Source organism: Bacillus sp. FSL R5-0709 (genome assembly GCF_038004785.1).
Taxonomy (GTDB): domain Bacteria; phylum Bacillota; class Bacilli; order Bacillales; family Bacillaceae_G; genus Bacillus_A; species Bacillus_A mycoides.
In genome coordinates this window covers 3,250,150-3,307,820 of sequence record NZ_JBBORT010000001.1, presented here as the reverse complement: position 1 = coordinate 3,307,820, position 57,671 = coordinate 3,250,150, and the positions used below count along the sequence as shown (strand labels likewise).

Below are 57,671 nucleotides of genomic sequence, written 5' to 3'. Positions count from 1 at the left end.
GAGGCGCTTATTTAATTTTTTCGCAACGAAATTAAAGTTATTACTTTAAAGTTGATACAATAAAAACCGTACTGTGATTGCTATAGAACTAAATATTAGTATGTTTTTAACATGATTTTAATAGATGTTATATTTGCTTTACGATAAAATGATTATATTGTAAAATTACACTATAATTGTAAAGCGATAACAAATGGGTGTTTTTACACTTGTGGTTATTAGGGCTTTCTAAAGCAAGATGATGAGTTTTTATTATTCAAGTCAGCGAAGACAATTTGATGTAGCGGTTATTAGAAGAAGTTCTTTATATAAATCGTAATTTAAAATCCATAAGGACATTTCTGTATAGGCAGTAGTAGCAAAAGGAGACGCAAGATGAAAAAAACAAAAATGATATATATCATAATGTTTAGTTTATTCCTATTAACATCATGTGATATATCGAATGAAGAAATTGAACAAAAAGCACAAAGTTATACAAAATCGGAGTATGGTATTTCTGTTAAACTAAACCAAGTTGAAACACTGGATAATGGAAAGGATTTCCTTGGTCCAAAGGGACGGATAGCTTTTGTGCAGCAAGTAGATGAACCGTATTTGCAATTTCAACTTTATTTCGATGGACAAATCTCTCCAGAAGTAAATAATGATAACTATAAAATAAAAAAGGAAACAAATGATTTACAAGAAAAATTTAATAAATATTATGGGAAGAAAGGGAATAACACTATAATTAATTTTGATCAAATGCAGACAGGGGATACTGTTTTCGATAAAAATGCTGAGAAAGAAATAGCGAAGAAAAAATTGAAGCAGTATTATACGGCAGTTTTTAGAAGTGATACTGTTTTAGATGTAAATAATCCTTCACATATGGAAAAATTAGCGGAGGCTGCAAGAAGTATTCAGGAATTTAATAAAACAATTGATAATAATAAGAGTAGTGTGGAAGATATAACGATTCAGCTGCCAGACGTTAATAAGGATGTATTAAAAAATATTGCTATAGACTATATATTAACGGCTGAAGATGCGAAAAAGACCCTTGAGAAAAAGGCTAATTATATGAAAGTTTTACAGTCTACAAAATGAAAAAAGCATTATCCGAAAAAATTGACCTTCCTCAGGTGTGAAAGGCAATAGTCTGACACCTTTACTTCTTACAAAACATATAGTATGATGATTTCAATAAATTAGATTTCAATGAACATAAAATATAAATTAATGAGAGGTGCTTTTTGTGAGTGCGGTAGGTACTAAATAGGAAAAATTTAATGAAATAAATCGGATAAGACCAGGGGATTTTTATGTATATCATACCCCTAATTTTGTCATGCATTTATTTCGAAACCTATGAAGATACCTACAATACTTTATAAAGCGTGTAATAAGGGGAGTGCCAGCTGTTTTTATGGCTTATTTTCTCATATGTTATTACACATGCCTTGTAAATGTAAAAGCTGCGGTATCCCCGCAGCTTTTTTGTATATGTTTTTAATGTATAAACATGATAATTGAATAATGTAAAACTCATTGGAATCTAATGAGTAGGTATCTTCATTGATGATAAAAACCAATCATAGTGAGGAGAAACAAAATGAATACGATGACTTTTGAAAAGTTACAATATAACGAATTAATGGAAATAGTGAAATCTTATTGTGTAAGTGGATTAGGTAAGGAATTATTAAATAAATTAGAGCCGAGTACGAGTATAAAAGTAGTGAGAAATCGCTTAAATGAAACGACAGAAGCACGAGCTATAGTAGATGCAGAAGGGCATGTGCCTTTCTTCGGAATTTCTAATATCGCTAGTACAATTCAAAAATTAGAAAAAGGGATGATTTTAGATCCAGCAGAGTTAGTGAGTGTTTCAGACTTTTTACGTGGATGTAGAAAGATTAAAAAATTTATGTTAGATAAAGAATTTTTTGCACCAGTATTAGCTTCCTATGCAAATTCGATGACTGAATTTAAAAGTATTGAAGAGGAAATTAACTTTTCCATTAAAGGAAATAGCATTGATGCAGCGGCTAGTAAAGAGTTAAAACGAATTCGAAATAACATTGATTCTGTAGACGGAAAAATAAAAGAACGTTTAACGAAGTTTTTAAATAGTAGTGCAAATAAGAAGTATATTCAGGAATTCTTTATTAGTAAAAAGGATGATCGCTATACGATTCCGATTAAATCTTCCTATAAAAATCAAGTTGCTGGAAGTATTGTTGAAGCTTCTGCAAAAGGTTCTACTGTATTTATAGAACCGCATACGGTTACAAAGTTAAATGCGGAACTCGCGGGTTTGAAAGCAGAAGAAGCGATGGAAGAGTATCAAATTTTAGCGACTTTATCAGGAATGGTATTAGAAAATATTTATCATATAAAAATTAATATGGAACTAATTAGCCAATATGATATGGTATTTGCGAAAGCGAAGTTTAGTAAATCAATTGATGGAATAGAGCCGAAGTTAAATGATCATGGCTACATTCATTTAGTAAATTGTAAGCATCCGCTTTTAAGCGGAAAAGTAGTACCGTTACACTTTGAAATCGGTCAAAACTATCGTAGTTTAATTATTACAGGACCAAATGCAGGCGGGAAAACAATTGTATTAAAAACAATCGGATTGTTAACTTTAGCGACGATGTCAGGATTGCACATCGCTGGAGATAAAGAAACAGAAATTGCTATTTTCGAAAATATATTTGTAGACATTGGTGATAACCAAAGTATCGAAAATGCACTAAGTACATTTTCATCTCATATGAAAAATCTTTCTGAAATCATGAGGATGTCAAATAATAATACGTTACTGTTATTTGACGAAATAGGAAGCGGCACAGAACCAAATGAAGGTGCGGCTCTTGCGATATCTATTTTAGAAGAGTTTTATCTATCGGGATGTATTACAATTGCGAGTACGCATTACGGTGAAATAAAACGATTTTCAGAAATGCACGGTGATTTTATGAACGCAGCAATGCAATTTAATAGTGAGACACTAGAGCCACTTTATAAATTAGTGATCGGTAAATCTGGTGAAAGCAATGCACTTTGGATTGCAAATAAAATGAATGTAAAAGAACATGTACTGCAAAGAGCGAAAGAGTATATGGGAAATAAAGAATACGCTATAGAAAAAGTGAATGAAAGTAAAATTAGAAAACCGAAATTCGTGCAAGAAAAAAGAGAAAATGACTATGAATATAAAATTGGCGACCGTGTGAATTTGTTAGATCATAACGATTTCGGGATTGTATATAAGGAAAAAGATAATTTCTATAATGTTGTTGTATATTATAACGGTGAATTCGTTGAAGTGAATGTAAAACGTATTACTTTAGAGGTAGCGGCGAAAGAATTATACCCAGAAGGATATGATTTAAATACACTATTTGTCGATTATAAAGAAAGAAAAATGCAGCATGATATTGAGCGCGGATCGAAAAAAGCGCTTCGTAAAATTGAAAAAGAAATAAGAAAGAATAGAGGATAATATAGAATGGTAACGATTAGACAAGAACAAAAAAATGATTATAGAAAGACAGAAGAAGTTGTAAAAGAGGCATTTTTAAATGAAGAATTTAGTGATAAAAAAGAGCATGAACTTGTAAAACGTATTAGAGAATGTGACGCATTTATTCCGGAGTTATCTATCGTTGCGGTAGATAAGGAAACAGTCGGTCACATTATGTTATCGAAAATTACAATAGAACAGGATGGAACTTCTGTAAAATCATTAGCACTTGCACCAGTATCAGTTACTCCAAGCCATCAGAAAAAAGGAATTGGCAGAAAACTGATCGTAGCTGCTTTAGAAAAAGCGAAAGAACTAGGATATGAATCTGTTGTGGTATTAGGGCATCCAGAGTACTATCCGAAATTTGGATTTAAAAAAGCAAGTGATTGGAATATAAAAGCACCATTTGAAGTGCCAGATGAAGTGTTTATGGTGATTGAGTTAGGTGAGAACGCTCTGCAAGGTGTAGATGGAATTGTACAATATTCGAGTGCTTTTGCTGAGTAGGAGTATCGGTTAAGGAATAATCATAAAAGATGCTATCTTTTTGTAGGGATATACAGAAAGGTAGCTTTTTTATTAAGACGATTCACTTACGTATATTTTGCTCAATGAATAATTAAGGTGGTAAAATTGATATAGAAATGTAAAGGGAGAGAATATGATGAAGAATCGAGAAACAGATAGCAATGAGAATGTAGTTACGTTATATGTTACAAGACACGGAAAAACAATATTAAATACGAATCATCGCGCGCAAGGCTGGGCAGACTCCCCGTTAGTAGAAAAAGGTGTGGAAGTTGCCTCTAATTTAGGAACGGGATTAAAAGATGTTCATTTTATGAATGCATATAGTAGTGATAGCGGCCGAGCGATTGAAACTGCTAATTTAGTATTAAAATATAGTGAGCAATCAAAGTTAAAACTTGAGAAAAGAAAAAAATTACGAGAATTAAATTTTGGTATTTTTGAAGGTGAAAAACTTGAAAATATGTGGGATGTGGTTGGAAAAGCTGCAGGCGTTGCATCACCAGAAGAACTTATGAAGTTCTCTATTCAAGAAGTGATTAATCTTATTAGAGCAGCAGACCCTACGAAACAAGCGGAAGATTGGGAATTATTTTCTACTCGCATAAAAACAGAGATTGATAAAATTAGTGAAGAAGCTGCTAAAAATGGAGGTGGCAACGTTTTAGTTGTCGTTCATGGGCTTTTGATTACTGCCTTAATAGAAATGTTAGACAGTAGTAAAACAAAACTGGGAGTAGAGAATGCAAGTGTAACGAAAGTTGTATATCAAGATGGGGAATATACAGTAGAATCGGTTGGAGATATGAGTTATGTTGCAAAAGGGAAAGAAAGTGTGGAAATTTAACAGGGTGTATTACGATTCCTTTTAGATTTTCAAAATGAGGGAATAATGGATTTTTAAGATTTGATGGAATTTAAAGGATATATATATTTAAACAAATTGTTTGAACCTGAAGAAAATTTATTGAGGGTACTTATTGATAGGTGCAAAGTTAATAAAACTAAGGGACTTATGAAAATTAAAGATGAGGTTGAAATAGAAGCATCATCCATTGATGTTGATGACAATCTGCCAATTGTGCAATTGGATTTTGAATCGTATATTGCTTACTCCGTTACTAATGAATCGTTTACTGTAATGGATGACTACGAAATTTCAGAAGGTAGAATTTTTAGAGTTTACTCAAAATCAAGATATTTGGATTTTGTTAAAGCAGGAACAATTGCTGAATTTATATTTCCTGAAGAGCAGTTCGTTCACTATCAAATTCCTTGTTTGAACCATATCATCGACATTATTTCATATGATGAGCCGAAAATTACTGGAATAAAAAGAAACTAACAAAATTCCATACTAAAAGAGCATCGGAATCGATGCTCTTTTATATGCTTATCTTTTCTTTTTTTTATTGTAAAGATTACGGAATTAATAAAATCTTCCCAGTACTTTTTCGGCTCTCTAATAATTCATGTGCAAGAGCACCATCTTGTAAAGAGAATGTAGTAGGACTCGCGATGTTTAATTTTCTACTAGCAATCCAATCAAATAATTGAGCGGAGCGCTGCTTACGTTCCTCAAAAGTAGTAAGTACATTCCAAAGGTCTCCACCTGTTAAAGTCTTTGAAGTATCCATAAGCATACGTGGATCTACAGGTATAGGATTACCGCCGGCCATTCCGTAAAATACGACAGTACCGCCAATTTTAGTAGCGTTAAAACTTTCCACGAGTGTAGAACCTACTGATTCATACACAACATTTACTCCGGCACCATTAGTCACCTCAAGTACTTTCGTATGCCATGCTTCAGTATATAAAAATACGTGATCAGCACCAGCTAACGTAGCTACTTGTGCTTTTTCTTTTGATGATGTAAGACCGATTACTGTTCCGCCCAGTAGTTTAATCATTTGAACGAGAAGTTGACCAACGCCACCAGCTGCAGCGTGTACTAAAGCTATATCGCCTTGTTTTATTTGATAGCTATCTTTCGTTAAATAATGTGCTGTTAGACCTTGCAATAAGACAGAAGCGGCTGTTTCAAAAGAAATAGAGTCTGGAAGTGTAATTGCTTTTTCAGATGGAACGGCAACTAATTCTGCATTTGAGAATGGAACGTCAGCAAATGCAATGTGGTCTCCGGGATTGATAGTAGTAACGTTAGCTCCTACTTTTTCAACAATACCAGCGCCTTCATAACCTAATATATAAGGCGGGTTACCAGCGAGATGATAATCGCCGCGGCGTCTATAAATATCAGCGAAGTTTAATCCGATTGCTTGCATGCGAACAAGAACTTCATTTGGATTTATGATTGGATCATGTATTTCTTTATATTGTAGTACATCTGGACTTCCAAACTGTTCGAAACAAAGTGTTTTCATATGGAATACCTCCATTTTATTGTTTGTCGATGCTATTTATCATACAATACAAATATCAATAGAAAAAGAGGATTATTTCGATGAAATCAATCGGAAATACCGATTGAAAAGAGGGATGATAAATGGAGATAAAACAATTAATTACATTTAAAGTAGCAGCGGACACTTTGAACTTTACGCAAACTGCGAAGAAATTGAACTTTGCTCAATCGAGTGTAACGGCGCAAATTAAAACGTTAGAGGCTGAGCTCGGTACGCCATTATTTGAAAGATTAGGAAAACGTCTTTTCTTAACTGAAGCAGGCAGGAAGTTTCAACTATATGCTGATAAGATGATTGCACTCAGTAACGAAGCGAAAATGGCTGTGAAAGATGATGAGGAAATAGCGGGTACGTTAATAATCGGTGCACAAGAAAGTCAATGTACATATAGGCTTCCATCTATATTAAAGAAATTTAAAGCACAATTTCCCCAAATAAAGCTTATATTTAAACCTGCACATTCCAATAAAGATGCGAAGGAACAATTGATGGAGGGGAAAGTAGATCTTGTATTTATTTTGGACGAATGTAAAACAGAGGATGTTTTACATGTGGAGCCACTTATGAAAGAAGAATTAAAAGTAGTAGCTGCTCCTACGCATCGTTTACTTGAACAACCTTCCGTTTCTACAAAAGATTTAGAAAGCGAAACACTTTTACTAACAGAACTAGGTTGCTCGTATCGGACTTTATTTGAAGAGTTATTCCGTGCGGAAGATGTATACCCAGCAAATAAGATTGAATTTGTTAGTGTCGAGGCAATTAAACAATGCGTTATTGCAGATTTAGGTATAGCTGTGTTACCAGCGATAGTAGTAGAAAAAGATATACGAGAAGGAACGATAAAAGAGTTACATTTAGAAAATACAATCGCTCCGATTTATACGCAAATCGCTTGGCATAAAGATAAATGGATGACATCGCCACTGCAGCAATTTATTGAGGTAACGAGGGAATCTTTTAATTAACAGGTGTTATAGGTGAGGAAGTAATATAATAAACGATTAACTTATTTACGGAAAGAAAGAGCATGTTTTGAAAAATATTAATCAAAACGGGCTCTTTCTTTTTGTGTTTATCCCGCTATTTGTGGGCAGTAAGACTCCCACCTTAAAATTTGGCTGGAGCAAAGAAGTTAGGTGGGAGATCAACTGCCCGTAAACGCCCGATTGGTGAAGGCTAATAATCAGTGGAGGACGAACAAAGCCCTCACTGATTAAAGTTTCACTTTATTAAGTTCAGTTGCAGTAATTAACTAACTAAGGTCTGTGTCAGGAGGAGTGTATCCGAGGTGACGAGCCATTGATACAATTTGACCTTTATGATGAAATTCATGTGTTTCCGCATGAGTTAAAAGCCATAGAGGAGTTGTGCTCCAAGGTTCTTTTTGCCATTTCACTTCATTTGCTATATTTTCGAGCCAACGGTCATTGTATTCATCTAAAAAACGCATTACAACCTCATCGACTAACTTAAATCTAGCACGAGCTTTCTCGACATCTGCATGCTCAATTTCATAATCACTAGCGAATGAAAAATCTGCTCGTTTTTGCTTGAATGCGAATGATCCAAGCCAGTATCGGTAGCAATCAGCTACATGAATATGGGTTTTTAAAATGCTACCGCTTCCGAAATTAGGAACTGTGCTGTGCAATTTTTCTCGTGGGATTTCTTCTAAAAACGAAAATAGAGTTTCTCTTGTAGAGCTAATAAGATTATATTGCTGTTTTAAAACATGTAACATGCAACTACACTCCTCTTTTATTTACTAAACTATTTGTGTAGTAAGTAATTCTATATTTACGAGGGGTGAACCTTTTATTATTTTTACTAAGCATATTAGATGTTTTTCTTAATTGTTTCTGATAGATTAAACAAGGTGAAACTTTAATAAGTTTAACATCCTTAGTTCATAATAAATTGTACATAAAAAAGGAGACGATAAAATGAATAGAATAATTGGTTTAAAACAATTTGAAATAACGCGTGGGGCATTACTTCAATTTATGGAAACGTTAGATGACAAAACTGCGGATACGCAGCCGGAGGGCTTTAACAATACAATTCGCTGGCATATCGGTCACGTGTTAACGGCGGCAGAAACTTTCATGTTTGGAAGAGAATTTAAACAATTACCAACTGAATATCCAGGTATGTTTGGGTATGGATCAAGACCATCTAAATGGAAAACAGAAGGGCCATCATTAGAAGTGTTAACGGTTCAATTAAAAGAACAAGCGAAGCGCATTCAAGAAATTCCAGCAGAAGCATTTGAAAATAAACTTCCAGAGCCATTTTTAGGGTTGGAAACAGTTGGTGAGCTTTACGGTATGATGCTTTATCATGAAGCGGATCATATTGGTCAAATGAAGGCGATGGAACGTATTATTAAGGCTCTTTAGTTTTTGGTAAAGTTTAATTGCATATAAAAAACGAAATCACAGATGTTTTGACGAAATTGAGGTGTAAGTAATTACAACCTTATTTTTCACAATACAGGTGTAATGTTAAATAATATATAGACAAAAAAGGGTAGATAATTTATTATCTATCTTTTTTGTTGTTGAACTTCTTGAAGGATTAAGGATTATGAACGCTAATCATCGTGATGCTGATGAAGAAGGAAAGAAAACCAACCAATTAGGATAAAGAAACATCCTAAATTTTATGGTAGTTATTATTTTTTTTGTATTACTTAATAGAAAAATATTGAAAATAATACAGAAGAAAGTATAAGGTTGCAAAATCTGTATGAAATAGGGTATTCCTAAATATGGAATATACGTATAATAAAAGAGAGGAACTAGAAAATGGGGGAATACTATGATTACATTGGAACAAAAGTTGGAGCAATACACACATACATATGCACAGTTAAAGGGAGAACTAAAATGGAAAACGAGTGATTCTCGAACAGGTATGATGATTGCTGCTATGTATGCAGGTAGTGATAAACTGTTTGATCTCGGACGTTTTTTAGAAATTAGTAGTTATATTAAGAATCAGGTAGGGATGTTTTCATACTTAAAGTCTTATCATCGCTTTGTGGTGGCCGCAACATTAGATATTCACTTTACAGATTACAAGGAAGCTTTTCGGAGGTTTTTAGATTTATATGAACAATTGGTCGCTGGTGGCTTTAGCCGGAGTATATTTACTTATCTCGCAGCAGCTGTGCTTTTAACAGAAGAACGTGGACAGCAAGGTACGCACATTCAGCGTTCGATACAAGTATATAAACGCATGAAAAAGGATCATCTCTTTCTTACAGGTACAAATGATTATCCGCTCGCGGTTTTACTAGCAGGACAATCAGAGAATGTAGAAACACTTATGGACCGAGTAGAACGTCTTTATCAGAAACTAGCGAAAGCTGGTTTGCGTAAAGGGAATGATCTTCAATTTTTAAGTCATATTCTTTCACTAAAGAAGGATGTCCGTGAAGAAATATTAGTTGCAAAATGCACAAACATATGGAAGTTGTTAAAACAAGAAAAGGTAAAAGTGAAACAGATGCATTATCCAGCTATCGGGCTACTAGCGTTACTTGAGGATGGAGAAAAAGAGATTCATTCTATTAAAGCATTGATTGAAAAATTGCAGGGGGAGAAATTATTCCGTTGGCATACAGATACGAATATTCTTATTGCTATTCAACTGTTTGTAAGTCAGAAAGGTGAGGAGAGTAAAGCAACCAACACAGGTTTACAAACTATGATAGAAGTCCTCATACAAGCACAACAGGCAGCTATGATGGCAACGATTGCTGCTTCATCTGCAGCAACCTCTTCTGCTAGTACTAGTTCATAATGTGCAACTGCTTATGCTCTCGTAAATTATGATGAACCTATAATGCCTTTGATGAGGATGGTTTAAAAAAGGCCCATCACTCTCTAATGAGTGATGGGCTAACTGTTTTTACATAATCAGCATTATCTTTTCGACTGCTTCAAATGTTTGAGTTGTGTAACAATCATAATGCTAATAACAACGAGTAAAAACCATGAGCTAATTTTGCTAAGGTGAACGAGGCTCCATGTTTCACGTTGATTTGGATATTGCCATGCTCCGAAGAAGGTAGCGATGTTTTCTGCAATCCAAATAAAGAATCCGATAAGGAAAAATGAGAGTACGAGCGGCATTTTATATGTAACGCCTCGTAATGAAAATTCCACAAATGTGCGAAAGAAAACAATGAATAAAATTAAAGTTAATACCCATCTAAAGTCATATAGAAAATGATGTGTAAAAAAATTAAAGTAAATCATTGCTCCTAGAGGTATTGCAAAAATAGCTTTCGGCCAATGATGCATTTGTAAATGCAATCTTCTCCACGCTTGGCATATGTAACTTGCGACACTCGCATACATAAAACCGCTGTAAAGCGGAACTCCGAAAACTTTTGAATACGCCTCTTCAGGATAACTCCATGAACCGAAATGTACTTTATATATTTCTAGTAAAAGGCCGATGAGGTGGAAGACAGTAATTACTTTTAGTTCATCTTTTGTTTCAAGACCTGTTTTGTACATAATCCACTGCATAAGAAGACATACGATGAGTATGAAATCATATCGGTACAGCCCTGGAATCGATATGATTTTTGAAAGAGCAAGTGTTAAAAAAATAATGACAGGGAACAAACAGGATAATGCTTGTTCATAAGTAAAATAGAGTAGTTGTTTTACATAAAACATGTTTTCACCTTCAGGATTATTATTTGAAAAATCAAAATAATAACTTAGTATACTACAAATTTGAAAATAAAACAGTACGTCATTTTGCATGTATTTGGAAGTTTTAGAAGGGAATTGTAATAAGTATTTTGATAGTTTAACAAAGTAAAAAAATAGTTTGCTATTTAAAAAAAGTGGGGATATAATATCTAAATGAAAATGATAATTATTATCAATAATGATTATAAATAAAAAATAATTATAAAAAAGAACTGAATATAAAGGATGAAATGAAACATGTTACATAAGTCTACTGTACATGCTGGCAATAATCGCTGGATACATATTAAGTTCATATGTTTCATGAGCTTAACAATTATATGTTTAATTGGAGCTATATTTTTAGCCGTTGCATTTGGTGCAAAGGATATCCATTTGCAAACTGTGTGGGCAGCGGTTTTTGATTATAATCCGAAATTAACACAGCATCAAATTATTTATGAATTAAGGCTCCCAAGGGTAATTGGCGCAGCAGTTGTAGGAGCTGCTTTTGCAGTCGCTGGAGCTGTTATGCAAGGGGTAACACGAAATCCTTTAGCTGATGCAGGTGTACTCGGAATAAATGCAGGTGCGATGTTTGTAGTAGCACTTAGTTTTGCTTTTTTCCCGCATATGCCGTATTCCTATTTAATGATTGTCTCCTTTATTGGAGCAGTTTTAAGTACAGTACTCATTTTTATTATTGGATCAGCAACATCAGGCGGGCTAACGCCGATGAGGTTAACGATTGCAGGGGCAGTTATGGCCGCGCTTTTACATTCGTTAAGTTCAGGTGTCGCGATTTATTATGACTTAAGCCAAGATTTAGCGTTTTGGTATGCTGGTGGTGTTGCGGGGGTTAAGTGGGAACACTTGAAATTTTTAGTGCCTATTATTCTCATAACAATTGTTTTTGCGACAGCGCTAGGGCGATCTATTTCACTCATATCCATGGGGGATGATGTCGCTACAAATTTAGGTGTAAAAACGAACCGAACGAGAATACTCGGGATGATTATGGTAGTGATTCTAGCAGGTGTTTCTGTTTCAGCTGTTGGTTCCATTGGATTTGTAGGATTGGTCATTCCGCACATTGCTAGAAAATTAGTAGGTGTTAATTATCAACTTATTATTCCTATGTCAGCATTATTAGGAGCTATTTTATTAGTTTTAGCTGATTTAGGAGCAAGAACAGTAAATCCTCCTAAAGAACTTGCGATAGGAATTATGGTAGCTCTTGTTGGAGTTCCGTTCTTCCTTTATATAGCACGTAAAGTTGGGAGGGAGTTATAAGTGAAGGATCTTTTTAGCACGGATAAAAAGAGAGCTATTACTGTAACTACAATTTTCGGATGTATAAGTATCGCTGTAATTTTGATTAGCTTAAATACGGGAACGCTGAGCATCGCACCGCTCAAAGTAATTCAAACGCTTTTTGGCTATGGTGATTTTGAGAGTGCAACCGTGCTATACGATTATCGTATGCCAAGAATTATAATCACAATGTTAGCAGGTATTGGCCTTGGGGTTTCCGGTGCGATTTTGCAAGGATTATCTCGGAATGCTCTCGCAGATCCTGGTATTCTTGGATTACACTCGGGTGCATCTTTCGGGCTTATTGTATTTGTTACTTTCTTTCATTCTATTAACGAGAGTGCATCGATTTTAATACCGTTATTTACATTTGGCGGAGGAGTGTTAGCTGCATTTCTTATTGTTTTGCTTGCGAGTGATCGGTCGAAAGGTTTACTTCCCATTAGACTTATTCTTGTTGGTATTGCAGTTTCAGCTGGTTTTAGTGCACTTTCGTTATTTTTCTCGCTCAAGTTAAATGATGAGACGTATACATTCGCTTCTAGGTGGTTAGTTGGTAACGTGTGGGGAAGAGATTGGATTCATGTCCTAGCGTTATTACCTTGGATTTTGATACTAACTCCGTACGCATGGCTGAAATCCAAAACGTTAAATGCACTGTCACTAGGTGATAGTGTAGCAGCAGGACTTGGTGTATCTGTTCAAAAAGAACGGTTACTGCTTTTAGCTACAGCGGTAGGATTGTCTTGTGCAAGTGTATCAATGGCAGGGGGAATTGGCTTTATCGGCTTAGTTTCTCCGCATATCGCAAGAAAGTTAGTAGGTAGTACATATCAACATTTCCTTCCGTTAGCTGGCATAATTGGAATGATTATTTTAGTACTCGCGGATACGATAGGGCGATCTTTATTTGAGCCAAACTCTATTCCAGCTGGCGTAGTAGTAGCGGCTTTAGGTGCGCCATATTTTCTTTATTTACTTACAAAAACAAAATAAATACTTCAAAGAGGAGAACATATGAAAAAGAAACTTACTATTTTATTTAGCATTATGTTTATTTTAGTATTATCAGCATGTGGTCAAACGAAATCTAGTGAAGAGGCAACTAAAAAAACTGAAAAAAGTAATGATCCAAAAATTGCTTCTATGTCTATTCATTTAACGAATAACTTACTTGCATTAGGAATTACACCGGTAGGTTCTGTAATTGGTGGAGATTTAAAAGATTTCTTACCTCACGTGAAAGAACAGTTGAAAGATACGAAGAAACTGGGCGTTGTAACAGATCCGAATATGGAAGCATTACTACAATTAAAACCATCTGAAATTTATGTGGATGAAAAATATGCTGGCAAAGATTTAGCGAAATACGAAAAAATTGCAAAAACACATACTTTTAATTTAGATGAAGGTACGTGGAGAGATCATTTAAAAGAAGTAGGTAAACTTGTAAACCGTGAGAAAGAAGCAGATAAATATATTCAAGACTATGAAGAACAATCAAAACGAGTAAAAAGTTTAATAGATAAAGAGTTAGGTAATAACGAAAAAGTAATGGCAATTCGCGTTACTGCAAAAGAATTACGTGTATTTAGTACGAAAAGACCGATGGGACCAATTCTATTCCAAGACTTAGGATTACAACCTGCAAATGGTGTAGAGAAAATTGATGGAAACCGTCCTTTCGAAGTAATTTCACAAGAAGTATTACCTGACTTTGATGCGGATGCTATTTTCGTTGTCGTAAATAGAGACGATAAAGCAAAAGCAGCATTTAAACAACTGCAAGAAACACCAATTTGGAAAGACTTAAAAGCTGTTAAAGGTAAGCACGTATACATTATTAATGATCAACCATGGCTTGACTATTCTGCTTTAGGTAACAAAATGGCAATGGATGAAGCAGAGAAAATGTTTACGAAATAATACAGTTTTGCTATTAGGAAAGGCCCTCTAAATTTGGAGGGTCTTTTTATTGTTGTTATTGTTAGAATAAATGAAAAATTATACAATGAAGTTAATTCAATGCAAGGGAGATGTGCCAATGTCAGCGCTTATTGTAAGTATCCCGTTAAAAAAACAGTTTATGGAACAAGGGGATAAAGTGAAACTTTAATCAGTGGGGGTTTTGTTCATCCCCCACTGATTATTAGCCTTCACCAATCGGGCGTTTACGGGCAGCCCGACTCCCACCTAACTTCTTCGCTCCAGCTGAATTTTGAGGTGGGAGTCTTACTGCCCGTTAATGCGGGATAAATAGGCTAGAATTATTGTCCCCGCTATTTAAAAAAGGGGGAGTTTTAGATGACGATGAATCTTTTTCAAAATAAAACTATTAAGTTATCAGCTATTAGAGAAGCAGATGCTGAAGTAATGGCTATGTGGCAAGAGGATAGTGAGTACTTAAGAAATGTAGATACAGACTTGGCATTCCCGCAATCGTTACATGAAATAGCGAGTGATGGGCTATTAAAGGGACGGAGATCGAATAGTGTTTCTTTCATGTTAAGAACAGTTCAAGATGATCGCTTAATTGGTTTTGTTGCAATTCACGGCATAGAGTGGAATAACAGAACAGGTCTATTAGCAATTGGTATAGGAGAGGCAAATGATAGAGGAAAAGGGTTTGGGAGAGAAGCAGTGCATCTTATTTTAAAGTATGCGTTCTATGAAATGAATCTACACCGCGTCGGTCTCGATGTTATTTCTTATAATAAAGCAGCCATTGTACTGTATAAAAAGGTGGGATTTCAGATGGAAGGATGTATGAGGGAAGCAGTTCAAAGAGATGGAAAGTGTTTTGATCGTATGATTATGGGGATATTGCGTGATGAATGGATAGAGCTGCAGAACTAGCAAAAACATACAGAATAATTGTGTAGTGTAGAGTGAAAAGTTGTAATATTTGGGTAATGATGAGCGGAGGAGTGTACTAATGGAAGGTTTATCTTCATTAAGAGAGTGTTTATATCAGCTAGAGGAACGATTACTTAAACCAGGGGTTCGCACATCTCAAAAGGAGCTTAAAAAGATACTTGCCGCTGATTTTTTTGAGTTTGGGAGTTCTGGTAAAGTTTTATATAAAAATGAGGATATCGATAAAAATGGAATTGGTGTGGTAAAAATGACTTTGAGTGATTTTGAAGTACATCCATTATCCAAAGATGTAGCATTAACTACTTATCAAATATTCAATGAAATGAATAATCAACACTCGTTACGTAGTTCGATATGGAAATTTAGAGAAGGAAGATGGCAAATGTATTTTCATCAAGGTACACCTGCTAAATTTTAGTGAAGCTTTTTGTATGAAAAAGAAACTATAAAGAATAGAATTGTTGAATATATTAGTCCTATATATATATAAAGAACTAATGAAAGTTGTCTTTCTAAAATATCTAAATTTGTTCTTAAAAGGGTCTTGTTAATAAAGGTACATTCCATATTATATATGTAGTATGCAGGAGATATAACGATAATTGGCGAAAATTCACAGTGAACTGATTGAATTTATAAGGAGTTATGCGAGATGAACTTAGAAAAAAGTAAGCCAGTAAATGAAGAGGTCGCTGAATTAAAAGAACTAATTAAAGAACTACACGGAAGTGTACATCAACTTCAAAGTGAAGTGCAGCAACTAAGGCACGAAAGACCAGTTGTTGAAGTGAGAAAAGGTGTTCAACTATCACCAACAATCATCGGACAAATTGGTGGTATGATTTTAGGTGGATTAGCAATTATAGGTATATTTTGGTGATGAAAAAAGGTTTGTAGCATAGTGCTGCAAACCTTTTTTATTTGACGACATAATTTCATGCAATACAACTTCTACATTAAATAACGTAAATAAATGTAAGCATGTGATAACAATAGCGCAATGATCGTTAAGGGGAAACCGATTTTTAAGAAGTCCATATAAGAGAACCCATGTCCTTCACGTTTTGCAATACCAGCAACGACTACGTTTGCTGATGCTCCAATTAATGTTCCGTTGCCTCCTAGGCAAGCTCCAAGTGATAACGCCCACCATAGTACTTCAATTTGCGGAGAATCGACAGATAGTCCGAGTCCTGTAGCTAAATCTTGAATAAGTGGAATCATCGTTGCGACAAATGGGATGTTATCAATTGTCGCAGATGCGATGCCAGATACCCATAAGATAAGTATAGCAGCGAAACCGATATCGCCATTTGTTACGTCGAGTACTTCTTTTGCGAGTGAAGAAATAAGTCCGATATCAATTAATCCGCCAACGAGAACGAATAGTCCAGCGAAGAAGAAAATTGTTACCCATTCAACGTGGGCAAATACATCTTCAATATCATGTTCTTTCACACCGATTAACATAAGAAGTGTAGCACCTGTCATCGCAATAACGGCAGCGTCTACATGAATAATAGAATGAAGTACAAAGCCTAAAATAGTTAGTCCTAAAATCGTAATGGATTTTAAAAGGAGGCTCTGATCTTTAATATAATCTTTTTCATTTAATGCCATTAGCTTTTCGATTTGCTCAGGCGTTGTTTTTAGTTTGTTGCGATACATGAAGTAAATAATGCCAAGTGTAACGATAGAAATAATGATTACGATTGGAGCTAAGTTTAGTAAAAAGGCATTAAAGTCTAAATGCTTATTAGCTGATCCAATCATAATGTTCGGCGGGTCACCAATTAATGTTGCTGTTCCGCCTATATTTGAAAATAGTACTTCTGAAATTAAATAAGGAACAGGATTTACTTTTAAAATACGTGTAATGGATAGTGTAACAGGTACGATTAATAATACGGTTGTTACGTTGTCCAAAAATGCAGAACCGACAGCAGTTAATAGGGATAGTAATAATAAAATGCGGATTGGTTTTCCGCCAGCTGCTTTTGCTGCTTTTATGGCTACAAATTCAAATACGCCTGATTGACTCGTAATATGTACGAGAATCATCATCCCAATTAAAAGGGTAATCGTTTCCCATTGAATATGCGATGTGAAAGCAGTATGTAAATCTACAATTCCAAAAATAATCATAATAGCAGCACCGAATAGTGCGATTACAGCACGATTCAATTTCTCAGAAATAATAAAACCGTACGTGACTAAAAATACGGCAATTGTAAAATAATATTGCCAATTTGCTACTTCATGTGCTGATTGTTCCAATCATGTCACCTTCTTTAAAGTATGTATTCAATTGTCGAAATGTATCTCGCTGTATTAATACGGGATAAAATATATTGTAGCAAATTCAAAAAAGAAAGAAAACTATTTAACAAAGTGAAGGAAAAAATGTGATTTTTACATATCATATAAAAAATATAAAAAACACAGTGCAAATTATTAGGAAAAGTGGGCGTTGTCCTCTAATATAGAGATAGCAATTTACATTATTTTTGCGTAAAATGGTTTAAAGAGGTGAATTCCGATGGAAATAGTAAAAGATAGTTCTCTTATTCAAAATGAAATTGAACGTTTTGTAAATAAAGATGTATATATTCATTTAGAAACGACGAATGGAGCGTATGCGTCACACTTTAATGAAAAGATGATGACAGTAGGAGCATTCATTCGAAATGCAATTATTCGCTTTGAGCGTGGGAAAATAACTGGAACAAACCCATACCGAGTTGGTTTGAAAATGGATCATGGCTGGGTATATGCAGAAGGCATTACGCACTGGGAAGTAGACGATAAAGAGCGTTTATTACTAGCAGGGCATGATAACCAAGGCCGCTTAGCGGTAGCGCTTGAGCTAAGCTTAACGCCATTTAAGTAAGAAGGAGGGAAACTTATGGAGAGACATGTACTTGTTGTATTTCCGCATCCAGATGATGAAGCATTTGCTGCGGGAGGAACAATTCGCTTATTAACAGATCAAGGAGTACCTGTAACGTACGCATGTGGTACTCTTGGACAAATGGGACGTAACATGGGGAAAAACGTATTCGCTAACCGTGAAACGATTCCAAATATACGTGAAAAAGAATTAAAAGATGCATGTGAAGCGATGGGGATTCAAGATTTAAGAATGCTCGGTTTCCATGATAAAACGTTAGAATTTGAAGATGTTGATTTTGTTGCCGATAAAATCGAAGCGATTATTCAAGAAGTAAATCCATCTCGAATTATTACATTTTATCCAGAACACGGCGTACATCCGGATCATGATGCATTTGGCCGCGCTGTAGTTCGCGCTGTATCACGTATGCCTAAAGAAGAACGTCCAGCCATTCATGCGGTTGCGATTACGAGAAATCGCGAAGCAGTACTCGGTGAACCGGATGTTGTAAATAATATTAGTGAAGTATTTGAACATAAATTAGCTGCACTAGGCGCGCATCGTTCACAAACGGAAGCGATGCTAGAAGAAACGCATGCAAAAATAAAAAACAAAGACGCAGCAACATTAAAATGGCTGCAACTTGAACAGTTTTGGACTTATAAATGGGAGTAGGCTAGAAGGGTACCTTCTAGTAGCTCTTACATAGAAAAAGCGCCGTCACTTGTGATGGCGCTTTTTGTGCTATTGTTTCGTATTAGCCAAATACATGAGCATGTGGAATTTTTCGTCTCTTACATGATAATCGAAATAAGGTCCTGGATCTGTACAGTAACCGATATTTTCATTTTGCATGATTTGAAATCCGTTAACTGATAAATTTTCTTCTAAGTATTTTGGATGTAAAATATGCTCATGGGAATTTGGATATAAGGCTGAAATATTTTTCAAGGATTTGGCCGAGTTATCATAATACGAGTATCCACCGACAATTGTTGAACTGTTATGTAAATAGTTTTTTAGAACATGACTTGGGAACTCTGGGTTGAGCAGTGAAAAATCAGTTATTGTAAAACTATCCACAAAAACATCGATGCTAAGCGGTTTCAATGGTAGATTTAAATCGGAATTCAAAATATAAAGGACGCGTGGCTTCGGATTCACACGCTCAATTCTATTTCTCACCTTCTTGAGCATTGCAAGCGAATAGCCACTGAATACATAGTTTGCGCTTGGTTCAAGAACATCGATATATTTAGGTAGTGATACAAAAGCATCAACGTTTGTTTCCACAATTAATTTGTTTTTCAAATCTATATTTTGTAGAACTTTTTGAAATCGAAAATTACTTTTTTCAAATAAGTTAATCATTTTGGGATTGATCTCTTTAATCGTTTCTTTATCGTAAAAATAAGATGGATAAGGAGACGTCTCGTACAAGTTCGCGGTAATGATAATACCCTCCTCGATAGCTGCTTCGTATCCACAGCTACAAGTTAAACTCCCCGTGTGAATGTAGACTTTTTTAATCGTTACATCTTTCATTTCAAGTGGAATGCGGCATTTTGGACAATAGAGAAAATTTACAAAGTCAAGCGGGATTCCTGTAATACTTTCTTCTTTGGATGAAGGCGAGCTAGTTTGAACCGCTTTTTCAATCAATTGGATAGCTTTTGATATGTCTTCTTTTTTCTTGGTTAGCTCGTCCTTTTTATCAATGAGCGAGTTGTTGTAGTAGTCGATATCCTCATGGTCCGAGAAGTTTGTGACACGTCGATATGATAAAATTCGTTGGATTTCTATCAATGAAAAATGAAATTTTTTCAGCTCAGTAATAAAAGCCATGTCGTCGAAACACAATTGGTTCATTTGATACTGAGTGTTTTTTTTGTCTGGTATTAATAATCCTAGTTCAATGTAATAACGAACGGTATCAGTCGTAACATGAAAAAGCTTCGCAAATGTACCAATTTTCATAGATGTACCCCCCAATGAAAAAAGTGGAGTTACTCCACTTTTTTCGCAAAATGAATTCAAAAAACTCTCAAATAGCTATTGACTTGGAGGAAACTCTAAGTCATATTATTAACTCAATAAGTTTGAATATTAAGAATATTTTTGACTGTATTGTAACATACATGTCACGAAGGGAGAAGGATTAGCTATGGATAAGATGGATCATATGGATACACTCTCACTATGGACAGCGACTGCAAACAGATATGACAAAGGAAAACCTCTTGAAGGAAATGAAGAGGCGGATGTTGTCATTATTGGCGCAGGTTTCACAGGTCTCTCTTCTGCATATCATTTGCAAAAGTTAGGGAAGAGTGTCATTGTCCTTGAGCAGGAAACAATCGGATATGGCGCAAGCGGTCGCAACGGCGGGATGGTATTGCCAGGCTATAAGTCAACGATGCAGGAGCTTGCCAAGAAGTATGGTGCCGAAGAGGCGAGGCAGCTTAACGATCTTTCTCTGCTTAGTGTTGAATTAGTTAAAAACATTATTGACGAGCATCAAATCAACTGTAACTTCAGAAAGACAGGTCACATTGTGGCGGCTTACAAAGCCAAGCATTTTGAAGGGTTGAAACTTGAAAGTGAATACTTAAACAAAAATTTTGGATATGACTGTAGCGTGCTTAATCGAAGTCAGTTGCATCAAGAAATTGATTCCCCGCAATATTATGGTTGCTTAGTCGACGACTCGAGTTACTCGTTCCAACCGCTGAACTATGCAATTGGTTTGGGAGAAGCAGCTAAATCGATCGGTGCAAAAATCTTTGAGCATTCGAAAGCACTATCTATTGAGTACGGCCGAAATAGTGTGAAAGTTATTACAGAAAAAGGTACTGTTACAGCGAAAGACATTATTGTGGCTACAGATGGTTACTCCGGAAAAATTATGGCTGAATTGAATAAAGGCGTACTGCCAATTTCGGCACGTATTATTGGTACTGAACAGCTTCCAGAATCATTGGTGAATAGCGTCATTCCTAAAGATCGCATGGTTTTTGATACAAGCAGTTTCCTTTACTATTTCAGGCGTACACCAGATAATCGGATCATATTTGGCGGTGGCGATATTCGTCCAAACTTAGGTGATGCTGTTTATCAAAATGTTTACGATGCCATGGTTAAAATAATGCCAAAACTAGAAGGAAGCAAGATTGATTACAGGTGGGGTGGATTTATCGGGGTTACAATTGATACGTTCCCGGTTATCGGTAGATCCAAAGAAGGCGCATATTTTGCAACGGGTTATACGGGACATGGCGCGTCTCTCTCGACATTGTTTGGTAAGTTATTGGCACAATGGATCGTTACGGGGAGTGCAGGTGGATATCGATTTGAAAAAGAACGCCTTAAATCATTCCCATTCTATAATCAGAAAACGATGCTGGTCAATATAGCACATATTGGTTTCAAACTGGTAGATATTATCGCGTAAAGGAGAGGTGTTTATGAAAATTAACATGTTCATTGACGGGAAATGGGTAGAAGCATTATCGGGTGCTAGACGAAACATTATCAATCCTGCAACCGAAGAGGTTATCGCAACGTCTGCTCATGGATCAGCAGATGATGCGAAGATAGCAATTAAGGCGGCTCGTAAAGCGTTTGATAGCGGGATCTGGTCGGATTTATCGGCTGATGAAAGAGCTGACTATCTATATAAGATTGCAGACCGTCTTGAAGAGAATACAGCTGAAATTGCCCGTTTGGAAACTGCAAATAACGGTAAGGTTATCCGTGCAACAACCTATGTAGATATTCCTGTATCGATTCAATGCTTCCGCTATTATGCTGACTTGATTAAAGGTATGAAAAAGGAATCTTACACTCGTGATGATGCTTCAGAAACGATTATTATTCATGAACCGATTGGTGTTTGTGGACTTATTGTACCTTGGAATTTCCCGCTTATGTTAGCTGTTTGGCAAATTGCTCCTGCACTTGCCGCAGGGAATACAATTGTAATTAAGCCTGCTGACGTCACTCCTGTAAGCGTATTCAAATTATTTGAAATTATCGAAGAGGTTGGACTTCCGGATGGAGTAGCAAACTTAGTATTGGGACCTGGTTCAAAGGTTGGGAATGAGCTTGCAGAGAGCCATGATGTCGACAAAATTGCCTTTACTGGTGGAACAAAAACAGGTCAAAGTATTATGCGCGCAGCTGCAGGCAATATGAAAAAAATCACACTTGAACTAGGTGGTAAATCTCCACTTATTGTGTTCGACGATGTGGATTTTGAAACCGCAGTCGATAATGCGATGTTTGGTATTTTCCACAACGCTGGGCAAGTTTGTTCAGCTGCATCTCGTTTACTTGTACAAGAGACTATTTATGATAAGTTTGTTGAAAGATTGGCCGAGCGTGCGAACAAAATTGTAGTTGGCAACGGGGAAAGTGAGAATATTGAAATGGGAGCGCTTACAAACGAGTCTCATATGAATGAAGTTTTACATTATATTCAGAGAGGAATCGAAGAAGGTGCAAAATTAGTTTGTGGTGGTAAGCGCTTAACAGAAAATGGGCTCGATCGAGGGTTTTTCATTGCACCAACAATCTTTGCTGATGTAAATGAAAATATGTGTATTGTGAAGGAAGAGATTTTTGGCCCAGTCCTTGTTGTACAGAAATTTAAAGATGAGGAAGATGCCATCCAAAAAGCGAATGATTCTATTTATGGATTAGCCGGTGCTGTATTTACGGAAGATATGGACCTGGCAAAACGTGTCATTAGTAAATTGCGTGCGGGAATTACTTGGATTAATAGTTATCATCTCGCTTATGTGGAAGGTCCTTGGGGAGGGTATAAGCAAAGTGGCATCGGCAGAGCGTTAGGTGTTGCCGGACTGGAGCACTTTATGGAAACGAAGCAAATCAATATCCACCAGCATGCAAATCCGGTAGGGTGGTATGCGAATTAATTGAGCAAAACGTGCTATATAAATTATTTATAAGGGGATATGCTCATGAAAATAGTGGACAACGGTCCGTCATCAAAAATAGAGCAACCAGAAATAATGAATAAGCCGGTGGATGATTCAGTGCTAGGAACCAAAAGTATTCTGTTACTATATTTACGGTTTGCTTTGGCGGGAATTATGGCTAACGTAATTTTAGGAGTTGTATCGGTTGTTGATGGCTATTTCGTCAGTGGCTTTCAGGAGCTGGAAGTCGAAGGGATCGGAATTGGATTTACGGTCATGGTTATTACCCGTATGATTGGTGTTCTTTTAGGTGTGGGAGCCGGAGCGGTCATTTCACTTCGACTGGGGAAAGGGAAAATCGAAGAAGCTAGAAGTATTATGGGACAAACTTTATGGTTTACTCTTTTCCTGTCTTCTTTGTTAGCTATACTTGGGTTGGTCTTTGAAAATGATATTATGATTTTATTCGGAGCAAGTGATGAAGCACTTCCGTATGCGGTGCAATATAGCCGACTGCTATGGATTTCGTTGCCATTAACGATATTGGCCGTTGTATTAAGTATTTTAGCTAATATCGATGAAAAGCCTATATTATCAATGAACAGTTGGTTAGTCGCAGCGGTTGTTGCTGGGACTATGGAATGGATTATGGTAGTGAAGTATGACATGGGGATGATGGGTTCTTCATGGGCTAATACGATTTCGCAATCGATTCCTGTTCTCCTAATCTTTTATTTCTGGTTTGGTAAAACAAAACTTAAGCCAAAAATGAAAGATATGATGATTAATCTCAAGAAGATTGGTGAAGTGGTTTGGACGGGCTTTGCATCTTTCTCGAGTCAGTTCATGATGTTTATTGCAATTATTTTCACCAACAACTTACTGCAAAGCTACGGTGGTGGTCTACACGTTGCAGCTTTCACGATTCAAAACGGTTATATTACAAATCTCCTCGCCTTAGCAGCTCTTGGTGGGATGACAGGGCTTCAACCGATTATTAGTTATAATTACGGTGCGGGCAACCTTGATCGTGTGAAACAAGCAATTAAGATGGGACTCATTTTTACAGTTTCCTTCTTTGTAATCGTGACAGCCATACTAGTCATTTTTGCAGATCCAATTGTGTCATTTTTTTCCGGTGGTAATCCTGAATTGCAAAAACTGGGAATTTGGACGACAGTTGTATTCAATTGTTTGTTTACGCTTAGTGCAGTTAGCCTGCTTATCTCCGGTTATTTCGAATCGCAAGAGAGAAACTGGTCCGCAACGTTTATTAGTGTAAGCAAAATATTGTTGTTCATGTTACCGTTTCTATTTATTTTCCCGAAATTCTGGGGTGTAGAAGGTGTATGGTACGCTGCTCCTGCTGCAGAAATTCCAGGTGTTCTCATTGCCATATACTTTATGAAAAAAGAGTTTAAACGTTTAAAAAATCCAAGTGTTAAGGCAGTAGATTTATAGACTTATTCCTTCAAAATTATCAATACGAAAGAGAGAGGATTGTCATGTTTTTTGCGAAAAAACTTACAGCAGAAGAAGCAGAGCAACTAGGTGCCAACGCATGGGAACCGTGGGTAGGCGAACCGAATAAAGGAACGTGGCATGTAGAAGATCAGGAAGTTTTCTATGTGACAGATGGTGAAGTGTTTATTACTGTTGATGGGGAAAAGTATCATATTACAAAGGACTGGATCGTTTCCTTGGCCAAGGACCTTGTTTGTGAATGGGATTGCCCAGTATTTTTGAAAAAGAATTATAAGATGAACCATGAGATCCATCTGAAATAATGTGAACTGGGGAGTGGACAAATGCTAAGCAGATGACTGCTCCTGCGTATTCAATGAATAAGATTAATAATGTTGAAGAAATGTATGTAAATAAGTTTACATACCGTCAAATGAATGCGCTTTCTTTTTAAGGGCGATAACATAGGACGGTTATCTTAAAATAGGAGGCTTCACCATGGTAGTAATGAAAAATGTACAAACGTTGAAAAATTATATTGGCGGACAATGGATAGAATCCACAAGTAAGCAAGTTGAAGATGTACCAAATCCAGCAACAGGAGAGATTATTGCTCGTGTGCCTCTTTCGACTAAAGAAGATTTAGATAGAGCTGTAGCAACTGCGAAAGAAGCATTCAAAACATGGAGAAAGGTCGCTGTGCCTCGGCGTGCTCGGATTCTATTTCGCTATCAACAGCTATTGATTGAAAACTGGGAAGAGTTAGCTAAACTCGTAACCTTGGAAAACGGAAAAAGTTATAAGGAAGCATACGGTGAAGTGCAGCGGGGGATTGAATGTGTTGAATTTGCCGCAGGCGCACCCACTTTAATGATCGGAGAGCAACTTCCCGATATTGCTACTGGTGTTGAATCAGGGATGTATCGTTATCCGATCGGAGTAATCGCAGGAATAACGCCATTTAACTTTCCGATGATGGTGCCATGCTGGATTTTTCCACTCGCGATTGCATGCGGGAATACATTTGTATTAAAACCATCTGAAAGAACACCGCTATTGGCTAATCGCATAGCTGAACTGTTTAAAGAAGCAGGTCTTCCAGATGGAGTACTAAATATTGTGCATGGTGCACATGACGTCGTTAACGGCATTCTTGACAATGAGGATGTGAAAGCTGTATCTTTCGTTGGTTCTCAACCTGTGGCTGAGTATATATATAAAACAGCAGCAGCTAACGGTAAACGTGTACAAGCTCTTGCAGGGGCAAAAAATCATTCGATCGTATTAAAAGATGCGGACCTTAGTTCTACAGTGAAAGAAATTACAAGTGCTGCCTTCGGTTCAGCTGGTGAACGATGCATGGCAGCTGCTGTTGTTGTCGTGGAAGAAGACGTTGCAGATGAGCTCGTTAATAGACTGCTTCAAGAGGCTAATGCAATTAAGATTGGTAATGGTCTGGAAGAAGGTGTTTTCCTTGGTCCCGTTATTCGTGAAGTACATAAAGAGCGGACACTCGGATACATTCAATCCGGTGTAGAGCAGGGAGCGACACTTATTCGTGACGGACGTGAAGACGATGTAGCAAACAGCCAAGGTTATTTTGTTGGCCCAACGATTTTTGATAACGTGACAGAGGAAATGAAAATCTGGCAAGATGAAATTTTCGCACCGGTTCTTTCTATTGTACGCGTAAAAGACTTGATGGAAGCGATTCATGTTGCTAATGCATCACCATTCGCAAATGGTGCATGTCTGTACACAAATAGCGCGAAAGCTATTCGTGAATTCCGTGAAGAAATTGATGCAGGTATGCTTGGGGTTAATCTTGGAGTTCCTGCTCCAATGGCATTCTTCCCGTTCTCAGGTTATAAGAAATCTTTCTATGGTGATCTCCATGCAAATGGAAAAGATGGCGTAGAATTCTATACTCGCAAGAAAATGCTTACGGCTCGTTATTGAAAGAGTGATGTAAAACCATAAAAAGATAGAATGGAGCTGGTGATTGTGCAAGCGACAGAACAAACACAAAGTTTGAAAAAAACAGATGAAAAGTACCTTTGGCATGCGATGAGAGGAGCAGCCCCTAGTCCAACGAATTTAATTATCACAAAAGCAGAAGGGGCATGGGTGACGGATATTGATGGAAACCGTTATTTAGACGGTATGTCTGGTCTTTGGTGTGTGAATGTTGGATACGGCCGAAAAGAGCTTGCAAGAGCGGCGTTTGAGCAGCTTGAAGAAATGCCGTATTTCCCTCTGACTCAAAGTCATGTTCCTGCTATTAAATTAGCAGAAAAATTGAATGAATGGCTTGATGATGAATACGTTATTTTCTTTTCTAACAGTGGATCGGAAGCGAATGAAACAGCGTTTAAAATTGCTCGTCAATATCATCAACAAAAAGGTGATCATGGACGCTATAAGTTTATTTCACGCTACCGCGCTTATCATGGTAACTCAATGGGAGCTCTTGCAGCAACAGGTCAAGCACAGCGAAAGTATAAATATGAACCACTCGGGCAAGGATTCCTGCATGTAGCACCGCCTGATACGTATCGAAATCCAGAGGATGTTCATACACTGGCAAGTGCTGAGGAAATCGATCGTGTCATGGCATGGGAGTTAAGCCAAACAGTAGCCGGTGTGATTATGGAGCCAATCATTACTGGGGGTGGAATTTTAATGCCTCCTGATGGATATATGGAAAAAGTAAAAGAAATTTGCGAGAAGCACGGTGCGTTGCTCATTTGTGATGAAGTTATATGTGGATTTGGACGAACAGGGAAGCCGTTTGGATTTATGAATTATGGCGTCAAACCAGATATCATAACAATGGCAAAAGGTATTACAAGTGCGTATCTTCCTTTGTCAGCAACAGCAGTTAGACGAGAGGTTTATGAGGCATTCGTAGGTAGTGATGATTATGATCGCTTCCGCCATGTAAATACGTTCGGAGGAAATCCTGCTGCTTGCGCTTTAGCTTTGAAGAATTTAGAAATTATGGAGAATGAGAAACTCATTGAACGTTCCAAAGAATTGGGTGAACGACTGTTATATGAGCTAGAGGATGTAAAAGAGCATCCAAACGTAGGGGATGTTCGCGGAAAGGGCCTTCTTTTAGGCATTGAACTAGTGGAAGATAAGCAAACAAAAGAACCGGCTTCCATTGAAAAGATGAACAAAGTCATCAATGCTTGTAAAGAAAAAGGTCTAATTATTGGTAAAAATGGTGACACTGTTGCAGGTTACAATAATATTTTACAGCTTGCTCCTCCATTAAGCATCACAGAGGAAGACTTTACTTTTATCGTTAAAACAATGAAAGAATGTTTAGCTCAACTTTAATTAATTATTGATAAATCTTGTTAAAAAGCGGATGAGCCTATTAGGAGATGTAACTTTAAATACTGAATGAATTACTCGAAAAGAGTAATTCCGAAAGGGTTGAGTTTATGAAAGCTGATGTTGTATTGATAAATGGAGAAGTTATTACAGTAGACCAAAAGAATGCAGTAGTCGAAGCTGTCGCAATAAAAGATAATCAAATCGTAGTTGTTGGCTCAAATCAGGAGGTTAAGAGTTTTATAGGAGAAAACACGGATGTAATTGACCTGCAAGGGAAAACGCTTCTTCCTGGATTCATTGATTCCCATCTCCACATCATTTCTCATGGACTAAATCAGTTGGCTGTCAGTTGTAAAGCTGAACATATTGATTCTATCGATGCTTTATTAGATGATCTGAAAAAGAAGGCCTTAGAAACGCCAAAAGGTGAATGGATACGTGCTTGGGGCTTTAATGAAACCGCTGTGGAGGAAAAGCGTTATCCAACAATTACTGAGCTGGATGAAATTTCAGTTGAACATCCTATTATTATAACTCGTACTTGTCACCACATAAGCGTGGTGAACAGTAAAGCATTAGAAATTGCGCAAATTAACGAGAACACACCGGATACGAGTGGGGGAGTTATTGAAAAGAATCAGGCAGGAAGGCTTACAGGAAAGTTAATTGAAGCAGCAAATATGAGTATGAGCGAGGTTGCAAGTTATACAGAAAGTGAAATGATGAAGGCTGTGAAAATTGCATCAGATCATTTCGTTGCAGCTGGCATAACAAGTATACATGACGCAGGTGGAGATGGACCGGAGAGTTTTCGTTTACTACAACGAGCTGTGAAGAGTAGGGATATTCGTGTCCGAATATATGCAATGATATGTCAAATAAATAACTCTCATGAATTTGTTAATAAAATGGTCGAAGCTGGTGTGGTAACTGGTACCGGAGATGAAAGATTCAAAATCGGACCAGCTAAATTGTTTACAGATGGAAGTAGCACGGGGCCTACAATTGCAACCCGTAAGTCATATTCAAGTGACCCTAACAATTACGGCATTCTTTATTATAGTGAGGAAGAAATCTATAAGGTTTTAGGTGAAGCGCATAAAAAAGGCTATCAAATCACTGTACATGCACAAGGTGATAAAGCTATTGAAATGTATTTGAATTGTGTAGAAAGGGCGCTAGAGGAATCACCAAGAAAAAATCACCGTCATCGAATCGAGCATGCGGGAATTTCTTCACCAGATTTACAAGAGAGAATGAAAAAACTCGAGATGATTCCTATTCCAAATCCTCCATTTCCATATGAATTCGGAGAGATATATGTAGAGCACTATGGTGATCGTGTTAATCACATGTACGCTGCTCGTGATTTTATTGATCGTGGCATCATTGCAGCAGGTAGTTCGGATGCACCAGTTACTGACTATAATCCTTTATTAGGAATTCATGTTGCTGTCAATAGAAAAACTAAGTCTGGAATAGAGGTTGGTGCTAATCAATCTATAAGCGTAATGGAAGCTATTAAACTATACACATGGAATGGTGCTTATGCGAGTTTTGAAGAAGAGATAAAAGGAAGCATAGAGGCCGGAAAACTGGCGGATTTAGTTATATTAAATGACAGCATTTTAAGTGTCAATCCAAACCAAATTAAAGATTTAAAAGTAGAAACAACAATTATTGATGGTGAAATTATTTATCAAAAAGAACAATCAGTGAAAATGTAGCAATAAAAAAACGCCCCTTCAGTTGTTTAGTTGCGCTTTTCAAATCGTATTAATTTTCCGAAAGAATTGAAAGGATATTCGTCTACTAACAAATATTCAGATTATGAACACTAGAAAATGAACACAACCTATCATATAATTGAAAGACTATATTTTAAAATCAATGTTAATATTACCCTCCTATAAGTATTAACATGCGTAATTGAGGTGTTTTCTTTGTTGTTTTATGATCGAATTTCTATAATGGCCCCTCCTGTTCCATAGCTAAGGAAAGTCTATTCATTTCTGAGATTTTCAAAGTTATAGGAGGGTATTAAAAGTGAAAAAAGTCTCAGTACCATCACTTTGGTTAATGATTATTCTTGTGGCATTTCCGCAAATTAGTGAAACAATTTACACACCGTCTTTACCGGATATTTCAAAGGCGTTGCACGTAAGTAATAATGAGGTACAGTTAACGCTTAGTGTTTATTTTGCTGGATTTGCTTTAGGTGTATTTTTTATTGGATGGTTATCAGATATAATTGGTCGTCGCCCAGCAATGTTATTTGGAATTGTAGTATATGGCGCTGGAAGTTTCTTATGCTATATTGCAAATTCTATTGAATTTTTATTGTTTAGTCGTTTTATTCAAGCATTTGGAGCAAGTGCTGGTTCAGTTGTGACACAAACGATTCTTCGTGAAAGTGTAGAGGGGCATAAACGTCATGTTATGTTTGCTCAAATTTCGGCAGTCATTGCTTTTACACCAGCGATAGGTCCACTAATTGGGGGCTTTCTTGATCAAATGTTTGGATTTAAAATAGTATTTTTAAGTTTAGTTGTTATGAGTGTTGGGATTTTGTTATATACGTTTGTTTCTCTTCCGGAAACAAAAACGGAATCAGTAACGGATAAAATAAATGTATTTTCTGTATTAAAACGGTTGATTACAAATCCGAAAGTAGTAACATATGGGGTATTAATTGGAGGAGCGAATGGTGTTTTATTTAGCTACTATGCAGAAGCGCCGTTTATCTTTATTGAATACTTTCAGTTATCGCCTAGTATGTACGGATTTCTAGGAATTGTTGTTGCTTCCGCTTCTATTATTGGGGCGAAAGTTTCAAAGCGGTTACTTGCTACTTATAAACCAGAGAAAATTATATATATCGGTTGTCTTGTAATGACAGGAGGAGCTATCTTCTTAACTGTTATTAATTCATTTGGATCAAATCCAAACATAATATATATGATTGGATTTTTAGTAGCGATGTTTATATTGCTATTAGGAATTGGGGTAGCATTGCCTAACTGTTTAAGTTTAGCATTAGTAGATTTTCAAGATGTCATTGGTACAGCTGGAGCATTGTTTAGCTTAGGCTACTATGTAATTGTAACGATGACAATTTGGGGAATGAGTCAGCTTCATACGGGCTCGTTAATGGTGATGCCGCTTTATTTTCTGGCTATAGTAGTTATCATGATGGTATTTACTAAAGTGTTTATTTTTGGTAAACAAACTTCAAAAACGATTTAAATATGAAATGGTAAAAGAGTCTCATTTTTTAATGAGACTCTTTTATATTTTATGAAAATAACTATAGGTATGAATATGTAATTAATGTTAAAATATGAAAAAATTGTATAGTTATAGTTTTTAGGGAGGGTAAAAATATGTTAATGAATCTAGTATGCGCTCTACTAATCATTTCCGGACTTATTATAGTTGTAAGAAATACTTTCATTTTAAACCACTATCTTTGTAATTTAATGGCATTCTTTGTGCTTATATGACAACATCTTCCTACGTATTAGAGCAACTTTCGTTAACAAAAACCATATTGATACTATGTTTGTTGCTGATAACTTTTATTCTTATATACTCACATTTCGAGATTAGAGGGCTCGCTTTTAACGATTATACGGTATTTAATCTAGCTTCTAGCCGAGTGAATATATTAGTGAAAGACGGGTTAACCGAAGCGAACATAGAATTTACATTGGATAAAAATAATATATATTTATCAGGATCTCCTGTTAAAATTCGAATATTGAATAGACCATTACATACAACTAATATTTTATTTAGAAAATGCCCAGAGGATATAAAGACAAAAATTAAAGGTATTATTAAGGAAAAGATAAAAGCTGAGGAGAAGAGTTTTCCTCTTTCCGGTGTATTGTTGATTGTTTTAAGTGTAGTTATATTTTTCTTAAAGTAGGAGATGGGATAGAGAATTTTTAGTTGTGAGAACGGGATAAATAAGAGATGTAGAAGCTAGTGACTTTGTTGTTTTACTAATATATTAAATTTATGTGAGAGGTGTTAATCGCATGTGTAAGCAATTACGGTACAAACTATAAATAGTGAAGTATATGCGGTATGAAACCGAGGTAGATAAGATCTCCTCGGTTATTTATATTGTAATAACATTCATACCGGAATCATATTGAATAGATGTATTTTATTGTTAATTTAGTTAAAAATTAATCAAACTAATATATAATAATTTACTGAAAAAATAATTGAACTTTTCAGATAAATGAATTAATATGAAGTGAGCAATTTTAAATTTTATAGAAAATAGGAAGATGAGGGGTTTGGGAAATTTTATAAGAGGCAAAATGAGATTTTAGGATAGCTTTAAAGTTAGTCTAAAATGACGTTTGTTTCATCATTTTCAGGGCCGAAAGGAATTAGGGTACACCATCTTACTTTAAATGCGGCTATGAATCATCTAAGAGGGGGAAATGAAGTGGCAAACAAAGAATTGAAACGAGGTTTAGAAGCACGTCATATTCAAATGATTGCTTTAGGCGGAACAATTGGTGTTGGTTTGTTTATGGGGTCAGCCAGCACGATTAAATGGACAGGTCCGTCAGTAATGCTTGCATATGCAATCGCAGGTGTTTTCATCTTCTTCATTATGCGTGCCATGGGAGAAATGTTGTATATGGAGCCAAGCACAGGTTCATTTGCGACATTTGGTCACAAATATATTCATCCGTTAGCTGGTTATATGACAGCGTGGAGTAACTGGTTCCAGTGGGTTATTGTTGGGATGTCAGAGATTATCGCAGTTGGAGCGTATATGAAATATTGGTTCCCGGATTTACCGGCTTGGATACCTGGTATTATCGCGATGGTTATTCTTGGTGCGGCTAACTTAATTTCTGTTAAGTCATTTGGTGAATTTGAATTTTGGTTTGCGATGATCAAAATCGTTACGATTTTATTAATGATTATTGCCGGATTCGGCCTCATTTTCTTCGGAATTGGGAATGGAGGAGAAGCAATCGGCATATCTAATCTTTGGGCAAACGGCGGTTTCTTTACAGGTGGTTTTTCAGGATTCTTCTTTGCATTATCACTTGTAGTTGGAGCGTATCAAGGTGTGGAATTAATCGGGATTACTGCTGGTGAAGCGAAAGATCCGAAGAAGACACTTACTAGAGCAATTCAAAGTACAATTTGGCGTATTTTAATTTTCTATATTGGTGCTATTTTCGTTATTGTAACTGTTTATCCTTGGGATCAATTAAGTTCAATTGGTAGTCCGTTCGTAGCAACTTTTGCGAAAGTTGGTATTACGGCAGCTGCGGGACTTATTAACTTCGTTGTTATTACAGCCGCAATGTCTGGTTGTAACAGTGGTATTTATAGTGCTGGACGTATGCTTTATACACTAGGAGTAAATGGACAAGCACCGAAATACTTTACGAAGATCTCTAATAACGGTGTACCTTTATTCGGTACAGTTGGTGTAATTATCGGTTTAGCGGTTGGTGTTGTTTTAAGTTATATTGCACCAAAAAACTTATTCGTATATGTATATAGTGCGAGTGTACTTCCTGGTATGGTGCCATGGTTTGTCATTTTAATTAGTCAAATTAATTTTAGAAAAGAAAAAGGAGCAGAGATGAAAGATCATCCATTCAAAATGCCATTTGCTCCTGTTACAAACTATTTGACAATTGCCTTTTTAATTATGGTATTAATCGGAATGTGGTTTAACGATGATACGCGTATTTCATTAGTTGTAGGTATTGTTTTCTTAGCTATCGTCACAATTAGTTTCTATGCTTTCGGAATAGGGAAACGACCTCCGTTAGATGTTCAAAATGATCAAGAGATTTCAAGTAAATAAAGATAGTAAAAAGTCCGATTTCCCGTTTAGAAATCGGACTTTTTATTATTAAAATTTCTCTAAAACGATCTTTCCAATTGTACGCCCACTTTCAAGTTGTGCATGTGCTTTCTTTACGTTTTCAGCGTTAATTGGTGTGAATGTTTCATTTAATGTAGTCTTTAAAATGCCTTCATCTAATAGTTCGCTTACTTTATTTAATAGTTCGTGCTGCGTACTCATATCACCAGTTTCATACATCGCTTTTGTAAACATAAACTCCCAAACGAATGTAGCACTTTTACTTTTTAAAATTCCCATCTCAAGAGGGTGTTCATTTTCTACGATAGAGCAAATTTTACCTTGTGGTTTAATGATGTCACCCATCGCGTGCCAATGCTGATCAGTATTGTTTAAGCAGAAGATATAATCTACATCTTTTAGCCCAAATTCTAATATTTGATCTTTTAAAGGTTGGTGATGATTAACTATATAATCGGCACCGAATTTTTCCACCCAGTGTATAGTTTCGTTGCGGGATGCGGTTGCGATTACGTTTAGTCCAGCCCATTTAGCTAACTGAATAGCAATCGAGCCAACACCACCAGCTCCGCCGATAATTAAAATGTTTTTAAATGAATTTTCATCTTTCTTATTATAATCAATCCCTAAACGTTCAAACAAACCTTCCCATGCGGTAATGGCTGTTAAAGGAAGTGCTGCAGATTCAGCATCACTTAACGTTTTTGGTTTTTTACCAACAATTCTTTCATCAACTAAATGGTATTCACTGTATGTACCTTGCCTTGTAATGCTTCCAGCGTAAAACACTTCATCGCCTTCTTTAAATAACGTACAACCATCGCCAGTTTGCACGACAACACCGCTAGCATCCCAGCCAAGTATTTTTGCTATATCTTCTTTTTTATCTTTCAGAGATCGAACTTTTGTATCAACTGGATTAACGGAAATAGCGTTAATCTTTACAAGTATATCTCTTCCTGTGGCAACAGGTCTTTCAACTTCAATATCAATTAAACTGTTTTCTTCTTCAATAGGTAAGTATTCATGTAAACCAATTGCTTTCATTTTTATTCCCTCCATTAAAGTAAGAGTCTTTTTCTCTTTTATTATAGATGCAGAAAGGTTGTTATGTAAAAAAGTACACTCATTTTTATACTGTCATTGGATTGGTTTTAAAATTCTGACAAATGATATGCAATTAGTATAAAAAATAATGCGAGGTGAATGACTAATGACAGCGAAACTAAGAAAAAGTGATTATGTAATCGTAATGGCAATTATTATAATGTATTCGTTAATTGGTCACGTATTAAATTTAGATATCTTAAAAGTGATGGCTATTCAACAAAATGGAGTTAGTATTAGTTTTGTAGGTATTGCTATATGTTATATCACAGCTAGGTTATTGTTTTTTGCTATTCGGAAATTAAAAAATGATGAGTAATACTGTAATGAAGAATGTGTGAACAACCTAAAAATAATAGTTGAAACAATGGAAGAAGAGAAGGAGTTTATTTCTAGTAGGAAGAATTTTTTACTGTATTGTTTTATCCAAAACTAAATGAAAAGGTGGATACATAATGACAGTAAAGAAGCTTTATTTCGTCCCAGCAGGTCGTTGTATGTTGGATCATTCGTCTGTTAATAGTACGCTCACACCGGGGGATTTATTGAACTTACCTGTATGGTGCTATTTATTGGAGACAGAAGAGGGGCCTATTTTAGTAGATACAGGTATGCCAGAAAGTGCGGTTAATAACGAAGATCTTTTTAACGGTACATTTGTTGAAGGACAGATTTTACCAAAAATGACTGAAGAAGATAGAATCGTAAATATTTTAAAACGCGTTGGATATGAACCGGAAGATCTTCTGTATATTATTAGTTCTCACTTACATTTTGATCATGCAGGAGGAAATGGTGCTTTTACAAATACACCGATTATTGTGCAGCGTGCTGAATACGAGGCGGCACAATATAGTGAAGAATATATGAAAGAATGTATATTGCCGAATTTGAAATACAAGATCATTGAAGGGGATTATGAAGTCGTACCAGGAGTTCAATTATTGTATACACCAGGACATACTCCGGGGCATCAGTCGCTATTAATTGAGACAGAAAAATCCGGTCCTGTGTTATTAACGATTGATGCATCTTATACGAAAGAAAATTTTGAAGATGAAGTGCCGTTCGCTGGATTTGATTCGGAATTAGCTTTATCTTCAATTAAACGTTTAAAAGAAGTTGTTAGGAAAGAGAACCCAATTGTTTTCTTTGGACATGATATAGAGCAGGAAAAGAGTTGTAAAGTGTTCCCTGAATATATATAAATAGAAAAAGTCATGGGCCTAGTAGCTCATGACTTTTTCTATTAAATAACCTTTTTAAATAAGTTATATACTTTTTTTGAATTACCTTCATTTAATTGATAATAAGTAAGGTCTACGTCATCAGGAGTGTTTTGATGGGCAATCATAACTTCACTACTGTTGTTATCTACTATCCAAATTAAATATTGTTTATAAGTTCCATCTTGGAAAGTAATCCACATGTTACAATCTACTAAATCAGAACCTTCTTCATCTAGCGTTAAATCGCCTTTTTTTGCTGTATCCATACTGTTAATGAATGTTTTTAATTCATCTGTTTTTGTAAGGAAGATAGATTTTTTTGTCTTAAGCGACTCTACATGTATATCTTTTATTTCCTGCTTTCCTAAAAAAACAGGAGGTGCATTTGGGTCTCTTTGAGTTGAAATAATAGTAGCTTTCTTCTTTGGTTTACTTGCTGTATAGAGATCTTGAATAGATTTTCCAGAGTTTAAAAACCATACGGTTCCAAAAACAATCAATGCGCTACCTATCAATAAAATGATTTTCTTAATAGGGTATTCTCCTCTCTATGGCTTCATGTGAAGAGCTTTTCTATTAATATATGATAGGTAAGCGTAAAGTATTATAGTTGAACGTGGTTATGCTTCACGGTTTTTATAGGGCGATCAACGAGTAAATTGTAAGTGAGCCCTATTAATACGAGAATTCCACCGATAATTTTTCCGGTTGATAGTTCGTGTGACAGGAAGAAATCGATGATAGTCCCCGTAAACAATTGTCCGATAAAGATGAGTAATGTTAAATAAAATGCTGATATTTTAGGAGTAATATAGTTTGATAATGAGATGACGATAACGCCTACTAATCCGCCTAAGTATACAGCGATAGGTATGGATTGTAACGTATGACTAGAAATATACAACGAATCTGAACTGAAAATTAAAAATAACATGGAGAAAAATAATCCAGTAATATAATTGAAAAATGTGCCTTCCCAATTTCCAATTTCCTTTGCTAAATTCGCGTTAATAATTCTAGCAACAACGATAGAAACACCAGCTAAAATAGCGATACAAATATATAACATTTTCTTGCCTCCATTAATAAATTGTCATGACTATAATTCCAGAAGAGATGAATAATAATCCAATTAATTTTTTCTTATCAAACTTCGAAACTTTCATTCCTAATAAACCAAAATGATCAATAACTATGGAAGCGATGGATTGACCAAGTAAGCTTAATGCAATCGTAATAGAGGCACCAAGAGCAGAGAAACTTATATTATTAAAAAGAACAGTGAATACTCCAATTGCCCCAGCGCTATATAAAAAAAGTGGAATACCTTTATCAAAATGGATTTTATTTTTGTTAAGGATTAAAACGAAAATAACTGCTATTAAACCGACAAGATGAATGACAACACTCGCTGTATAATTACCGATTATTTCAGATAAAATCCCATTCAATGGGAGCATAATGGCAATAAGGACACCAATAAAGACAGAAAGAAAGTTATACAATGTAATATCCCCTTTTTATATTTCATATTTGTAATGACTGTATCATGCTGAAATTGTGTATTACTATGACATATGTCATAGTGAAAGAAGAAAATTTTGTTTACAATTGGGATGAGTTGTAAAGGTGGGGGACTATGAAGAAAGTATGTAATTCTAATAAATTAGCAGAGTATATGAAACAAAATAATATTGATTCATTTTTTAGTAGTGATATGAAACCATATATGGAACTTATATTTTTTAAAAAGAATGAGTTCATTTGCAGAGAAAACGAAGAGATAGATTATTTATATTTCTTTGTTGAAGGAAAAGCGAAAGCGTTTAACACATTAAGTAACGGGAAATCTGTATTATTATGTTTTTATGACAGTTTGCAGTTGCTAGGAGATGTAGAGTTAATTCACTCTCAAAGAATCAATTCAAACGTACAAGTTATGGCAGACTCATATTGTGTTGGGCTACCTTTAGGGAAAGTGAGAAACCAATTATTTCATGATGCGAAATTTTTAAGATGTATTTGCGGTTCTTTAGCCCATAAATTAAATCGACTTTCAAAAAATAGTACAATTAATTTACTGTATCCACTTGAAAATCGACTTGCGAGTTACATGTTAGCAGCAGGGGAACGGGCGGTTCAGCACGGAAATAGAATTGTGTTTAGTGGGAATTTAACGGAAATAGCTGAATTGTTAGGGACGAGTTATCGGCATTTATTACGTACATTAAATGTTTTTTGTGATAAAGAAATTATAAAGAAAAATAATGGTTGCTTTGAAGTGATGAATGTAGATGTTTTGCGGGAATTGGCGGCGGATGTTTATAAATAGGAGGGTATTATAAATGATTACACCTATATTTAGAATTTTTGATATTGAAAAGGCTCAGTTATTTTACTTGAATTTTTTAGGGTTTAAACTGGATTGGGAACATCGGTATGAGGAAAATATGCCATTATATATGCAAATTTCGTTAAATGATACTGTAATACATCTATCTGAACATCATGGGGATGCTTCACCAGGCGGTGCAATTCGTGTGAAAATAGAGGATTTAAAAAGTTATTATGCTATTTTATCAAGTAAAGATTATGCGTATTCAAAACCTGATATAGAGAGAACACCTTGGGATACAATTGAATTAACTGTGATTGATCCGTTCTCAAATAGAATTACATTTTATGAGGAAAGGGTTTAGAAATTGAGGTGTTATAAATAATTTATCAAAGTAGGGGTTACAATGAAGAGAAAAATAGCGATGATTTCAGATATTAATGGGAATAGTCACGCTTTAAAGGCGGTATTAAAAGATATTCGAAATGATAATAAATTTAGGTGATAGTGTGTATGGGCCGTTAGATCCTTTGGGGACAATTGAAATATTAATGAGTAACGAGATGATACATATTAAGGGGAGTTTACTTTATAGTGAACTGCTCTTTTTTATTTTGGATAGATATTGAATTATAAAAAAATAAAATGTTATGATTATGGAAACGTATGAACATATGAACATGTATTCATGTGTTTGTGAGAAGGAGGAATTGGAATGAAAGATATAATTATCGTTGGAGCTGGTCAAGCTGGATTAACAATGGGATACTACTTGAAGCAGGAAGGATATAGTTTCTTATTACTTGAGGCGGGAAACCGAATTGGCGATTCTTGGAGAGACCGCTATGATTCTTTGCAGCTCTTCACACCAAGGGAATATAGTAGTTTACCAGGTATGATATTAAAAGGAGAAGGGAGTGGATTTCCATGTAAAGATGAAATTGCAATTTATTTAGAAGAATATGCAAGGTATTTTCAATTGCCGGTACAATTACAGACTCAAGTTTTAAAAATAAGAAAAGAGAAAGAAATATTTGAATTACACACTCCTACAGAAATTTTACAATCGAAAAAAGTTATTATCGCATCAGGTGGTTTTCAGCAACCATTCATCCCCTCATTTTCACAACATCTTTCATCACATATTTTTCAAATACATTCATCACAATATAAATCACCATTACAAATTCCAAAGGGAAAAGTACTTGTAGTAGGTGGTGGGAATTCAGGCATGCAAATAGCAGTAGAACTTGCAAAAACTCATGAAGTTACAATGGCTATAAGTCATCCGTTAACCTTTTTACCGTTATATCTTTTTAGAAAAAGCATTTTTAATTGGTTAGAAAAAATGGGTTTATTGTATGCCGAAATACATACAAAGAGAGGAAGGTGGTTTCAGAAGCGAAAGGATCCCATTTTTGGTTTTGAAGGTAAGGAACTTATTCGTAGTGGAGCAATAAAACTACAGGGAAAAGTGGTAAGTGCATCAGGAAATAATATTATGTTTCAGAATGGTGGCACGTATAGTGCACAAAGTATTATATGGTCCACTGGTTTTGTTCAAGATTATAAATGGATTGAAATAGAAAAGGCAGTGAATATGAATGGATTGCCTAATCATACAAAGGGAATGAGTCCAGTAAGAGGATTGTATTATATTGGACTGCCGTGGCAATCTCAAAGGGGTTCTGCGCTTATTTGTGGTGTAGGAAAGGATGCGGTGTATTTGCTTTCTGAAATCAAAAAATAGATCAGTAGCAACAGCTACTGATCATCCATATGTACATGAATTAGGAGAGGTCAAACATTTCAAACGTTTATTAGCTTTAGTATAATAGATTTTCATGAAATAAAAAACTGAAAATTATAATTTTTTGTTGAGAAAGTTTTTTGTATCGAAATATATAAAAAAACGGGGATTTCTATTGAAAGAAAATATGATATTTATATTTTAGTAAATTATGATATAGTCTATATAAGATTCTTTTCCTTAAATTAGGTTTTTTGTATAGTAATTACATTCGTAGTTGGAAAGGGGAAAAAATTGTGAAGTTTGATGATCAACGTCTACTAGGAATACGATTAGGTTCTGTACTCATAACAGAAGAAAATCAATATTTAGTAATTAAGAAGAAAGATCATTATGCACTATTAAACATACATAATTTAGAATGCACACATGTCGAAGTGCAGTTAGAGCATATTGAAGAACTGCTGCATGAAGATTTCCAAGAAAGTATAACTGAAATTATCGCACCAGAACATATTAAAATTGTGGTGAAAAATGTTATATAAAGAAAGAAGCTGGGAGAATCAGCTTCTTTCTTTGTTTTACTTCGTTAATTATAAGGATAACATTTTTAAAATCTCACCAATAATCCCATCCTTTTGATGAACACCTAAATCCGAGTTCGTTATAATAACAGCGCCATTACCTCGGTATGGATTACATACCATCATACATTGAAATCCAACACCCCAGCCAAGTGAATGAATTTGTAAGTCTTCATTAGAATACTCTAGAAAAACACCTAACCCAGTCCATTTGGTGCATCCTTGAGGAGAAATCATATCTTGTACTGTTTTTTGAGAAAGTTCCAGTTTGCTATTTCCCTGTAAGGACTGAATGATTTCAATAATTAAAGTTGATAAGTCAGTTGGTGTTGTCCAAATGCCTGAAGCAGCTGCGAATGGATAAAATGGATACTTCTCATTTGTAACGGTGCCATCTTTATTATGTCCACAAGCAAATGTATCTAATTTATTTATATCTTCAGTAGGGAATACCGTACTATTCTTCAGTTGAAGTGGTTGAAAGATATATTCTTCAAGTAAAAGGTTGAATCGTTTTCCAGTTATATTTTCAAGTAGTAGTTCGATAATACAAAAATTTGCGTCAGAGTAGTGGAATTGGCTTTCTGGTGCATAAGTTACTTCTATAGGTACTGGGCAATATAATGTTTTACCAGCAAGGAGCTTAGGGATTTTAGGTATTCCTTGCACTAGCTTATAATGTTCAAAACTATTGGGAGGATCAATGATTCCAGATTGGTGACTTAATAAGTTTCGCAGCGTGACTTTTTTCTGTGAAGTAAATAGATTGGTAGGGATGTTCCAAGATGTGAGTTTATCATTTACGTCTTCATCTAAATATACGATTCCTTGATCTGATAACGTTAGTACAAGCATTGAAGTGATGAATTTGCTAATAGAACAAGAATTGAATATGGAATCCGTAGTGACAGTTCTAGTTGTTCCAGATTCAAGTGTTCCGAAAGCAGTAGCTTCATCAAGTTTACCGTCACGTATAACGGCAAAGCTTAACCCTGCAACAGAATATTGGTTCATTTTCTCATATATATTGTTACTTTTTAAGTTCATAGTGACTCCTTTCTTTTAAAAACAGAATATTAACTTTATTATACAGTAGTAAATAGAGAGAAAAGGAAAACACTTCATCTTTTATCGATGAAGTGTTTTCTTAGTTTAAGTTAATTCGAAGTAAATGCTTTGAAAAATTTATCTCTGTACATGTACATAAGCCATGAGGCTGTTATAAAGGAAATAAAGATTTGTTTGTTTTTAATTGGTGCATTGAAAACAAGCCAACCAACTATATCAAATAACAAATGTAGTGCAATTGAAAGAACTACAAATTGTAGTAACGTCTTAAAAAATCTCTTCATAAAGTGTCCCCTAAAATAAAAGGTTTTATCCCGCATTAACGGGCAGTAAAACTCCCACCTCAAAATTCGACTGGGGCAAAGAAGTTAGGTGGGAGTCGGGCTGCCCGTAAACACCCGATTGGTGAAGACTAATAATCAGTGGGGGACGAACAAAACCCCCACTGATTAAAGTTTCACTTTATCAACAATGTTGTATATTACTATTATACATTAAATGTGTCCTGTGGTAAAATTTACATAAATTACTTAAATAAAACAATGCTAGTGAGGAGGAACAGTCTTGGAATTTTGGATTGTCATACCGATAGCGGCCTTTGGATTTATGTATCTCGCTGAAAAATTAAATAAAATCGAAAAGAAAACAGATACGCGTTTAAAGAGGATGGAAGATAGATTACAATTAATTTCGAAAGAAATGGGAATTGTAGATAGAGAACCTGAAATTAATAAAGAATTACGCCAGCTTGTGGAAGAAGGAAAAACAGTTACAGCAATTAAGAGAGTAAGAGAGGCTTTTGGATTTTCATTGTTAGAAGCGAAGCAATATGTTGATAAGTTATAAAAAAGATCATCCAATTGGATGGTCTTTTTTTACTGAACCATACGTGTATTTACATAAGCAGCGATTATAACGTGGCCAATAATAATGATGGGAAATATAATTTTAACATTAGGAGTAATGAAGACACTGCCAATTGTGGCAATAACACCAGCAATTAAATTATAAAGACCAACTATTTTTGATAACTTCACTTTGTCAGGTACACGGCGTTCATTGAATCCTGATAAGAGCCAAGTGTATTGTTTTACTCCGATGAAATAAGCTAGTGCAAATGAAATGATGGCTAGTATGAATAATGATGGCGAAGCGAAGAGAGTCATTGAGAACACCTCCGTTAAAGGGCTATAAATAAATTATAGTATGAATGTTATAATTTAACAAAATACATTTTTGATTTTAAGTTTATTAAAAATGAGATATTTACGATGAAGGGAGATTACATATGAATATTTCGGAATTCCAGCAATATGTATCGAGTTTCAGTAAAGAAAAAGGATTTCAAGATACAACAATTGAAGAGCGTACGATGTATGCGATGGCGGAATTAGGTGAATTAGCGGAAGTTATATTAAAGCGTGATAAAATACAAGATTCGAAAAGAGAGATTGGTTTAGAAATGTTTGATGTAATTTGGAATGTATGTGATTTAGCAAACAAGTTAGAAATTGATTTAGAGAAGGCGTTTGAAGAAAAAATGATGATTAATAAAAAACGTGAATGGTAAAAGGAAGGTTAAAAAGCGCACAAAATTTTGTGCGCTTTTTATTAATGGTATGAAAAATATGTAAAAAAAGATGGAACAAACATTTGAGACGAATTGTATAATATAGGAAATAACTATTTAGTTTGAAAGAAAGGGTGGAGAAAATGAAAAAGAATATATTATTAAAAGTAGGGGTATGTGTTAGTTTACTAGGAACAATTCAATTTGTTAGCACAATTTCTTCTGTGAAAGCGGAACAAAAGCTAGAGCAAAAAGTAATAAAGAATGAGACAGGAACTATTTCAATTTCTCAGTTAAACAAAAATGTATGGGTTCATACTGAGTTAGGTTATTTTAATGGAGTAGCAGTTCCTTCGAACGGTCTAGTTCTTAACACTTCTAAAGGGTTAGTGCTTGTCGATTCTTCTTGGGATGATAAGTTAACGAAGGAACTAATAGAGATGGTAGAAAAGAAATTTCAGAAGCGCGTAACGGATGTCATTATTACACATGCGCATGCTGATCGAATTGGCGGGATAAAAACGTTGAAAGAAAGAGGCATTAAAGCGCATAGTACAGCATTAACTGCGGAACTAGCAAAGAAAAATGGATATGAAGAGCCACTTGGAGACTTACAAACAATTACGAATATGAAGTTTGGAAATATAAAAGTAGAAACGTTCTATCCAGGGAAAGGGCATACAGAAGATAATATTGTCGTATGGTTACCGCAATACAACATTTTAGCTGGAGGCTGTTTAGTGAAATCTGCGGAAGCTAAAGATTTAGGGAATGTTGCTGATGCATATGTAAATGAATGGTCGATATCGATTGAGAATGTATTGAACCGATATGGAAATACGAATTCAGTAGTACCTGGTCATGGTGATATAGGTGATAAAGGATTGCTTTTACATACACTGAATTTGTTGAAATAAGAAACAAGAAATAAAGTAATAATGAAGCGAATTGTAGATTTAAGAAATTTTTGGAATACAAAAGAGAGGAGAAAACTATTTCCTCCTCTTTTTCTTTTAACTATATTGAAATGCCGAAGCTATTGATTACGCCTAAATATGTTACTGAGATTTTAATTCTAAATATACAAATACCAGTACCGTCATAATTGCTATAACAACGTAAGTAACATCAAGCATTATAAGTGTCTTTAAAGTTTCAGTCATCCTAATTCACCCCTGTTATAAAAATATAACATGACCTCTTATCAATTAAATAAGAGATCATAAAGATAACAATGTACATGAAATTTCTTAAGTAGTTTCTATATAAATATATCATATAAATAATGTAAAAAATGTTAAGATGGTGTAAATGTATTGTAAATAAAGAGGTTTCCTATAAAATCTTTAATCAAAAAATTGATAGTTCTTCAAAATGAAAAAACGCTATTCTTTCTGTTGAATGATAGAATAGCGTTTTTGTATGCTTATTAGTTGCTAATAGTTCTCTAAATCAATTATCTAGCTATTTGAAAGCATCAACAAAGTTGTCCATTTTTCTGTATGTTTTTTTGATGTCAATAAAAATATTATGTCAACAATATGAACTGGCACAAATTTATATATATTATTGTGATTGATATCACATCCCTTTTTCTCAATGAGTATTATGCTTAATTTGTAACGAATGATTGGGAGAGGGTGGGATGATATGTTTTGTTATCAATGTGAACAAACGCCAACAGGCGGATGTAAAGTGATGGGTGTTTGTGGTAAGAATGAAACAATTGCAAGTTTACAAGATACGATTGTGTTCGGATTAAAAGGAATAGCGGCTTATCGTACGCATGCTGCGCAGCTAGGGTATACAGATGCATTTGTAGATGCTACAACTCAAGAAGCGCTATATATGACATTAACAAATTCTAACTTTAATGAACAAGAACATATTGATATGGCTATGAAAGTAGGGAAATCGGCTTTACGAGTAATGGAGTTATTAGATGAGGCACATACGAATCACTTTGGTGTTCCGGAGCCTGTTCAAATTACGCAGAACCATGTAGAAGGTAAGGCAATTGTAGTTACTGGTCATAATTTATTTGCATTAGAAGAGTTATTAAAGCAAACAGAAGGAAAAGAAATTAATATTTATACGCATTCTGAAATGCTACCAGCACACGGATATCCACAACTGAAAAAATATAAACATTTAAAAGGAAACATCGGTAAGGCATGGTATGATCAACGACGCCTTTTCGAAAAATTTACAGGTGCCATATTAGCTACAACGAACTGTGTTATGCCAATTAAAGGATCATACTCTGATCGATTCTTTTCATATGATATTGCAGGTTTAGAGGGTGTACAAAAAATTGAAAATGATGATTTTGCACCATTGATTCAAAAAGCGCTTGAACTTCCAGAAGTACATATGGAGTCGGATGAGCAGTTAGTAACAGGGTTTCATCATAATACAGTATTATCATTAGCTCCGGAAATTATTAATGCAGTAAAAGAAGGAAAGATTAAGCGTTTCTTTGTCATCGCAGGTTGTGATGCTCCGGGAAAAGGCGGAGAATATTATCGTGAATTAGCAACGTCGCTTCCGCCAGAAACGGTTATTTTAACAACTTCTTGCGGGAAATTCCGCTTTAATGATGTGAGTTATGGTGTTGTACCTGGTACGGAGATTCCGCGTTACATTGATTTAGGACAATGCAATGATTCAATTTCTACAGTGAAAATAGCGGCCGCTTTAGCAGATGCTTTCCAATGTGAAGTGAATGAATTGCCAGTAAGTATTGTCTTATCATGGTTTGAACAAAAAGCGGTTGCTATTTTACTTGGGCTATTTAGCCTTGGTATTCAAGATATTCGCATTGGTCCAAAGGCACCTGAATTTATTTCACCTGGTGTGCTTGATGTATTACAAGAGACATTCGGTTTAAAACTAATTACAACCGCAGCAGAAGATATGAATATGATGTTATCGTAACAAAAAGGATGTCCTATATGTAGAGTTGACTTTATAAAGAGTTTGTATGTATTCGCAAGCTCATGTATTAGATGCACAGGTGCATTAGTAGAAGAACAAAAGAATGATCCGTCTTTTTAATAAGGAGAGCTATCTACATTCATTAACTTCGGAATATTATAACGCCCAAAATAAAAATGCGGAATTTTTGTTTTGGGTATTTCCTTTTCTTAGCTGGATAGGTATGTGGTGAGATTTCTTAAGAAGAAAATAGGCAGTATCCAATAGATAATAGCGGATTTAAGAAAAAATTTAAAAATCGAGTTGACATTCCATCTACATAGTCATACAATGTAGTGGTAATGAGTAATACTGAATAGCGTAGTTTTTAAAAATATATTCAGTATCCAATAGGCAAAAGCGGATTTAAGAAAAAATTTAAAAATCGAGTTGACATCCCATCTACTTAGTCATACAATGTAGTTGTGATAAGTAATACTGAATAGTGAGGTTTCTCAAAAGCTATTCAGTAAAAATTAGCCTTAGTACTCTGTGATACTGAATATAAGTCAGACAGAATAGGGGGTAAAGGAGGATCAGAATATGGAAAATTTAACTGAAATGTTGAAAGGTTCGCTGGAAGGATGTGTTCTGGAAATCATTAGCCGCCGTGAAACTTATGGCTATGAGATTACCCGCCACCTTAATGAGCTTGGGTTTACTGAAGTCGTGGAAGGAACGGTCTATACCATCCTTGTGCGATTAGAGAAGAAAAAACTTGTGAATATTGAAAAGAAACCGTCAGACATGGGGCCGCCTCGCAAGTTTTATTCACTAAATGAGGATGGCCGTCAGGAGCTTGAATCATTTTGGAGAAAATGGGATTTTGTATCATCAAAAATTAACGTCTTGAAGTCAAACTAGCCTCATAAGATTAAATATTCGGCCGATATTTTGGGAGTTTCTTGTTCTGCTTTATAAAAAAGGAGGAAAAATAATATGTTGGAAATGTTCAAAAAATTAATTGGTGATAAAAAAGAGTACAAAATGATGATGGCACGTGTTGGAGCTCTGCCAGAGGACTATCAGTTTGTGTTTAAGAAAATTCAAAACTACATGTGGAATTTCTCAGCTGGTAACGGGATGGATATGCTACACATACAGTATGAACTAATCGATTTGTTTGAAGCCGGTGCGGCGGAAGGCAGACAAGTGCTAGAAATCACTGGGGAGGACGTGGCATCCTTTGCTGACGAACTAGTGGCAAACGCTAAAACTTATGTTTCCAAGTATCGTGAAGATTTGAATGAAAGTATCATGAAGCAATTGAGAAAAAAATAAATGCAACAGGTAATACCGACTGATTAGCTGGTTACAAATGTGAATTGACGCCATTGCTATTCAGTTATATTTTTAAATCAGTACTAAGTAATACAGATTATCAGTAATACTAAATAGAGGGTGTAGGCAGTCTATCTTTACAAAACATTTTTTAAGGAGGAAAAAAGCATGACCAATACAGCGATTTCTGTAAAAGGATTAAAAAAATCCTTTAAAGATAAGGAAGTGTTAAAAGGGGTAGATTTTGAAGTGCAGCGTGGCTCCATTTTCGCACTGCTGGGCTCAAATGGAGCGGGCAAGACGACGATAGTCAATATCCTCTCGACGCTGATGAAGCAAGATGGCGGCGAAGTAGGTATTTGTGGTTTTGACGTTCAGCGTCAACCGGATCATGTTCGTCAAAGTATCAGTCTGACAGGGCAGTTTGCAGCTTTAGACGGAATGCTCACGGGGAGAGAAAACTTGATAATGATTGCCAATTTGCGTGGAGTTTCTAGTCCTGCTCAAGTCGCTGATAATTTGCTTGCAAGATTTAGCCTGACTGATGCAGCCAACCAGAGGGCAGACCAGTATTCAGGTGGGATGAAGCGCCGGCTTGACATCGCGATGAGTTTGATTGGGGCGCCAGCAGTCATTTTTCTCGATGAACCGACGACAGGGCTTGACCCTGAAGCGCGTATTGAAGTGTGGGATACAGTCAAGGAACTTGCCGGCGGCGGCACGACTATCTTGCTCACGACCCAGTACCTCGAGGAAGCCGAACAACTGGCGGACCGTATCGCTATCTTGCATGGCGGGAAAATTATCACGACTGGTACTCTTACAGAACTTAAAGAGATGTTCCCGCCAACAAAAGTGGAGTATATCGAGAAGCAGCCGACATTGGAAGAAATTTTCCTTGCGATCATTGGCAAAAAGGAGGAGATGTAAATGAAGAGCAAAACAGGGGTATTATTAGGGCGTTTAATGCGCAACATTATGCGCAGTCCGGATACAATTATTACGGTAGCGATTACGCCGATTATGATGATGCTGTTGTTTGTCTACGTATTTGGCGGCGCCATAAAGACAGGAACGGATAACTACGTCAATTATTTATTGCCGGGAATCTTGCTGATGGCTATCGCATCCGGTGTCGCTTACACTTCCGTACGGTTGTTTACGGATGTAAAGAGCGGGCTGATGGCACGTTTCATTACTATGCCTATCAAGCGTTCGTCGGTATTATGGGCTCACGTATTAACATCACTTGTTGCTAATGTGCTTACTATCGTGGTGGTTATCCTTGTTGCGCTCTTAATGGGCTTCCGTTCCAGTGCTAATATTCTGGATTGGCTCGCGGTAGCTGGAATACTCGGGATGTTTACGCTGGCGCTGACATGGTTGGCTATCATTCCTGGGTTGACAGCGAAGTCTATGGAAGGGGCGACAGCCTACTCGTACCCACTAATTTTTCTGCCCTTTATTAGTTCGGCCTTTGTTCCTACTGAAACTATGCCAAAAATTGTTCGTGCGTTCGCTGAAAACCAGCCTGTGACTTCAATCGTGAATGCGATTCGTGCCCTCTTATATGAAGGGACTGTTGGCAACGATATTTGGATTGCACTTGCTTGGTGTGTGGGCATTATGGTTATCGCTTACTTCTTCGCCGGCAAAGCATTTAAACGTCAGTTAGGGTAACACCACCAGTTCGGTGCACAATGGCAACTAAATCTTCTGGAATAATATATATATGGGAAAATGGATTTAAATCACATTAATCTTAGTTATTGCTATAATTGTTAGTATTCTTACTGGTTATGCAGTTGGTACGTAAGTAGGCTCAGACGTTGAGAAAAAGCAGACTGAGAGAGTTAAAAGGGAAGAGATAATATTTTGACCTCAATTCTAATTGCCATATAATAAATGCAATTTTTATACATGAAAAGCCCACCTATTTCCGTAGGTGGGCTATATCTTTACTACACAATTCGAAAGGATACTCTCTTTTTCTGAATATGTAATTATCCATATTTAGAAAAAACTACACTTAATAAATATTACATATAGTAAATGGAAACTTATGGTGTAATTCTTTTAACAGGCTTAACATGATAACCATTATATAAGGTGCGTAGGCTCCTTTGAAAAAGTTCTTCTTTTCTGAAAAATGAATATTGATTCGTTATATGTAATAAAAATTCATGATAATAATTTTATGTTTTCTAAATTTATTCCTTTACATCAATGTGTATTATTTATTACAACAGCTTTCATGTCAAAGATAAGATGTGAAAGCAAAGGGAAATATAAGTATCTTTATAACGAGTTCCTAATATAATCAATGTGTTAACGAAAGGAACTCTGTATTATGTTTGCTTTTCTATTAACTAATACAGCTTCAAAAAATAGACACAATTGTTACATACCAATTGTAATTTATTATCTATTCATAATTCTGTTTATTCTGTCTTTCTAAAAATAAAAAAATATTAGACTCGCAAATATAAACGTTATAATGAGGGCGTCGAGAGGTAACCGATTACCTACGAAGAAAATATCAAACATTTTAAAATTGGACAGACTGAAACGATTAATTACAGAAAGGTGTGTGACCAGAAGGGGAATTTCTTCAAAATAGTTTAGTAGCAGCGGACATCGTATTAGCTGGTGTAAACAATATCATCAATGGAAGTATAGGGTTGGAGGATAAATGCCTCGCACATTAAGAGAGACAGCTTTAGGTGGAATCGTTTACAATATGGCGCATCTAGTAAGCGGTTCATTTTTTAAGAATGGTCTATATTCTTAAGCCTAAAAAGAGACGTAAGAATAGGATACAAGGGGGATTTATTATATGAATGGGAATACTGCAAAAAAAATAGAATTTCAAGCTGAAAATAATGCAGTGAAAAATGAGAACTATCTAGATCCTAAAAAGTGGCATAAACAAGATACTACTTGGGCATTGAGCCTTTTTGGAACAGCAATTGGAGCAGGAGTACTCTTTTTACCTATTAATGCAGGTTCAGGTGGTTTATTATCATTACTGTTAATTACGATACTTGCATTTCCTGTTATGTATTACTCACATAGGGCGCTTGCTAAAATGATATACGCTTCTAATTCTGCTGATCAGGGGATTACAGGTACAATTAGAGAGTATTTCGGAAATAAGGCAAGTATCATTTTTAACATCGTATATTTCGGCTCAATTTATACAATCGTACTGATGTATTCGGTTGCGCTTACAAATACTGCAAGTAGTTTTATCGTGCATCAATTGCACATGCCGGAGCCTCCAAGGGCCATTTTATCGCTTGTATTAGTGCTTGGTCTTATCGCTATACTAAATTTTGGTCAAGATATTACTGTAAAGATCATGAGTATGCTAGTGTATCCTTTCATAGCTTCTTTACTTTTTATCGCAATATCTTTGATCCCGCAGTGGAATACGTCAATGCTTAGCTTTTCAAGTGTTTCTACTGCTTCAACAGGAACAGGATATTTTGGAACGATATTGATGATACTACCAATCATCGTATTCTCATTTAATCATTCACCTATGATTTCATCATTCGTTGTGAAACAGAGAGCTACGTATGGAATAGAAGCTACTGATGCCAAATGTGCACAAATACAAAAGGTTTGTTATATCATGACATTTGTGGTTGTTATGTTCTTCGTCTGGAGCAGTACATTGAGTTTGACTCCAGAGGATCTTAAAATGGCAAAAGAGCAGAACTTATCGATCCTTTCATATCTTGCTAATGAGCTTAATTCGCCTGTAATCACTATTGCAGCTCCTATCATTGCTTTTGTGGCTATTACAAAGTCTTTCCTTGGCCATTATATAGGGGCATATGAGGTAATGCGTGACGTAATTATCAAGTTTGGAAAAACACGCGGAAAAGCTATCGAAGAAAAAACAGTTAAGACAATGATTCTTTCTTTTGTCGTATTAACATGCTGGTATGTTGCTTATGCAAATCCAAGTATTCTTGGAATCATTGATTCCCTTAGCGGTCCGTTAGTTGCTGCTATCTTATGTCTATTACCAATGTATGCGATTCGTAAAGTACCAGTACTAGCTAAATACAGAGGAAAAATGAGCAATGTGTTTGTCATTGTTGTAGGTATACTTACTGTCCTAGCAAGTATTAAGTCATTATTCTAATTCGTTATTGTTAGTTCAAGTGCTAAAATAGTGGGATATGAATAAAGAATGAAAGAGATTATGGATAAGATAAATCCACATTCGAATTTTAAACAAGTAATTTAATGAGGGTTAAACTCTAATATAAAAAGACATGAACAAAGATTAGTTCATGTCTTTTTTGTGTTGGCGTTATTCTTAGAAGAGCGTTTAAAGTAGCGGTAGTAAATAAAATGTTTTTACTAGGTATTTGAATAGAAGTAACTGGCATCTAGTCAAACTCAATATTATTTTGGGTTTAACTGGTCACTGCTTATGGGCAGTATAAACATAATCTCTCTTTTAAACCTTCTAACACTTCTTCAGGCACTTCCTTGATTTTGATATCTTTACCTAGGAAAAGTAGCCAATTTGTTATTTCTGTTAATTCATCGAGATTGTTAACATTGATAAAAGTCTTTAGAATGGCTGTGGATTGGTAAGGATTAGTATAGGAAATAGAAATTTTTATAGGATGGTATTTTTTGAACTGGGCAATCGCTTTTGGACCAAGTTCAAGTACAAGGTTGATTGCCTCGTCCTTCTTACTTAGTTTTTCTAAAATTTTTTTCTTACTTAATCTCTTTTTCGTCGTATAGGGTTCGACATTGATGAGATGATCGACAGGGAGCATCTTCTTTTTTTCTTCTTTTATGTCAAAGCCTTCAATTATCCAATGGCTTTTTTCTTGATAAAGGTGTAGTAGATAAATTGGATAAGACATGGTTTCTTCCTCTTCTTTTACGGTAATCAATAAATGACTATCCAAAAGAAGGATTTGGATGAGTTTTTCTAACATAGGATGGGGGAGGTCAGAAAGCTCAAGTAGGTCAGGATTATGAGGGTTAGTCCCTTCAAAAAGCAAGATTTGATTTAAAAGAACAAGGTCATCCTGCTGGATTTCTGAGATGAGTCCTAGTAATTTTTCGGCTAAAGACTGACGACTCTTTAGATAGGGAAGTTGTTGATTTCTTGTGGCCATAAAGGCAATAAAAAGAGCTTTGACCTCATTATCAGTAAAGCGAACAACGGGCAGGATAGAGTTATGCATGACAAAATATCCTCCATCCCTGCCAACTTCAGCGACGAGCGGCATCCCCATGGCTTCAATTTCTCTAATGTCTCTAATAGCTGTCGATCGTGAGATGTTAAATTCTCGTATGATTTCAGAAATTGTAAAGTGGGAGCGGTTGTTAATATAGCGCATGATCGTATTAATCCGTTCAACTTTTTTCATGTTGGTCTCCTAAACAGTATCATTTTTTGACATGATTTAAAGATATTATAAACTCATCAAGTGAAAAGATAAATCGCTTGATTAATTTAAAAGTGAGGAAGGTTTTAAATATGAAAAATTATACAATAGAAGAAAAAGATAGCTTTATCGTGTTAGGTATTGGAACTGAACTTAAGAGCCACTATACAGACTTTGCGGGCATAAACAAGGAAAAGGCAGACTTTTGGCTGGCCGTCGAACAAGATGGAAGGTTGGACACTTTAAAAGCTTTAGCTACAAATGATTACATTTTTTCTGTGAGTGAAGCGGTGAATAACAAGATGATGTATTACGCTGGTGTCATGACAGAGGCAACGATACAAGAAGAATCTAGAGTTATCCAGTTTCCGAGGGGAGAATACCTAGTAGTTAAAGGGGAAGGCAATACAGCTGAGGAGCTAAGTAATAAGCTTACTGGTATTGCATTTGGTCAAGCATTAGCAGAAGAAAAAGATTTTGCCTATGTTGGTGGGCCAAATACAACAGTTGAGATGGGGCAGCGAAACGGCTTAGTATTTGGTGAAATATGGATTCCAGTTGTTAGGAAGTAAAGTATTAAAAGGAGAGATGGAATTGTCCGATATCGTTGATTTTAAAAACGTAACTACAGCTGGCATGGAGTCTTCACCTGTAGCAGAAGCACTTGCTGGTTTACGTGCCCATGAAGCACGTTACTTTATGAATAAATACAAGCATGAATTTACGGTTGTACCAGCTAGTGAAAGCGAGAAGACTCTTGATTATGTGAACCGCATTTTGAAAGAAGAACGTGATATTGAGTTTGCGGCAAAACCTTTAGAAACATCGTGTTTTCAAGTGGAAAATATTAAATTTGCCTATGTCTTCTATGAGGATGGTCTTGCAGTCAACGTCATGTATACGTTGGATAACCCAAAGAAGCGGGCCGTTGGATTTAAGCTTTCTGAGGGAATGGAGATACCAACGGAGTTAGTAGAGAAGTTTAAGTTTGCTAGACAGAAGTCTAAACTTGCTGGAACAATTCGAGGTTCGTTTTTTGTAATAAAAGGAGAATATAGTGTAAGTTGAAGAATCATTCATTTGTTATATTGAGTTATTTTTTAAAAGGCGCGATTAAGGCTAACAATCTTAAATTGTTAGCCTTTTTTTACATAAGTATAATATTCATAGTCTGCTACACACTACGTTCAGATAAAATAGAACGAAAGGAAATTACTGTAGGGTGGTGGTGGCGTGAGCAAAAAAAGGCTATTTGAGTTATTCTTAGTAACTTTTGCTTTACTATTCCTTCATGTAAGCACATTTACTAATGAAAAATTGAATGATAAATTTGGTAACTTTACCTTCTTTGTTGTATTTCTCATGTTTTATATCAACGTTGCATTTATAGAACGGTATTTTGATGATATACAAAAGTGGATTCGAAATATCACATTTCTTCTTGCCTTGTTAGTAGTAACTTTAATATCACTATGGATAGGTTACTTTTAAAGCCTTATGATTAAGGAAATTTTGTTTTGTTATCTTTCCTTAACAACAAACAAGACGCCAACCAGATCATGGTAGCGCCTACTATAATATAATCTCTTTTCTAGATATGCCTTTATCAAGCATCAAAAAACTTAATACCACTTAGTACAAAAGCATCAGAACTTGGGCTATAACCAACTAACTTTCTTGTTCCTTCAATATCAATTCGTTTAAACCTGTTGTTAGATACACCATGTAAAATTGAAAATGGAGGTAAGTTCTTTGCCGTCATCGACTTTAAGAGAAGGTCCATAAAATCTTCTGGGCTTAAGTATGCACTCATATCTCTAGCTGTTAGTGGTTTACCATATGGATTATAATTATCATATGCACCTATACGAATAGCAAGACTTTGTAACCCTTCTTCATAAGCAAAATAAGAAGCAACAGCCTCTGCAAAACACTTACTTACCCCGTACATATTTTCGGGCCTCGTGGGTGAATAAGCATGTGGTTGATAATCCAAAGGATAGCCTTCAATTGTTTGAGCACTGGAAGCAACTATCACTTTGGATACATTATTATCACTAGCAGCTCTAAAAATATTATAGGTTCCCTTTATATGATTTTCTAATAAGGAGCCATAAAAATCAGCATTTGGTGAAGGATTACCTGCCAAGTGTATAACTATATCTATACCTTTCGTAAATTCTTGACAAGCAGCTAAATCAGAAACATCTAAATATATGATTTCGTGATTTGTATCTTTAAAAGTTTCTAAAGCAGATAAGTTAATATCTGCTAGCCGTAACTGGTAATTCCCTTGCTTATCTAGGAATCTTGTAACATCTTGGCCAATCTTACCTGCAGCACCTGTAACTAAAATTTTTTGCATTTCACTTCATCCTTCCATAAAAAATACATCCCTTGTCAAGGGTCATATAATAGAGCATGCACTTATTGTATGTTGGTAATGGCATTAAATAAAACGAAGAAATATAATGGAGACATGAATAAAATTCATGAGGAGGACCATAGTGACTTTAACAAAATATGAAATATTTAACAAAGTGGCAGAACTCAATAGTTTTACAAAAGCTGCAGAAGTGTTAGGTTTCACCCAATCTGCTGTAAGTCATGCAATTAGCAGTTTGGAAAAAGAGTTTTCCTTTCCTTTATTTATTCGTAATCACTCTACTTTAACATTGACCAAAAATGCAGAGGAGCTTTTAATTACCGTTCGGAAAATTTTATACTATAACAACATGCTGAAGCAGGAAGTAGCCGCTATCAATGGGTTCCAAAAAGGAACAGTAAGAGTGGGGGTTTTTTCGAGTATTTCTAAAAACTGGATTCCTGGTATTCTTAAAAAAATGGAGGGAAAGTTTCCAAATATTGAAATCGAATTACTGGAAGGAAACTATGCTGAAGTTGAGAATTGGTTACAAAACGGGAGATTAGATTGTGGATTTATTAATAATGATACTTACTTTGAATCCTTTGAAAAATCCTTTGAAATCGTACAATTGAAGAGGGATCGACTTTTATGTGTTGTATCTAACCAATCCCCATTATGTAAGGAAAACCAAGTATCAATGCAACAAATAGAAAATGTACCTTTTATTATGCCAACATATCAGTGTTATGATGATATTCAAAAAATATTTAGGGAGAATAAAGTTAGCCCCAATATTCGATTCGAAAATATGAATGAATACTCAGTGATCTCCATGGTGGAGAATAATCTAGGAATTAGTATATTGCCAGAAATGATTATACCGACATCAAAAATTTCTTTTGCAGCAATTCCACTTGAAAGTGATAGCTATCGAACTATTGGATTAGCTATAAGAAAACCAACCTCACTCGCGACTAAGAAATTTTCTGAGATTACTAAAAGGTGGGTATCATTTGAATCAATTTAATTTTGCCAAAATCTGAGTTATTTAAACTGATATGGTTCTTCTTGAACGGAGCAGATTAATTCAATAAGCAATGAGAAAAAGTTATATATTATGTGTCGATGTAGAACTATAATATACAAAAATCAGGAGGTGATTATATAGTAATATATAAATTGTACGACAGAACACCCTAATAACTTTGACTAATTACTAAACCTATATGAATCTTTATGATGGAATTCACTTAAATTAACAAGTAATGATTTGGAACGAATGTGCAATCAAAGTTGATACGCCATACACATTTGATGAAAAATAATTAGTGGGTATGGGACGTGTTATTTCAGATGGTGTAATTACTGGAGTAGTTTGGGGAATATGCGTTCTATCAATCTATCTGTCCGAAGGAATCGCCGCCATGTACAAATCGCGCTGGGCAATTGAATCATTTTTCCGCTGGATTTAGCTGAATTTGAACGTTCCCGTATTGTTTGGCACAATATCCAATGCGTTGTTCAATCAGTTATTCACAGCTATAATTGCCTATGCTTTGCTGAAATTTCTTCGTGCACAAGGCCAAAAGACAAAATAAACGCTTGTCATTTGCAGGTTTCACACGCCTGTTTCTTTGTGAAGCCTTGTCAATTGAGTGGCAAATTAGTTTGAAAGAAACACTTGAATTCTACAGGTCGATAAATCAAGAAACTGTATTACTTTGGTTAATCAACATACGTGTTAATTTATAGTATAATGATTGCTTGAAATAATGCGGTGGAAAACAGGGAAAAGAGGGAACCGATGCCTACTATACTAGTTGCTGACGACGATGCGAACATTCGCGAACTCGTCTGTTTATTTCTACGCAACGACGGATTCGCAACAGCTGAAGCAGCGGACGGCAAGGAAGCACTGGCCGTCTACATCTCAACGAATGTCGATCTTGTCGTACTTGACATTATGATGCCGATTATGGATGGTTGGACGTTAAGCAAGGAGCTCCGAAGAGCCAATCCTGATCTACCTTTACTTATGCTGACTGCGAGAGGAGAAACATGGGAGAAA

The 57,671-nt window shown here is 35.6% G+C and carries 58 protein-coding genes and 4 pseudogenes (1 of these 62 running past the window's edge); 48 read left to right on the top strand and 14 right to left on the bottom strand.

Annotated features, from left to right (window positions below):
• The first annotated feature begins 375 nt into the window (after nucleotides 1-375).
• The 5 genes from MKX37_RS16900 to MKX37_RS16880 all read left to right on the top strand — a co-directional run bounded on the left by MKX37_RS16900 (nucleotide 376) and on the right by MKX37_RS16880 (nucleotide 5,396).
• A complete protein-coding gene (locus tag MKX37_RS16900; RefSeq protein WP_002167882.1) occupies nucleotides 376-1,092 on the top strand; it encodes a hypothetical protein in 717 nt (238 codons plus the stop codon).
• A 505-nt stretch (nucleotides 1,093-1,597) separates the two neighbouring features.
• Nucleotides 1,598-3,499, top strand: coding sequence for an endonuclease MutS2 (locus MKX37_RS16895; RefSeq protein WP_078422212.1), 1,902 nt, complete (start codon nucleotides 1,598-1,600; stop codon nucleotides 3,497-3,499).
• 6 nt (nucleotides 3,500-3,505) lie between these two features.
• Entirely contained in the window at nucleotides 3,506-4,030 is a 525-nt protein-coding gene (locus MKX37_RS16890; protein WP_078422211.1) for a GNAT family N-acetyltransferase, read from the top strand.
• Between the two features lie 157 nt (nucleotides 4,031-4,187).
• Nucleotides 4,188-4,898: a histidine phosphatase family protein gene (locus MKX37_RS16885; RefSeq protein WP_033708031.1), complete on the top strand. Its 711-nt coding sequence runs from the start codon at nucleotides 4,188-4,190 to the stop codon at nucleotides 4,896-4,898.
• Between the two features lie 63 nt (nucleotides 4,899-4,961).
• Complete coding sequence (locus MKX37_RS16880) at nucleotides 4,962-5,396, top strand: hypothetical protein (RefSeq protein ID WP_002128410.1); 435 nt, start codon at nucleotides 4,962-4,964, stop codon at nucleotides 5,394-5,396.
• A gap of 76 nt (nucleotides 5,397-5,472) precedes the next feature.
• Here the strand turns inward: MKX37_RS16880 and MKX37_RS16875 are convergent, their stop codons facing one another.
• Complete coding sequence (locus tag MKX37_RS16875) at nucleotides 5,473-6,438, bottom strand: quinone oxidoreductase family protein (protein ID WP_002165322.1); 966 nt, start codon at nucleotides 6,436-6,438, stop codon at nucleotides 5,473-5,475.
• A gap of 122 nt (nucleotides 6,439-6,560) precedes the next feature.
• Between MKX37_RS16875 and MKX37_RS16870 the strand changes: the two genes are divergently transcribed.
• Nucleotides 6,561-7,448, top strand: coding sequence for a LysR family transcriptional regulator (locus tag MKX37_RS16870; protein ID WP_016127368.1), 888 nt, complete (start codon nucleotides 6,561-6,563; stop codon nucleotides 7,446-7,448).
• A gap of 287 nt (nucleotides 7,449-7,735) precedes the next feature.
• On the opposite strand, the gene MKX37_RS16865 is transcribed toward MKX37_RS16870, so the two are convergent.
• A complete protein-coding gene (locus MKX37_RS16865; protein ID WP_078422210.1) occupies nucleotides 7,736-8,224 on the bottom strand; it encodes a DinB family protein in 489 nt (162 codons plus the stop codon).
• 202 nt (nucleotides 8,225-8,426) lie between these two features.
• On the opposite strand from MKX37_RS16865, the gene MKX37_RS16860 reads away from it, so the two are divergent.
• Together MKX37_RS16860 and MKX37_RS16855 are read left to right on the top strand one after the other, a co-directional pair.
• A complete protein-coding gene (locus MKX37_RS16860; protein WP_002014205.1) occupies nucleotides 8,427-8,882 on the top strand; it encodes a DinB family protein in 456 nt (151 codons plus the stop codon).
• Nucleotides 8,883-9,253: 371 nt separating this feature from the next.
• A pseudogene (locus MKX37_RS16855) lies at nucleotides 9,254-10,290 on the top strand (DUF4003 domain-containing protein).
• 122 nt (nucleotides 10,291-10,412) lie between these two features.
• Here MKX37_RS16855 and MKX37_RS16850 read toward each other — a convergent pair.
• Complete coding sequence (locus MKX37_RS16850; RefSeq protein ID WP_063225733.1) at nucleotides 10,413-11,177, bottom strand: DUF817 domain-containing protein; 765 nt, start codon at nucleotides 11,175-11,177, stop codon at nucleotides 10,413-10,415.
• 276 nt (nucleotides 11,178-11,453) lie between these two features.
• On the opposite strand from MKX37_RS16850, the gene MKX37_RS16845 reads away from it, so the two are divergent.
• The 6 genes from MKX37_RS16845 to MKX37_RS16820 all read left to right on the top strand — a co-directional run bounded on the left by MKX37_RS16845 (nucleotide 11,454) and on the right by MKX37_RS16820 (nucleotide 16,266).
• Nucleotides 11,454-12,488, top strand: coding sequence for a FecCD family ABC transporter permease (locus MKX37_RS16845; RefSeq protein WP_002128403.1), 1,035 nt, complete (start codon nucleotides 11,454-11,456; stop codon nucleotides 12,486-12,488).
• Nucleotides 12,489-13,505 carry a FecCD family ABC transporter permease gene (locus tag MKX37_RS16840; protein ID WP_016120579.1) on the top strand — a complete coding sequence of 339 codons (1,017 nt, stop codon included), beginning with the start codon at nucleotides 12,489-12,491 and terminating at the stop codon, nucleotides 13,503-13,505.
• A 21-nt stretch (nucleotides 13,506-13,526) separates the two neighbouring features.
• On the top strand, nucleotides 13,527-14,435 hold the full coding sequence (locus tag MKX37_RS16835; RefSeq protein ID WP_002014213.1) for an iron-hydroxamate ABC transporter substrate-binding protein: 909 nt from the start codon (nucleotides 13,527-13,529) through the stop codon (nucleotides 14,433-14,435).
• A 378-nt stretch (nucleotides 14,436-14,813) separates the two neighbouring features.
• A complete protein-coding gene (locus MKX37_RS16830; protein ID WP_016127362.1) occupies nucleotides 14,814-15,365 on the top strand; it encodes a GNAT family N-acetyltransferase in 552 nt (183 codons plus the stop codon).
• 79 nt (nucleotides 15,366-15,444) lie between these two features.
• The gene (locus tag MKX37_RS16825) at nucleotides 15,445-15,804 is read left to right on the top strand and encodes a nuclear transport factor 2 family protein (protein ID WP_002128400.1); all 360 of its coding nucleotides are present in this window, start codon (nucleotides 15,445-15,447) and stop codon (nucleotides 15,802-15,804) included.
• A 234-nt stretch (nucleotides 15,805-16,038) separates the two neighbouring features.
• Nucleotides 16,039-16,266 (top strand): hypothetical protein, encoded by a 228-nt coding sequence (locus tag MKX37_RS16820; protein WP_002033458.1) that lies wholly within the window; start codon nucleotides 16,039-16,041, stop codon nucleotides 16,264-16,266.
• A 71-nt stretch (nucleotides 16,267-16,337) separates the two neighbouring features.
• On the opposite strand, the gene MKX37_RS16815 is transcribed toward MKX37_RS16820, so the two are convergent.
• Nucleotides 16,338-17,663 (bottom strand): ArsB/NhaD family transporter, encoded by a 1,326-nt coding sequence (locus MKX37_RS16815; protein WP_002014220.1) that lies wholly within the window; start codon nucleotides 17,661-17,663, stop codon nucleotides 16,338-16,340.
• Between the two features lie 262 nt (nucleotides 17,664-17,925).
• On the opposite strand from MKX37_RS16815, the gene MKX37_RS16810 reads away from it, so the two are divergent.
• Both MKX37_RS16810 and bshB2 read left to right on the top strand, forming a co-directional pair.
• Nucleotides 17,926-18,276: a YojF family protein gene (locus tag MKX37_RS16810; RefSeq protein ID WP_000407039.1), complete on the top strand. Its 351-nt coding sequence runs from the start codon at nucleotides 17,926-17,928 to the stop codon at nucleotides 18,274-18,276.
• A gap of 15 nt (nucleotides 18,277-18,291) precedes the next feature.
• Nucleotides 18,292-18,954 (top strand): bacillithiol biosynthesis deacetylase BshB2, encoded by a 663-nt coding sequence (gene bshB2, locus MKX37_RS16805; protein ID WP_000439465.1) that lies wholly within the window; start codon nucleotides 18,292-18,294, stop codon nucleotides 18,952-18,954.
• A gap of 69 nt (nucleotides 18,955-19,023) precedes the next feature.
• Here the strand turns inward: bshB2 and MKX37_RS16800 are convergent, their stop codons facing one another.
• Nucleotides 19,024-20,256: a MerR family transcriptional regulator gene (locus tag MKX37_RS16800; RefSeq protein ID WP_002185253.1), complete on the bottom strand. Its 1,233-nt coding sequence runs from the start codon at nucleotides 20,254-20,256 to the stop codon at nucleotides 19,024-19,026.
• Nucleotides 20,257-20,443: 187 nt separating this feature from the next.
• On the opposite strand from MKX37_RS16800, the gene MKX37_RS16795 reads away from it, so the two are divergent.
• The 10 genes and pseudogenes from MKX37_RS16795 to MKX37_RS16750 all read left to right on the top strand — a co-directional run bounded on the left by MKX37_RS16795 (nucleotide 20,444) and on the right by MKX37_RS16750 (nucleotide 33,885).
• Nucleotides 20,444-21,730 carry an NAD(P)/FAD-dependent oxidoreductase gene (locus MKX37_RS16795; RefSeq protein WP_002128397.1) on the top strand — a complete coding sequence of 429 codons (1,287 nt, stop codon included), beginning with the start codon at nucleotides 20,444-20,446 and terminating at the stop codon, nucleotides 21,728-21,730.
• A gap of 13 nt (nucleotides 21,731-21,743) precedes the next feature.
• Nucleotides 21,744-23,216: an aldehyde dehydrogenase family protein gene (locus MKX37_RS16790; RefSeq protein WP_002128396.1), complete on the top strand. Its 1,473-nt coding sequence runs from the start codon at nucleotides 21,744-21,746 to the stop codon at nucleotides 23,214-23,216.
• A gap of 45 nt (nucleotides 23,217-23,261) precedes the next feature.
• Nucleotides 23,262-24,680, top strand: coding sequence for an MATE family efflux transporter (locus MKX37_RS16785; protein WP_078203380.1), 1,419 nt, complete (start codon nucleotides 23,262-23,264; stop codon nucleotides 24,678-24,680).
• 44 nt (nucleotides 24,681-24,724) lie between these two features.
• Entirely contained in the window at nucleotides 24,725-25,006 is a 282-nt protein-coding gene (locus MKX37_RS16780; protein ID WP_002128394.1) for a cupin domain-containing protein, read from the top strand.
• Nucleotides 25,007-25,181: 175 nt separating this feature from the next.
• Nucleotides 25,182-26,642 (top strand): CoA-acylating methylmalonate-semialdehyde dehydrogenase, encoded by a 1,461-nt coding sequence (locus MKX37_RS16775; RefSeq protein ID WP_078422209.1) that lies wholly within the window; start codon nucleotides 25,182-25,184, stop codon nucleotides 26,640-26,642.
• A gap of 30 nt (nucleotides 26,643-26,672) precedes the next feature.
• A complete protein-coding gene (locus tag MKX37_RS16770) occupies nucleotides 26,673-28,028 on the top strand; it encodes an aspartate aminotransferase family protein (RefSeq protein ID WP_176112559.1) in 1,356 nt (451 codons plus the stop codon).
• A gap of 107 nt (nucleotides 28,029-28,135) precedes the next feature.
• Entirely contained in the window at nucleotides 28,136-29,755 is a 1,620-nt protein-coding gene (locus tag MKX37_RS16765) for an amidohydrolase (RefSeq protein ID WP_002128391.1), read from the top strand.
• A 319-nt stretch (nucleotides 29,756-30,074) separates the two neighbouring features.
• A complete protein-coding gene (locus MKX37_RS16760) occupies nucleotides 30,075-31,274 on the top strand; it encodes a multidrug effflux MFS transporter (protein WP_078206652.1) in 1,200 nt (399 codons plus the stop codon).
• A gap of 137 nt (nucleotides 31,275-31,411) precedes the next feature.
• A pseudogene (locus tag MKX37_RS16755) lies at nucleotides 31,412-31,959 on the top strand (hypothetical protein).
• A 534-nt stretch (nucleotides 31,960-32,493) separates the two neighbouring features.
• Entirely contained in the window at nucleotides 32,494-33,885 is a 1,392-nt protein-coding gene (locus tag MKX37_RS16750) for an amino acid permease (protein WP_002167898.1), read from the top strand.
• 48 nt (nucleotides 33,886-33,933) lie between these two features.
• On the opposite strand, the gene MKX37_RS16745 is transcribed toward MKX37_RS16750, so the two are convergent.
• Nucleotides 33,934-34,953 (bottom strand): zinc-binding alcohol dehydrogenase family protein, encoded by a 1,020-nt coding sequence (locus tag MKX37_RS16745; RefSeq protein WP_078422208.1) that lies wholly within the window; start codon nucleotides 34,951-34,953, stop codon nucleotides 33,934-33,936.
• Nucleotides 34,954-35,119: 166 nt separating this feature from the next.
• Here MKX37_RS16745 and MKX37_RS16740 point away from each other — a divergent pair, with 166 nt between their 5' ends.
• Together MKX37_RS16740 and aiiA are read left to right on the top strand one after the other, a co-directional pair.
• Nucleotides 35,120-35,332 carry a hypothetical protein gene (locus tag MKX37_RS16740; RefSeq protein ID WP_002128386.1) on the top strand — a complete coding sequence of 71 codons (213 nt, stop codon included), beginning with the start codon at nucleotides 35,120-35,122 and terminating at the stop codon, nucleotides 35,330-35,332.
• Between the two features lie 136 nt (nucleotides 35,333-35,468).
• On the top strand, nucleotides 35,469-36,221 hold the full coding sequence (gene aiiA, locus MKX37_RS16735) for a quorum-quenching N-acyl homoserine lactonase AiiA (RefSeq protein WP_002167900.1): 753 nt from the start codon (nucleotides 35,469-35,471) through the stop codon (nucleotides 36,219-36,221).
• Nucleotides 36,222-36,262: 41 nt separating this feature from the next.
• On the opposite strand, the gene MKX37_RS16730 is transcribed toward aiiA, so the two are convergent.
• The 3 genes from MKX37_RS16730 to MKX37_RS16720 all read right to left on the bottom strand — a co-directional run bounded on the left by MKX37_RS16730 (nucleotide 36,263) and on the right by MKX37_RS16720 (nucleotide 37,747).
• Nucleotides 36,263-36,742: a hypothetical protein gene (locus tag MKX37_RS16730; RefSeq protein WP_002128384.1), complete on the bottom strand. Its 480-nt coding sequence runs from the start codon at nucleotides 36,740-36,742 to the stop codon at nucleotides 36,263-36,265.
• Nucleotides 36,743-36,846: 104 nt separating this feature from the next.
• Nucleotides 36,847-37,311: a DMT family transporter gene (locus tag MKX37_RS16725; protein ID WP_002014128.1), complete on the bottom strand. Its 465-nt coding sequence runs from the start codon at nucleotides 37,309-37,311 to the stop codon at nucleotides 36,847-36,849.
• Between the two features lie 13 nt (nucleotides 37,312-37,324).
• Nucleotides 37,325-37,747, bottom strand: a complete 423-nt coding sequence (locus MKX37_RS16720; RefSeq protein ID WP_002128381.1) for a DMT family transporter — start codon at nucleotides 37,745-37,747, stop codon at nucleotides 37,325-37,327.
• 134 nt (nucleotides 37,748-37,881) lie between these two features.
• On the opposite strand from MKX37_RS16720, the gene yeiL reads away from it, so the two are divergent.
• The 5 genes and pseudogenes from yeiL to MKX37_RS16695 all read left to right on the top strand — a co-directional run bounded on the left by yeiL (nucleotide 37,882) and on the right by MKX37_RS16695 (nucleotide 40,872).
• Nucleotides 37,882-38,574 carry a transcriptional regulator YeiL gene (gene yeiL, locus MKX37_RS16715; RefSeq protein WP_002033401.1) on the top strand — a complete coding sequence of 231 codons (693 nt, stop codon included), beginning with the start codon at nucleotides 37,882-37,884 and terminating at the stop codon, nucleotides 38,572-38,574.
• A 13-nt stretch (nucleotides 38,575-38,587) separates the two neighbouring features.
• On the top strand, nucleotides 38,588-38,941 hold the full coding sequence (locus MKX37_RS16710; protein ID WP_002014124.1) for a glyoxalase superfamily protein: 354 nt from the start codon (nucleotides 38,588-38,590) through the stop codon (nucleotides 38,939-38,941).
• Between the two features lie 42 nt (nucleotides 38,942-38,983).
• Nucleotides 38,984-39,161 (top strand): annotated as a pseudogene (locus tag MKX37_RS16705) (metallophosphoesterase family protein); the annotation flags it as partial.
• 131 nt (nucleotides 39,162-39,292) lie between these two features.
• Nucleotides 39,293-40,327: a flavin-containing monooxygenase gene (locus tag MKX37_RS16700; RefSeq protein WP_002128378.1), complete on the top strand. Its 1,035-nt coding sequence runs from the start codon at nucleotides 39,293-39,295 to the stop codon at nucleotides 40,325-40,327.
• A 296-nt stretch (nucleotides 40,328-40,623) separates the two neighbouring features.
• Nucleotides 40,624-40,872 carry a hypothetical protein gene (locus tag MKX37_RS16695; protein WP_002087603.1) on the top strand — a complete coding sequence of 83 codons (249 nt, stop codon included), beginning with the start codon at nucleotides 40,624-40,626 and terminating at the stop codon, nucleotides 40,870-40,872.
• Nucleotides 40,873-40,920: 48 nt separating this feature from the next.
• Here MKX37_RS16695 and MKX37_RS16690 read toward each other — a convergent pair whose 3' ends face one another.
• Together MKX37_RS16690 and MKX37_RS16685 are read right to left on the bottom strand one after the other, a co-directional pair.
• Complete coding sequence (locus MKX37_RS16690; RefSeq protein ID WP_002185284.1) at nucleotides 40,921-41,958, bottom strand: serine hydrolase domain-containing protein; 1,038 nt, start codon at nucleotides 41,956-41,958, stop codon at nucleotides 40,921-40,923.
• A 110-nt stretch (nucleotides 41,959-42,068) separates the two neighbouring features.
• The gene (locus MKX37_RS16685; RefSeq protein ID WP_002087600.1) at nucleotides 42,069-42,263 is read right to left on the bottom strand and encodes a hypothetical protein; all 195 of its coding nucleotides are present in this window, start codon (nucleotides 42,261-42,263) and stop codon (nucleotides 42,069-42,071) included.
• Nucleotides 42,264-42,543: 280 nt separating this feature from the next.
• On the opposite strand from MKX37_RS16685, the gene MKX37_RS16680 reads away from it, so the two are divergent.
• The gene (locus MKX37_RS16680; RefSeq protein WP_002128376.1) at nucleotides 42,544-42,825 is read left to right on the top strand and encodes a hypothetical protein; all 282 of its coding nucleotides are present in this window, start codon (nucleotides 42,544-42,546) and stop codon (nucleotides 42,823-42,825) included.
• Nucleotides 42,826-42,854: 29 nt separating this feature from the next.
• Here MKX37_RS16680 and MKX37_RS16675 read toward each other — a convergent pair whose 3' ends face one another.
• Nucleotides 42,855-43,145, bottom strand: a complete 291-nt coding sequence (locus MKX37_RS16675; protein WP_002190266.1) for a DUF3784 domain-containing protein — start codon at nucleotides 43,143-43,145, stop codon at nucleotides 42,855-42,857.
• A gap of 122 nt (nucleotides 43,146-43,267) precedes the next feature.
• On the opposite strand from MKX37_RS16675, the gene MKX37_RS16670 reads away from it, so the two are divergent.
• The 8 genes from MKX37_RS16670 (at nucleotide 43,268) to MKX37_RS16635 (ending at nucleotide 51,962) form a co-directional block, all read left to right on the top strand.
• Complete coding sequence (locus MKX37_RS16670) at nucleotides 43,268-43,549, top strand: MazG nucleotide pyrophosphohydrolase domain-containing protein (RefSeq protein ID WP_012261329.1); 282 nt, start codon at nucleotides 43,268-43,270, stop codon at nucleotides 43,547-43,549.
• A 143-nt stretch (nucleotides 43,550-43,692) separates the two neighbouring features.
• Nucleotides 43,693-44,466: a BcII family subclass B1 metallo-beta-lactamase gene (gene bla2 / locus MKX37_RS16665; RefSeq protein ID WP_002128375.1), complete on the top strand. Its 774-nt coding sequence runs from the start codon at nucleotides 43,693-43,695 to the stop codon at nucleotides 44,464-44,466.
• Between the two features lie 733 nt (nucleotides 44,467-45,199).
• Nucleotides 45,200-46,486, top strand: coding sequence for a hydroxylamine reductase (hcp, locus tag MKX37_RS16660; protein ID WP_078422449.1), 1,287 nt, complete (start codon nucleotides 45,200-45,202; stop codon nucleotides 46,484-46,486).
• A gap of 582 nt (nucleotides 46,487-47,068) precedes the next feature.
• Nucleotides 47,069-47,389, top strand: a complete 321-nt coding sequence (locus tag MKX37_RS16655) for a PadR family transcriptional regulator (RefSeq protein ID WP_002165337.1) — start codon at nucleotides 47,069-47,071, stop codon at nucleotides 47,387-47,389.
• A 75-nt stretch (nucleotides 47,390-47,464) separates the two neighbouring features.
• Nucleotides 47,465-47,806 carry a DUF1048 domain-containing protein gene (locus tag MKX37_RS16650; protein ID WP_002014108.1) on the top strand — a complete coding sequence of 114 codons (342 nt, stop codon included), beginning with the start codon at nucleotides 47,465-47,467 and terminating at the stop codon, nucleotides 47,804-47,806.
• A gap of 168 nt (nucleotides 47,807-47,974) precedes the next feature.
• Entirely contained in the window at nucleotides 47,975-48,736 is a 762-nt protein-coding gene (locus MKX37_RS16645) for an ABC transporter ATP-binding protein (RefSeq protein WP_002128370.1), read from the top strand.
• Nucleotides 48,737-49,486, top strand: coding sequence for an ABC transporter permease (locus tag MKX37_RS16640; protein ID WP_002014105.1), 750 nt, complete (start codon nucleotides 48,737-48,739; stop codon nucleotides 49,484-49,486).
• A gap of 1,156 nt (nucleotides 49,487-50,642) precedes the next feature.
• Entirely contained in the window at nucleotides 50,643-51,962 is a 1,320-nt protein-coding gene (locus tag MKX37_RS16635; protein ID WP_002128366.1) for an aromatic amino acid transport family protein, read from the top strand.
• Between the two features lie 292 nt (nucleotides 51,963-52,254).
• Here the strand turns inward: MKX37_RS16635 and MKX37_RS16630 are convergent, their stop codons facing one another.
• Entirely contained in the window at nucleotides 52,255-53,217 is a 963-nt protein-coding gene (locus MKX37_RS16630; RefSeq protein WP_078203378.1) for a helix-turn-helix transcriptional regulator, read from the bottom strand.
• A 110-nt stretch (nucleotides 53,218-53,327) separates the two neighbouring features.
• Here MKX37_RS16630 and MKX37_RS16625 point away from each other — a divergent pair, with 110 nt between their 5' ends.
• The 3 genes from MKX37_RS16625 (at nucleotide 53,328) to MKX37_RS16615 (ending at nucleotide 54,726) form a co-directional block, all read left to right on the top strand.
• Nucleotides 53,328-53,807, top strand: a complete 480-nt coding sequence (locus tag MKX37_RS16625; RefSeq protein ID WP_002167907.1) for a GyrI-like domain-containing protein — start codon at nucleotides 53,328-53,330, stop codon at nucleotides 53,805-53,807.
• Entirely contained in the window at nucleotides 53,794-54,303 is a 510-nt protein-coding gene (locus MKX37_RS16620) for a hypothetical protein (protein WP_002185291.1), read from the top strand. Before MKX37_RS16625 ends, MKX37_RS16620 begins: the two co-directional genes overlap by 14 nt.
• Nucleotides 54,304-54,468: 165 nt before the next feature.
• Nucleotides 54,469-54,726: a DUF3963 domain-containing protein gene (locus tag MKX37_RS16615; RefSeq protein ID WP_002128363.1), complete on the top strand. Its 258-nt coding sequence runs from the start codon at nucleotides 54,469-54,471 to the stop codon at nucleotides 54,724-54,726.
• Nucleotides 54,727-54,841: 115 nt separating this feature from the next.
• On the opposite strand, the gene MKX37_RS16610 is transcribed toward MKX37_RS16615, so the two are convergent.
• Nucleotides 54,842-55,600 (bottom strand): NAD-dependent epimerase/dehydratase family protein, encoded by a 759-nt coding sequence (locus tag MKX37_RS16610; RefSeq protein ID WP_078422448.1) that lies wholly within the window; start codon nucleotides 55,598-55,600, stop codon nucleotides 54,842-54,844.
• A gap of 142 nt (nucleotides 55,601-55,742) precedes the next feature.
• On the opposite strand from MKX37_RS16610, the gene MKX37_RS16605 reads away from it, so the two are divergent.
• The 3 genes and pseudogenes from MKX37_RS16605 to MKX37_RS16595 form a co-directional block, all read left to right on the top strand.
• Entirely contained in the window at nucleotides 55,743-56,630 is an 888-nt protein-coding gene (locus tag MKX37_RS16605) for a LysR substrate-binding domain-containing protein (RefSeq protein ID WP_002128361.1), read from the top strand.
• A 147-nt stretch (nucleotides 56,631-56,777) separates the two neighbouring features.
• A pseudogene (locus MKX37_RS16600) lies at nucleotides 56,778-57,021 on the top strand (GNAT family N-acetyltransferase); the annotation flags it as partial.
• Between the two features lie 386 nt (nucleotides 57,022-57,407).
• Nucleotides 57,408-57,671, top strand: the 5' portion of a protein-coding gene (locus MKX37_RS16595) for a response regulator transcription factor (RefSeq protein WP_001142154.1). 411 nt of this gene lie beyond the right edge of the window; only the first 264 of its 675 coding nucleotides appear in the window; its start codon is at nucleotides 57,408-57,410; its stop codon lies off the right edge, out of view.

Coding starts and splice junctions, on each gene's coding strand:
- MKX37_RS16900 (WP_002167882.1), top strand. CDS start 376: ATGAAAAAAACAAAAATGATATATATCATAATGTTTAGTTTATTCCTA.
- MKX37_RS16895 (WP_078422212.1), top strand. CDS start 1,598: ATGAATACGATGACTTTTGAAAAGTTACAATATAACGAATTAATGGAA.
- MKX37_RS16890 (WP_078422211.1), top strand. CDS start 3,506: ATGGTAACGATTAGACAAGAACAAAAAAATGATTATAGAAAGACAGAA.
- MKX37_RS16885 (WP_033708031.1), top strand. CDS start 4,188: ATGAAGAATCGAGAAACAGATAGCAATGAGAATGTAGTTACGTTATAT.
- MKX37_RS16880 (WP_002128410.1), top strand. CDS start 4,962: ATGGAATTTAAAGGATATATATATTTAAACAAATTGTTTGAACCTGAA.
- MKX37_RS16875 (WP_002165322.1), bottom strand. CDS start 6,438: ATGAAAACACTTTGTTTCGAACAGTTTGGAAGTCCAGATGTACTACAA.
- MKX37_RS16870 (WP_016127368.1), top strand. CDS start 6,561: ATGGAGATAAAACAATTAATTACATTTAAAGTAGCAGCGGACACTTTG.
- MKX37_RS16865 (WP_078422210.1), bottom strand. CDS start 8,224: ATGTTACATGTTTTAAAACAGCAATATAATCTTATTAGCTCTACAAGA.
- MKX37_RS16860 (WP_002014205.1), top strand. CDS start 8,427: ATGAATAGAATAATTGGTTTAAAACAATTTGAAATAACGCGTGGGGCA.
- MKX37_RS16850 (WP_063225733.1), bottom strand. CDS start 11,177: ATGTTTTATGTAAAACAACTACTCTATTTTACTTATGAACAAGCATTA.
- MKX37_RS16845 (WP_002128403.1), top strand. CDS start 11,454: ATGTTACATAAGTCTACTGTACATGCTGGCAATAATCGCTGGATACAT.
- MKX37_RS16835 (WP_002014213.1), top strand. CDS start 13,527: ATGAAAAAGAAACTTACTATTTTATTTAGCATTATGTTTATTTTAGTA.
- MKX37_RS16830 (WP_016127362.1), top strand. CDS start 14,814: ATGACGATGAATCTTTTTCAAAATAAAACTATTAAGTTATCAGCTATT.
- MKX37_RS16825 (WP_002128400.1), top strand. CDS start 15,445: ATGGAAGGTTTATCTTCATTAAGAGAGTGTTTATATCAGCTAGAGGAA.
- MKX37_RS16820 (WP_002033458.1), top strand. CDS start 16,039: ATGAACTTAGAAAAAAGTAAGCCAGTAAATGAAGAGGTCGCTGAATTA.
- MKX37_RS16810 (WP_000407039.1), top strand. CDS start 17,926: ATGGAAATAGTAAAAGATAGTTCTCTTATTCAAAATGAAATTGAACGT.
- bshB2 (WP_000439465.1), top strand. CDS start 18,292: ATGGAGAGACATGTACTTGTTGTATTTCCGCATCCAGATGATGAAGCA.
- MKX37_RS16800 (WP_002185253.1), bottom strand. CDS start 20,256: ATGAAAATTGGTACATTTGCGAAGCTTTTTCATGTTACGACTGATACC.
- MKX37_RS16795 (WP_002128397.1), top strand. CDS start 20,444: ATGGATAAGATGGATCATATGGATACACTCTCACTATGGACAGCGACT.
- MKX37_RS16790 (WP_002128396.1), top strand. CDS start 21,744: ATGAAAATTAACATGTTCATTGACGGGAAATGGGTAGAAGCATTATCG.
- MKX37_RS16785 (WP_078203380.1), top strand. CDS start 23,262: ATGAAAATAGTGGACAACGGTCCGTCATCAAAAATAGAGCAACCAGAA.
- MKX37_RS16780 (WP_002128394.1), top strand. CDS start 24,725: ATGTTTTTTGCGAAAAAACTTACAGCAGAAGAAGCAGAGCAACTAGGT.
- MKX37_RS16775 (WP_078422209.1), top strand. CDS start 25,182: ATGGTAGTAATGAAAAATGTACAAACGTTGAAAAATTATATTGGCGGA.
- MKX37_RS16770 (WP_176112559.1), top strand. CDS start 26,673: ATGGAGCTGGTGATTGTGCAAGCGACAGAACAAACACAAAGTTTGAAA.
- MKX37_RS16765 (WP_002128391.1), top strand. CDS start 28,136: ATGAAAGCTGATGTTGTATTGATAAATGGAGAAGTTATTACAGTAGAC.
- MKX37_RS16745 (WP_078422208.1), bottom strand. CDS start 34,953: ATGAAAGCAATTGGTTTACATGAATACTTACCTATTGAAGAAGAAAAC.
- MKX37_RS16740 (WP_002128386.1), top strand. CDS start 35,120: ATGACAGCGAAACTAAGAAAAAGTGATTATGTAATCGTAATGGCAATT.
- aiiA (WP_002167900.1), top strand. CDS start 35,469: ATGACAGTAAAGAAGCTTTATTTCGTCCCAGCAGGTCGTTGTATGTTG.
- MKX37_RS16725 (WP_002014128.1), bottom strand. CDS start 37,311: ATGTTATATATTTGTATCGCTATTTTAGCTGGTGTTTCTATCGTTGTT.
- yeiL (WP_002033401.1), top strand. CDS start 37,882: ATGAAGAAAGTATGTAATTCTAATAAATTAGCAGAGTATATGAAACAA.
- MKX37_RS16710 (WP_002014124.1), top strand. CDS start 38,588: ATGATTACACCTATATTTAGAATTTTTGATATTGAAAAGGCTCAGTTA.
- MKX37_RS16700 (WP_002128378.1), top strand. CDS start 39,293: ATGAAAGATATAATTATCGTTGGAGCTGGTCAAGCTGGATTAACAATG.
- MKX37_RS16690 (WP_002185284.1), bottom strand. CDS start 41,958: ATGAACTTAAAAAGTAACAATATATATGAGAAAATGAACCAATATTCT.
- MKX37_RS16685 (WP_002087600.1), bottom strand. CDS start 42,263: ATGAAGAGATTTTTTAAGACGTTACTACAATTTGTAGTTCTTTCAATT.
- MKX37_RS16675 (WP_002190266.1), bottom strand. CDS start 43,145: ATGACTCTCTTCGCTTCGCCATCATTATTCATACTAGCCATCATTTCA.
- MKX37_RS16670 (WP_012261329.1), top strand. CDS start 43,268: ATGAATATTTCGGAATTCCAGCAATATGTATCGAGTTTCAGTAAAGAA.
- bla2 (WP_002128375.1), top strand. CDS start 43,693: ATGAAAAAGAATATATTATTAAAAGTAGGGGTATGTGTTAGTTTACTA.
- hcp (WP_078422449.1), top strand. CDS start 45,200: ATGTTTTGTTATCAATGTGAACAAACGCCAACAGGCGGATGTAAAGTG.
- MKX37_RS16655 (WP_002165337.1), top strand. CDS start 47,069: ATGGAAAATTTAACTGAAATGTTGAAAGGTTCGCTGGAAGGATGTGTT.
- MKX37_RS16650 (WP_002014108.1), top strand. CDS start 47,465: ATGTTGGAAATGTTCAAAAAATTAATTGGTGATAAAAAAGAGTACAAA.
- MKX37_RS16645 (WP_002128370.1), top strand. CDS start 47,975: ATGACCAATACAGCGATTTCTGTAAAAGGATTAAAAAAATCCTTTAAA.
- MKX37_RS16640 (WP_002014105.1), top strand. CDS start 48,737: ATGAAGAGCAAAACAGGGGTATTATTAGGGCGTTTAATGCGCAACATT.
- MKX37_RS16635 (WP_002128366.1), top strand. CDS start 50,643: ATGAATGGGAATACTGCAAAAAAAATAGAATTTCAAGCTGAAAATAAT.
- MKX37_RS16630 (WP_078203378.1), bottom strand. CDS start 53,217: ATGAAAAAAGTTGAACGGATTAATACGATCATGCGCTATATTAACAAC.
- MKX37_RS16625 (WP_002167907.1), top strand. CDS start 53,328: ATGAAAAATTATACAATAGAAGAAAAAGATAGCTTTATCGTGTTAGGT.
- MKX37_RS16610 (WP_078422448.1), bottom strand. CDS start 55,600: ATGCAAAAAATTTTAGTTACAGGTGCTGCAGGTAAGATTGGCCAAGAT.